The following is a 53,679-nucleotide window of genomic DNA, read 5'->3' as shown; positions in this document are numbered from 1 at the left end:
TGGATATGAATACGCTGGGCAAACCATGAGCTATGTGTTTACTATGTCCTCGCACACCTGTTACCTAGGTACCCGGTCCATACAGCCACGCAAAAGAAAGTTACTGCGCTGCCGGGCGCACTCCCCGGCCAGGGATGCTAAAGGCACAAACCACGAACAAAGGTTCAAGCCCAATCGCCATCCAGCGCAGGATCTACCTGCACAACCAGCTATCAATTTGAGAGTGGTCGCCTACCCATCACCCGCGCACCCGTCCCTCAGGAATCACCAGCGGCGTCCCCGACACCGGATCCTCAATGATCCGGCACGGCAGATCAAACACCTGCTCCACCAGCGCCGCCGTAATGATGTCCTTCGGCGCGCCCTGGGCCACCAGTTTCCCTTGGCGCAGCACCACCAAATGATCTGCGTAGCGACAGGCATGGTTCAGGTCGTGCAGTACAGCGACCAGGGTGCGGCCTTGCTGCCGGTTCAGGTCGCGGAAGAGTTCCAGCAGGTCGATCTGGTGCGCCAGGTCCAGGTAGGTGGAGGGCTCGTCCAGCAGCAGCAACTGCGTGTCTTGCGCCAGCACCATGGCGAACCAGACGCGCAGGCGCTGGCTGCAGGAGAGTTCATCGACCCGTTAGCCATGCGTAGACCTTCAGAGGTTTGGGGTTATTTCGGCTTCTTGCGCAGGTAATACCTGCGTAGGCAGCTATGGTTTGCATAGCATCTGGTGCAACGGCCTTGACCCGTCTGCCGATCTGCGCCACCCGCAGGCAAAATGCCCGCCATGACGAACAAGAAAACCCTGCTGCTGGTCGATGGCTCCAGCTACCTGTACCGCGCATTCCACGCCATGCCCGACCTGCGCGCCGTACCCGGCGACCCGAAAAGCCCGGCCACCGGCGCCATCCGCGGCATGGTCAACATGATGACCAGCCTGCGCAAGGAAGTGCGCGCCGACTACGCGGTGTGCATCTTCGACGCCAAGGGTCCGACCTTCCGCGACGAGTGGTACCCCGCCTACAAGGCCACGCGCAGCCCCATGCCGGACGACTTGCGCACGCAGATCGAGCCGGTGCACGAAGTGGTGCGCCTGCTGGGTTGGAAGGTGGTGGCCGTGCCGGGCGTGGAGGCCGATGACGTGATCGGCACGCTGGCCCGGGTGGCCGGCGACCAGGGCATCGAGGTCATTGTCTCCAGCGGCGACAAGGATTTGAGCCAGCTGGTGAACGAGCATGTGACCATCATCGACACCATGAACGGCAAGCGCCGCGATGTGGCCGGCGTGACCAGCGAATTCGGTGTGCCGCCCAGCCTGATGATCGACTACCAGACCCTGGTGGGCGACACCGTGGACAACGTGCCCGGCGTGGCCAAGGTCGGTCCCAAGACGGCCGCCAAGTGGCTGATGGAATACGGTTCGCTGGACGCGCTGATGGAACGCGCCACCGAGATCAAGGGCGTGGCCGGCGAGAACCTACGCGCCGCCGTGGACTGGCTGCCGCAGGGCCGCCGCCTGGTGACCATCAAGACCGACTGCGATTTGGTGGAGCACATCGACGGCCTGCCTGCTCTCGATTTGCTAGCGTACACCGCACAGGATACGGGCGCGCTCAAGGCTTTTTACGAGCAATACGGCTTCAAGGGTCTGGCCAGCAAGCTGGACGGTGCCGCCGCCGAGCCGGCACCCGCCAAGCCGGCCAAAGCACCCAAGGCCGCCGCACCCGCCGAGCCTGGCTTGTTCGATGAGCCGGCCGAGTCAGCCGAGCCCGCCGCAGCACCTGGCCGCACGCCAGGCTTCGAGAATGTGCTGGGCTGGGAGGCCTTTGACGCCTGGCTGGCCAAACTGGAAGCCGCCGAGCTGGTGGCGCTGGACACCGAAACCAACTCCATCGATGAGATGGTGGCCGAGATCGTCGGCATCAGCTTCAGCGTGACGCTGGGCGAGGCCGCCTATGTGCCGGTGGCGCACAACTACCCTGACGCGCCCACCCAGCTGCCGCGCGACGAGGTGCTGGCACGCCTCAAGCCCTGGCTGGAAAATCCGGCCAAGCTGAAGCTGGGCCAGAACATCAAGTACGACCGCCATGTGTTCGCCAACCACGGCATCGAAGTGCAGGGCTATGCCCACGACACCATGCTGCAAAGCTATGTGCTGGAAGTGCACAAGCCGCATGGCCTGAGCAGCCTGGCCGAGCGGCATCTGGGCCGCAGCGGCATCAGCTTCGAAGACCTGTGCGGCAAGGGCGTGCACCAGCTCACCATCAACCAGGTGGACGTGGAAAAGACTGCCGAATACGCCTGCGAAGACGCGGACATGACGCTGGACGTGCACCGCTTCCTGTGGCCGCAGCTGGAGGCCGACGCCAAGCTGCGCGGCATCTACGAACTGGAGATTGCCTCCAGCGAAGCCCTGTACCGCATAGAGCGCAACGGCGTGCTGATCGATGCACCCACCCTGGCCAAGCAGAGCGGTGAACTGGGGGCGCGCATCCTGCAGCTGGAGGCTGAAGCCCATGTGCTGGCCGACCAGCCGTTCAACCTCAGCAGCCCGAAGCAGATCGGCGAAATCTTCTTCACCAAGCTCGGCCTGCCAGTGGTCAAGAAGACCGCGACCGGCGCGCCCAGCACCGACGAAGAAGTGCTGGAAAAGCTGGCCGAAGACTACCCACTGCCAGCCAAGATCCTGGAGCACCGCGGTTTGAGCAAGCTCAAGGGCACCTATACCGACAAGCTGGCCTTGCTGACCCTGCCGCGCAGCGGCCGGGTGCACACCCACTACGCGCAGGCGGTGGCAGTGACCGGGCGCCTCAGCAGCAACGACCCCAACCTGCAGAACATCCCCATCCGCACGCCCGAAGGCCGGCGCGTGCGCGAGGCCTTTGTGGCGCCCGCCGGCAGCGTGATCGCCAGCGCCGACTACTCGCAGATTGAGCTGCGCATCATGGCCCACATCAGCGGCGATGCGTCGCTGTTGCGCGCCTTCCACGAAGGCATAGACGTGCACCGTGCCACCGCCGCCGAGGTGTTCGGCGTGACGGTGGAGCAGGTGAGCAGCGAGCAGCGCCGCTACGCCAAGGTGATCAACTTCGGCCTGATCTACGGCATGAGTGCCTATGGCCTGGCGCGCAACCTGGGCATAGACAACACAGCGGCCAAGAACTACATCGACCGCTACTTCCAGCGCTACCCCGGCGTCAAAACCTATATGGACGAGACCAAGGCCCTGGCCAAAGAACAAGGCTATGTGGAAACCGTGCTGGGCCGGCGCCTGTACCTGCCCGAGATCAACTCCCCCAACGGCCCGCGCCGCGCCGGCGCCGAGCGCGCCGCCATCAACGCGCCTATGCAGGGCACGGCCGCCGACCTGATCAAGCTCAGCATGGTGGCGGTGCAGAAGACGCTGGACGATGAAAAGCGCGGTACCAAGATGGTCATGCAGGTGCACGATGAACTGGTGTTCGAAGTGCCCGATGGCGAGGTCGATTGGCTGCGCACCGCAATCCCGCGCCTGATGGCCGGCGTGGCCGACCTGAAGGTGCCGCTGTTGGCCGAGGTGGGTGTGGGCCCGAACTGGGACAAGGCCCACTGATTGCCATGATATCGCTATTAAGTTGATAGCTGCCAGCGCAGGTTTTATGTGCGCTGGTGGCTAAAAACTTCTGCTACCAACGCTCCTGGCAGATGGGGCGCGTAGCTAGGCCGGCCTTATTTAAACTTGAAGAAGGCGACGTCGTCGGTCAGGCGCTGCGCCTGCTCGGCAAGGCTGCTGGCGGCCGACGCGGTTTGCTCCACCAGCGCGGCGTTTTGCTGGGTGGATTGGTCCAGGTCTTGTACTGCAGTGGCGACTTCGGCAACGCCCTGGGTCTGTTCACGGGTGGCGGTGGAGATTTCGCCCATGAGGGTATCGATCTTGCTGGCGTTGGCCACGATTTCGCCAATGGTGGTGCCGGCTTCGGCCACCACCCGTGTGCCGACTTCCACCTGCTCGATGCTGGCAGAGATCAGGGCCTTGATTTCTTTGGCTGCGGCGGCCGAGCGGCCGGCCAGCGAGCGCACTTCTGACGCCACCACGGCAAAGCCCCGGCCTTGCTCTCCGGCACGCGCGGCTTCTACTGCGGCATTCAGCGCCAGGATGTTGGTCTGGAAGGCAATGCCGTCGATCACGCCAATGATTTCACCGATCTGGTTGGACGAGGCACGGATGCCGTCCATGGTTTTCACCACCTGGCTGATCACCTGGCCGCCCCGGGTGGCTGCGGCTGCGTTTTCACGCACGATGCTGGTGGCGCCCTGTACCGAGTCGGCCGTGTGTTTCACGGTGGAGGTGATTTGTTCCATGCTGGCGGCCGTCTTCTCCAGGCTGGCGGCATTGGACTCTGTGCGTTGCGACAGGTCCAGAGAGGCCGAGGCGATCTCGTCGCTGGCGGTCTGCACGCTGCCGGCTCCTTCTCGCACACTGGAGGCGATTTTTCGCAAACTGAGCTGCATCGTGCCCATGGTGAGCATCAGCTGCGCCACTTCGTCCGAACCCCAGGGCTTGGGAGCGGTGGTGAGGTTGCCCTGGGTGATCTCGGTCAAATGTCCGGATACTTCCTGCAGGCCGCCCATCATGACCTTGTAGAAGGCCAGCATCAGATAGATGGCCAGAGCGATGAAGAAAATGCAAATGCCCAGTTGGCTGAAGAATGCACGTTGCAGCCGGCTCATACGTTCATCCAGCAGCCCGTTCAAGCGTTCGCGCAGCTGCAGGTCCATGGCGCGTTGCTTGTCCACTGCCGTTGTCGCCAGAGCCAGGAATGCAGCCGGGTCGCCTTTGATGGACTCGCCCAGAATGTCTGTTTCGACAGTCTTGAGCAAGGCTTTTCGGGAGTCGTCTAGGCTCTTCATGTCGAATTTCTTGGCGACTTCGGGAAAGTCTTCTACGCCCAGTCGGAAGGAGTTATCAAACTGCTCGTCAATGAATTCAATCAAGGCGATGCTTTCGTGCAGAACCTCGGATGATTTGGGCGCCAACGCTTCCTTGCTTGCCAAAGTTGCATAGGCCAGACCACGCAGTCGCGCCAATTGTTCTGAGTATTTGGGCCCCAGCAGCACACCCACATTCATCACGTGGTAGCTCTCCAATTCCGGGTCCAGCGAGAGCTGCGAGTCGTCCGCGACGTCACTGATCAGCCCGAGCGCTTCATGGATCACAGCAGAGTGGGCTGCAAACGTGGCGTCAGGGGTGGCCGCCACGGGCGTCTGGGCAATGGCGTTGTGCGCCTTGCTCAGTGCTTCGAATCTATTTTTGGTGCCGCTTGCCGCCGGGTTGAACAGCTTTTGTTGCGCAGCCACTTTCTCGAATGCGGCATTGGCCTTGGTTTGCATTTCGGCCATATCAGCGGACTTCGCGCTGGCCGCGCGGCGCAGGTTCTGTGCTGCAGCGATGTATTCGGTGACGGGTGTCACATAGGCAATGCCTTGCTGTTCGCTGAGGGTGACGTTGATCTGGTCACGGGTCTGTTGCCAGAACAACCAGACCAGCAATGCCAGCGGTATCACCAGCATGATGGATATCCAGGCGGCTTTTGCAGGAAAGCTGATCGACCGGAAAAGTTTGACACCAGGAGCCAGCCAACCGTGGTAGCGAAAGAAGGAGCCGAATCCGGCGTCGTGGGTAGGCTGTCTCGTGCTCATTTATACAATCCCGCTAGTTACAAATAACTACAACCAGTGTAGGGTCTGAATCAGCTGCATTGGTTTGGTCGAGACAACTATGTTCACAAATGTTTTCTCGAGATAAGAACCAGTTGCATGCTGGCCGTAGAGGCATTCTGGATGGGTGATGTGCAGCTTGCAATTCTTTTTACGGCCAGACCCTGCCTGCGTCCAGCCGGGTTGGCTGGCTTGCTAACATCAGGTGACACATATATGTGTACATCGCCCCGCCGAGGGTGGTTTTTTGTTTGATGGACCCCATGACTCTTCTCGCAATTCTGGTGGGCACCCTGTGTGCCGGTATAGGCAGTGTGTGGCTGGCGGCTGCGCTCAGTTTCGGCGTGCTGGCGCGCTATACGCAGCACATGCTCAGCCTGGCGGCGGGTGCCTTGCTGGCCACAGCATTCATGCACCTGTTGCCTGAAGCCTTCGAGAGCCAGGCCGGCGCGCAAGAGCTGTTTGGCACGCTGCTGGTGGGTCTGGTGTTCTTTTTTCTGCTCGACAAGGCAGAGCTATGGCACCACGGCCATGAGCATCACCAGGGCCCGCAGGCCGATGGTCATGGCCATGCACATGCCCATGCCCATGACCACGGGCACTCGCATGACCACCACCATGCTGCACCGTTGCGTACCGGCGGCTGGGCCGTGCTTACGGGCGATAGCGTGCATGCCTTCGGCGACGGCATTTTGATTGCCTCGGCCTTCATGGCCGATGCACGCCTGGGCTGGGTGGCGGCGCTGGCCGTGCTGGTGCACGAGGTGCCACACCATATGGGCGACCTGGTGGTGTTGCGTGGCACTTCCAGCAACCGGCGTGCGGCGCTGGTCAAGGTTTCGCTGGCGGGCGCGGTAACGGCACTGGGTGGTGTGGTGGGCTTTGCCCTGGTGGACCTGCTGCACGAATGGCTGCCGTATTTTCTGGTGGTGGCCTCCAGCAGCTTTATCTATGTAGCGTTGGCGGACCTGATTCCTCAGTTGCAAAAGCGCCTGAGTGCGGCGCAAACTGCGGCACAAATCGCCTGGCTCTTGTTGGGTATAGGTTTGGTGACGGTGGTCAGCGGCCTGGCGCATGGCCACGCACATTGACCCCCGGGTCGGTCAGAATATCTGACTAGGCGATTTCACCAGCACACAGCGTTAGCGCTGCAGGGTAAAAGAGGTTTCGGAGCACCGATGTGGGTGGCCCATAGCCGCCAAAAAAGCGGAGTACACCATGGAAACACTGCAATTTCGTTGGACACCGGCGCAGGGTTGGGATGATGCCGGCCACAGCATGGTTGACGCCCAGCTGGTCTTCGTTTTTGCCGACCACCCGTATTTTCAGACCCCTGCTTGTTTCGAAGCCCTGCGACAGCGCTTTCCGCAGGCCTGCCTGCTGGGTTGCTCCACGGCGGGCAATGTGCAGGGCACTCTTATTAGCGATGGTGATGTAACGGTGACGGCGCTGCGTTTTGCGCGTAGCCGTGTGCGCTTGGTGTCTGCCGAGTTTGGCAAAGACGTGGCGCAGACCACGGCCGGGCTGATCGCCCAGCTGCAGGCCGATGATTTGCGCCATGTCTTTGTGCTGCTGGACGGCGAGCAGGTGGACGGCAGCGAACTCGTGGTCGGCCTGCGCAGTCAGCAAGGCGCCATTACCGGTGGCATTGCCGGTGATGGTGAGCGTTTTGGCGCGAACTGGGTGATGGCCGATGCGTGCGCCCGCCAGTCCTGTATTGCTGCCGTGGGTTTTTATGGCGATGTGTCGGCCAGTAGCACTTGCTTTGGCGGCTGGCAGGAGTTTGGCCCGGAGCGCCGTGTGACCCGTTCGCGCGGCAACTTGGTTATGGAGATCGATGGTCAGCCTGCGTTGGCGCTGTACAAAAAATACCTGGGCGAACTGGCGCAGGATCTGCCTCGCAGTGGCCAGCGTTTTCCGCTGGGCTTCAAGCTGCGCGCCGGCGGCGATATGCTGCTCCGCTCGGTGACGGGGGTGGACGAGGCGACGCAAAGCCTGTCTTTTGCGGGCTATGTGCCAGAGGGCAGCATCTGCCGTCTGATGCGCAGCCATCGCGATGGCTTGGTAGATACTGCGTTCAAAGCGGCAGAGGCCACAGCGGCCAACCTGGGTCAGCAGCAGGGCCTGTGCCTGGTGGTGAGCTGTATAGGGCGCAGGCTGGTGCTGAGCCAGATGGTCGAGGCCGAACTGGAGGCGGTGCAAGACCGGCTGGGCCCGGGCATGCGGTTGGCCGGTTTTTATTCTTATGGTGAGCTGGCGCCGTTCGGTGCCAGGATGGAATGCCAATTGCATAACCAGACTTTGGTATTGACCACGTTGCACGAATGACATTGCCCATGCATCCCTTGCTGGCGCGTCAAATGCGCCGCTACCTGCCGTCTGAATGGGGCGGCGAGCCTGCGCTGCGGGCTTTCCTGCATGCTGTGGACAGCTATTACCAGGAGGCTGACCAGGAGTGCCGCATGCTGGAGGGCGCGATGACGGTCAGTTCGCAGGAGCTGTCGGAAAACATCGCCAAGGCACGTAGCGATCATGCTCTGCTGCGCAGCGTGATGGATTCGATCCCCGATCTGATTTTTTTCAAGGCACAGAATGGCGAGTACCTGGGCTGCAACAAGGCCTATGAGCGCTATATGCGGGTGCAGGAGTCGGAGGTGATGGGTAAGACCGATTTTGATGTACTGGGTGATCCCCTGGCGACCGAATTGCTGGCATTGGATCAAGAGGTTTTACGCAGCGGCCGTCGCCATCTGACCGAGCGCTGGTTTGACAGCTGGGGCAAGCGCCCGCGCGTCTGTCTGGAGGTGATGCGCACGCCGTACTACGACGCCGATGGGCAGCTGCTGGGCCTGATCGGCATCGGGCGCGACATCACCGAGCGCAAGCTGTCGGACGAAACCATACAGCGCCAGGCAAATTACGACGCGCTGACCGAGCTGCCCAACCGCCGTTACTTCCAGGAGCGCCTGGAGCATGAGATGAAGCAGGCCAAGCGATCCGGCCATCCGCTGGTGTTGATGCTGATCGACCTGGACAACTTCAAGCAGGTAAACGACCTGTTGGGCCACTTTGCCGGCGACCAGCTGCTGGTGCAAGTGGCCCGTCGCATCACGGCCTGTGTGCGCGAGACCGATATGGTGGCGCGCCTGGGCGGCGACGAATTCATTGTGTCCCTGCCGGGTAATCTGCATTTGCAGCAGATCGAGACCGTGGCCTGCAAGCTGCTGGAAAGCCTGGCCGCGTCCTTCACGCTGGGCGAAGAAATGGCGCTGATCTCGGGCAGCATAGGCATCACCATCTACCCGGAAAACGGTGCTGATGCGCAAACCCTGCTGAAGAATGCCGACCAGGCCATGTACTTCGCCAAGGCCAGCGGGCGTAATCGCTACAGCCTGTTCACCCCGGTCTTGCAGGAAACCGCCACCAAGCGCCGCCAGCTGATGCGCGATCTGCCCGCAGCGGTGGAGGCGCAGCAGTTCCAGGTGCATTACCAGCCGATTGTGGACCTGCAGACCGGCGCGGTGCACAAGGCCGAGGCCCTGGTGCGCTGGCAGCACCCGGTGCTGGGTTTCATCAGCCCGGCGGACTTCATCCCGCTGGCGGAAGACACCGGCGCCATTCTGGATATCGGTGACTTTGTGTTCCGTGCGTCGGCCGCACTGGTGCAGCAATTGCGCGCGCAGGGCCACGCCGGTTTCCAGATCAGCGTGAACAAGTCGCCGGTGCAGTTCCGTGGACCACGCAACCAGATGGCTGAATGGGTCGAGCATCTGGCCAACATGGGGCTGCCCGGTGATGCGGTGGCATTTGAGATTACCGAGAACCTGCTGATGCAGCTGGAAGAAGGCACCAGAAACCGCCTGCTGGCCATGCGCGACGCTGGCATGCAGATATCGCTGGACGACTTCGGTACCGGCTATTCATCACTGTCCTATCTGAAGAGCCTGGACATCGATTTTCTGAAAATAGACCAGTCTTTTGTGCGCGACCTGGAGGAGGACGCCAGCGACCGCGCGCTGTGCGAAGCCATCATTGTGATGGCGCACAAGCTGGACTTGCAGGTGGTGGCAGAAGGCATAGAAACGCCGTTCCAGCGCCAGTTCCTGCAGAGCGCGGGCTGCGACTACGGTCAGGGCTATTTGTTCTCGCGGCCGGTGCCCGGTCCTGCGCTGGAGGCTTTTCTCCAGCAGCTGTAGGGGGTCGAATTCAGGGCATGCCGTTGCGGCCGTGCAGGCGGTAGCCCGGGCGCAGGTTCAGCCGTTCGTAATAGGCCTGCACCGCTGGCAGCGCGGGCCGCTCAATTGGTGCCATGTACCAGCGTTGGGTGGCCAGGCCCAGCACGATGTCGGCCAGCGTGAAGTCCTCGCCGAGGATATAGGCGCCCGTGTTTTGCAGCTGGTCTTCCAGGATCTGCATATGGCGGCTCCAGCTATGTACGCTGGCGGCGCGCAGGGCCGGGTCCTGGTGGTCCGGGCTGTGCCGCACCAGGCCCATGAAGGCGTAGCGCCAGGCGTTGTTCAATTCGGTAGCCTGCCAGTCCATCCATTGCTCTACCTTCGCGCGTGCTGCAGGCCCGGCTGGCAGCAGGTCCGTGCGACCTTGTTTGGTCGCCAGGTAGCGGCAGATGGCGTTGGATTCCCACAGCACAAAATCACCGTCGCGGATCACGGGCACCAGGGCGTTCGGGTTCAGTGCCCGGAATGCTGCAGTGTCAGTGGACTGGAAGCCCGTACCCCAGGGCTCCAGTGCATAGGGCAAGTCCATTTCCACGCACAGCCACAACACTTTGCGTACGTTGATGGACGTGGGCTTACCCAGGACCTGCAGCATGGGCTATGCCTTTTTAGCGCGGGGCATAGCCCATGACACGCCACTTGCCGTCGGTGTCCCGCACGGTGGCGACGATTTCTTCCACCCCTTTTTTGTTGGCGAAGTCGGTGTTGAAGATCGCGGTGACGTACTCACCGTCAGGCCGTCCCGGCATGGTGGTTTTGTAGACCACACGCACCAGGGTGCGGTTCTCGAATGTGCCAAAGGGCGCGCGCACGCCTGGGATGCTGTCCATCCACTGGCCAATCTGCACCAGGTTGCGGAAGGACTGGCTCGCCGCCTCGTAGGCGCCGCCCCAGTTTTGCTGGTCCAGCATCAACAGCCAGCCGGCGGCGGCCAGTTGGCCGTCGGCCTCCTTGGCGGCTTGTTCCTTGTCGGTGGTAGCGGACGGCGCAGCGGCCTGGGCCGATGCCAGAGGGGTGTACAACAGTGCGGATGCCGCCAGGCACAGGGCGGCCGGGGCTAGTTTCAACAGATGCATAGGATTCCGATGGCAAAAGATGCAGAACCGGCAGTGTAGGCGGACTGTGCGACACGGGTGTAAAGCCGTGTATCCCTGTTGCTCTTGGGCTGTGCTGCGCCTCCCCGTCGGGATATGCCGACAGGATTTACATTTATTTGTGCGTTATTTGCGCGTATTAGTCAGGCAATCAGCCAGGTGCTGGGATTTTTTGCCCGGTGGAGGAGCCGGTCAAACTCTGTGCGGGCCGGCGCAGGCTGGCGTCGAAGGGGTGGATCTTGGGGCTGATGCTGGCGGCTTCGCGCTTCAGTAGCTCGACCACGGTTGGCATGCGGTCGGCGTTGAGGCGGTCGGCAATCGTGCCCACGCTGAGGGCGGCCACGGCCCGGCCTTCGCGGTCGCAGATCGGCACGGCCACGCCGGCCATGCCTTCGAGCAGGCCGGTGTTGCGGCCCGCATAGCCGAGCTGGCGCACACGCTCGATCTCGGTGCGCAGATAGACCTCGTCGTAGACGCCGTACTCGCGCACCCGCGACAGGTTGAAGCGGATCACCTCTTCGCGCTCGGCTTCGGGCAGAAACGCCAATATGGCCAGCGCGCCCTGGCCCACGCCCAGGGCGATGCGGCCGCCCACGTCGCCGGTGAACGAGCGTATCGGGAACGGGCCTTCGCTGCGGTCCAGGCACACCGCGTCAAATCCGCTTCGGGCCAGCAGAAAGATGCTGTCGCCCAGGCTGGCACACAGGCGCAGCAGCACCGGGCGGCACAGGCTGCGCAGGTCGCCGGGGTTGCCGGCAACCGCGGCCAGCGCAAAGAAGTCGATGCTGAGGCGGTACAGCTTGCTGCGTTCGTCCTGCTCGACCATGCCTTCGGCCACCAGCGACTGCAGCAAACGGTGCGTGGTGGCCTGCGTCAGGCCGACGGCGCGCGCCAATTGGGTGACGCGCCCACCTTCGGCCTGCACTGCTGTGAGTGCCCGGATGACGGCAAAGACCCGCGGCACCCCGCCGGTGGCGGTTGAAGGGGTTTCCATGGCACTCTCCTACGGAATAATTTTCTGTGAGTTTACGATAAGTATTTCATTGAACGGAATAAATTAAAGAAAAATTCTGATTAATGGAATACCCGCTGAAAGTTGGTTTGCTTATTGCAATAGAGTGAATTGATATTGCCAAACAATCCGAAGCGGATGGCTGCTCGCACCACCCGGGTGCGCCCGTCCGCAGACCTGGCATACAGCGGGGCTCCGCAAGGCCCCGGCTGCTTGTGAACCGAGAAGAAAGGCCCGCGTATGTCATTCCTCCAGCTCAGCAACGTGACCAAGTTTTACGGCAGCACCTGTGCGGTGTCGGCCATGAACCTCACTGTGGAAAAGGGCGAGTTCGTGTCGCTGCTCGGCCCCTCGGGTTGCGGCAAGACCACCACCTTGCAAATGGTCGCGGGCTTCGAGGCCGTGAGCAATGGCCGCATAGAGCTGGACGGGCGCGACATCACCCATGCCAAGGCCAATAGCCGCGGCCTGGGCATCGTGTTCCAGACCTACGCACTGTTCCCGCACATGACGGTGGCCGACAACGTGAGCTTCGGCCTGGAGATGCGCAAGATGCCCAAGGCTGAGCGCCTCGAACGCGTCAAGGAGGCGCTGGCCCTGGTGCACCTCGAAGCCCATGCCAGCCGTTACCCGCGCGAGTTGTCGGGCGGCCAGCGCCAGCGCGTGGCCCTGGCCCGTGCCCTGGTGATCGAGCCGCCGGTGCTGCTGCTGGACGAGCCTTTGTCGAATCTGGATGCCAAGCTGCGCGAGGAAATGCAGTTTGAGCTGCGCAAGATCCAGCGCAAGGTGGGCACCACCACGGTGATGGTCACGCACGACCAGAGCGAGGCCATGTCCATCAGCGACCGCGTGGTGGTGATGGAGGGCGGCCGCGCCACCCAGATCGACCACCCGCACCGGGTCTACGAGCACCCCAGCACGCGCTTCATCTCCACCTTTGTTGGCAAGGCCAATCTGCTGACCGGGCGCATGGTGGCGGGTGGTGCGCAGCCCCGCGTGGACCTGGGGGCTATCACGGTGGATGTGGACGATGTGGGCTTCCGCCCCGGCGTGGCCGTGCTGTTCAGTGTGCGGCCGGAAAAGCTGCAATTGGTGGACGCCGGCCGCGGCCGGCTGGACGGTACCGTGCGCGAGCGCTTCTTCCTGGGCAGCCAGTGGCTGTATGCGCTGACCACGGCCGTGGGCGAGCTGATGGTGCTCAGCCCCAACGACGGCCGTCCGGCGCTGGACGAAGGCCATGCCGCCGGCATCGACTGGCCCATGCACTGCACCCGCTTATTGCCTGCCGACGAGGCCGCGCTGTCGGCCATGGAGGCTGCATGAGCAAGGCCACGCCCTGGTGGCTGTCCGGCCCCGCATTGGTTCTGTTCGTGGCGCTGCTGCTGGTGCCGTTGGGGCTGACGGCCATGCTGTCTTTCAATGCCTATGACCCGGTCACCGGCGTCAAGGCTGGCGAGTTCACCTTGGAGCATTACGCCCATGTTTTCAGCGACGACTATTACTACGGCATCTTCTGGCGTACCTTCTGGATATCCGGCCTGGTCACGCTGATCTGCGTGGCCGTGGGGGCGCCCGAGGCCTACATCCTGAGCCGCATGGGCAACCCCTGGCGCTCGGTGCTGCTGCTGGTGGTGCTGGCGCCGCTGCTGGTGTCGGTGGTGGTGCGGGCCTTTGGCTGGAGCATGCTGCTGGGGCCCGAGGGTCTGGTCAATGGCACGCTGAAGCTGTTGGGCCTGGGGCCGGTCAAGATGCTGTACACCGAAATCGCGGTGGTGGTGGCCCTGGTGCATGTGATGCTGCCCTTCATGGTGATCCCGGTCTGGACCTCGCTGCAGAAGCTAGACCCGGGCGTGGAAAACGCCGCGCTGTCGCTGCAGGCCACGCCTTTCACCACCCTGCGCCGCATCGTGCTGCCGCAGGTCATGCCCGGCATTTTGTCGGGCAGCCTGATCGTCTTCGGCCTATCGGCCAGCTCGTTTGCCATCCCCGGCCTGCTGGGGGGGCGGCGGCTGAAGATGGTGGCCACCGTGGTCTACGACGAGTACCTGCACGAGCTGAACTGGCCGCTGGGCGCGGCCATCGCCCTCATCCTGCTGGTGGCGAACCTGGTGGTCATGCTCAGCTACAACCGCTTGGTTGAAGGCCGCTACAAAAAGTCACTAGGGTGAACACCATGCGTAAAAACGGCCCTCTGGCTCTGGCGTTCAACGCCCTGGTCATCCTCTTCATGCTGGCGCCCCTGCTGGTGGTCTGCGTGGTGGCGTTCACGCCCGAGAACACGCTCAGCCTGCCGACCACCGAGTTCTCGCTGCGCTGGTTCCGTGCGGTGTTTGCCCACCCGGACTTCATGCAGTCGTTCTGGAACAGCCTGTGGCTGGCCCTGGCATCGGCCACGCTGGCCACGCTGCTGGCGGTGCCCGCGGGCATGGCCATCACCCGCTACAACTTTCCGGGGCGTGGCTTTCTGAACGGCCTGTTCCTGTCGCCCTTGATCATTCCGCACCTGGTGCTGGGCGTGGCCCTGTTGCGCCTGTTTGCGCTGGTCGGCGGGGGCGGCAGCTTTGGCTGGCTGGTGTTCGCCCACGCGTTGATCGTCACGCCCTATACCTTGCGCCTGGTGGTGGCCGCGCTGGTGGGCTTTGACCGCAGCGCCGAGCAGGCCGCGCTGTCGCTGGGTGCGAGCCAGGCCCAGGTGTTTGGCCGCATCACCTTGCCGATGATTTTGCCGGGCGTGACGGGGGGCTGGCTGCTGGCTTTTATCAACAGCTTCGATGAAGTGACCATGTCGATCTTCGTGACCTCGCCCAGCACCGTGACTCTGCCGGTGCGCATGTACATGTATGCCACCGAGTCGATTGACCCGCTGATGGCGGCAGTCTCGGCCTTGATGGTGGCCGTCACGGCCTGCGCAATGATCGTGTTGGACCGGGTCTACGGCCTGGACCGGGTTCTGGTGGGGCGCTGAACATGGGTACCTGGCAACCCCTGTTGCACCGCGTCGCGGAATCTGACCGTGCCGCTGTGCCCTTTACCTTGGATGGACAAGCTGCCAGTGCGCTGGAGGGCGATACCGTGTTGACCGCGGTGCTGACCCACTGCGGCCAGCTGCGCCGCAACGAATTCAGCGGCGAGGCGCGTGCTGGTTTTTGCCTGATGGGCGCCTGCCAGGACTGCTGGATCGAGACCGCCAGTGGCGAGCGCTTCCGCGCCTGCTCGACCTTCATCGCAGCGGGCATGGATTTGCGTACCGGTGGAGTATTGGCATGACGAAAAGCCAGTTGCAGCCCGTGGTCGTCGGCGCCGGCCCGGCCGGTGTGCGGGCGGCCCAGACCCTGGTGGCGCATGGCGTGCGCCCGCTGGTGCTGGACGAAGCCCCACGCGCCGGCGGCCAGATCTACCGCCGGCCGCCCGCGCACTTCCAGCGCACGGCACAGACCCTGTACGGCTTTGAAGCTGCACGCGCCCAGGCCGTGCACAGCGCGTTCGATAGTTTGCAAAGCCAGATCGACTACCGGCCCGACAGCCTGGTCTGGAACGCCCAGGGCGGCCTGCTGGATGTGCTGCACGGCCCTACGCAGACCACGCAAAGCCTGCCTTACCAGCAGCTGGTCGTGGCCACCGGCGCCACCGACCGCGTGCTGCCGATTCCCGGCTGGACCCTGCCCGGCGTCTACGCCCTGGGCGGTGCCCAGGTAGCGCTCAAGTTCCAGGGCTGCGCGATTGGCCAGCGAGTGGTCTTCATGGGTACCGGCCCCTTGCTGTACCTGGTGGCCTACCAGTATGCGAAGGCGGGAGTCGAAGTGGCGGCGGTGCTGGACACGGCCCGCTTCAGCGACCAGCTGGCCGCGCTGCCCGCGATGCTGACCCAGCCGGCAGTGCTGGCCAAAGGCTTGTATTTCATAGCCTGGCTGCGCGCCCACGGCGTGGCCTTGCACAGCGGCGTGCGCCCCCTGCGCGTGCTCGGTCATGGCCGGGTGCGCGCCGTGGTCTGGCATGACGGCCGGCAAGAGCACTCGCTGGACTGCGATGCCATCGGCTTCGGCTATGCCCTGCGGTCCGAGACCCAACTGGCCGACCTGCTGGGCTGCCGTTTCGCCTTTGCGCCGCAGCAGCGTGCCCATTTGCCCGAGCGTGATGCCGCAGGCCGTTCCAGCGTCGCCGGTGTGTACCTGGCGGGCGACGGCGCGGGCATCATGGGTGCGGATGCGGCCGAATGGGCGGGCGAGCGCGCAGCGCTGGCCTTGCTCGCCGACCACGGCGTGGCCGTGGATACCGCCCGCGCCGGGTTGCTGGAGCACAAGCTCCAGCGTTTGCAGACATTCCGTACCGGCCTGGAACGGGCCTTCCCATTCCCCGCCGGCTGGGCAGCCCAGGCGCCCGACGAGCTGGTGGTGTGCCGCTGCGAGCACATCACTGCGGGCGAATTGCGCCGCACCGTGCAAGCCACCGGTGCCGATGAAATGAACCGCCTCAAAGCCTTGTCGCGCGTCGGCATGGGCCGCTGCCAGGGCCGCAGCTGCGGCGTGGCCGCGGCCGAAATCCTGGCCCATGCCACGGGTAAGCCGGTGGAGCAGGTGGGCCGCCTGCGCGGCCAGGCGCCGATCAAGCCGATTCCCATCCACCTGGTGCACACCTCGGTGGAGGTGCAGGCATGACGGCCCAGCGCATCCAGGCCGATGTGGCCATCATGGGCGGCGGCATCGTCGGCGCGTCTGCGGCGCTGGCCTTGCGGCGCATGGGCTTGCAGGTAGCGCTGCTGGAGCGTGACCTGTGCGGTTCCCGCTCCAGCGGAGTGAATTACGGCGGCGTGCGGCGCCAGGGCCGGCCGGTCAGCCAGTTGCCGTTGGCCCAGCGCGCGCATCGCATCTGGGCCAACTTGCCGAATCTGATCGGCACCGACGGCGAGTACCAGCGCAGCGGCCACTTCAAGATTGCGCGCAGCGAGGCCGATGTGGCCGCGCTGGAGAACTACCGCACGCTGAGCCGCGACTTCGACCTGGGCATCGAGCTGCTGACCGGCCCGCGCCTGCGCGCCCACTGCCCCTGGCTGGGCGGTAAGGCCGTGGGCGGATCGCTGTGTGCAGAAGACGGCCAGGCCAACCCGCGCCTGGTGTCGCCGGCCTTCGCCCAGGCCGCCCGGCGTGCCGGTGCACAGATTTTCGAGCGCAGTCCGGTGGACGAGGTACAGCACGACGGCCAGCATTTCACGCTGCGCTCAGGCCAGGCTTTGGAGGTCATAGCCCCGGTGCTACTGAACTGCGCAGGTGCCTGGGCCGGCAAGCTGGCGGCCCAGTTTGGCGAGGCCGTGCCCCTGCAGTCCGGCCATCCGGCGATGGCGGTGACCGAGCCGCTGCCCTTCTTCATGGACTGGAGCCTGGGCGTGGAGGGCGGTGGCATTTACTGCCGCCAGGTGGCGCGCGGCAACCTGGTGCTGGGCGGCGGTGCCGGTGTGGCGCTGGACGTCGACCGGGCGCGGTCTGAGCGCGCAGCCATCGCCGCCTTGTCGGTGCAGGCCGTCGAGCTGTTGCCCGCGCTGCGCCATGCCCACTTCATCCGCACCTGGAGCGGTACCGAAGGCTATTTGCCCGACCGCCAGCCGGTGCTCGGCCTGAGCCAGACCACACCCGGATTGATCCACGGCTTTGGCTTTGCTGGCGCCGGTTTCCAGATCGGTCCGGCGGTGGGCGAGGTGCTGGCCGAGCTGGCCCGCGACGGCCGCAGCAGCACGCCGATAGACCCCTTTTCCATCCAACGTTTTTCTTCCGCACCCACCACCCCCTGAAAGGATTTCACCATGTCCCATGTATTCCATTCACGCACTCTGCGCCGGGGGCTGGTAGCCGTCGCGGCCGCCACCGCCCTGCTCGGCAGCGGACTTGCCAGTGCCCAGACCAAGACGCTGTACATAGGCATGAACGGCGGCACCATGGAGAAGGCGTACACGCAGTACGTGTTCCCGGCGTTCGAGAAGCTGCACAACGTCAAGGTGGTGGTGGTGCCGGGCACTTCGTCCGACATCCTGGCCAAGGCCCAGGCCAACAAGGACAAGCCACAGATGCATGTGATGTTCCTGGACGACGGCATCATGGTGCGCGCCATCGGCATGGGCCTGTGCCAGAAGCAGCGGCCCAACCCCTCGCTGGCCGAGATCTACCCGGCCGCCCACTTTAAGGACGACATGGCCAGCGGCGTCAGCCTGGGCATGACCGGCCTGGCCTACAACGCCAAGATGTTCAAGGAAAAGGGCTGGGCCGCACCCACCTCGTGGATGGACCTGGCCGATCCCAAGTTCAAGGGCAAGGTGGTATTCCAGTCGGTATCGTCTTCGTCCTTCGGCCTGCACGGCTTCTTGATGTTCAACCGCATCCAGGGCGGCAACGACAAGAACGTCGAGCCCGGCTTCAAGGCCTGGCCAACCATGATCGGCCCGAACGTGCTGGAGTACATCCCCAGTTCGGCCAAGCTGTCGGAAATGGTGCAGACCGGCGAGGCGGCGATCTTCCCCTTAACCCCCACCACAGTGGCGGCCATGAAGTCCAAAGGCGTTCCCGTGGAGTACGCACAGCCCAAAGAGGGCTCGGTGGTGCTGCTGGTGGGGCAGTGCGTGATTGCCAATAACAGCGAACCCGAGCTGTCGCAGAAGTTGGCCGAGTTCTTGTTGAGTCCGTTGGCCCAAGCCAATGTGCTGCAATTTGGCGCGCAGATTCCGACCAATCCGAAAGCCCCTGCCGTGGGCGAGGGCGCGACGCAGGTGGCCGAGATCAACAAGTGGATGAAGAGCGCCGTGACCCTGGACTGGGATAGCGTCAACGCAAACCGCCCGGCCTGGAACGCGCGCTGGAACAAGACCATCGAGCGCTGAAAACGACGGTGCTACATATTTAGTAGCTGCTAGCGCACGTTCTACCTGCGCTAGAGGTTGATTTTCTTTGACTTGTGGAGAGCCTAGTTCCGCGCGGCTTGCCGGATACTCTGCAGCGTGCTGGTGGGCGTGATGGCTTCCGGGTCGAGCAGGCAGTGCAGGATGGCCGGCTTGCCACTGGCCCGTGCCCTGGCTAGTGCCGGCGCAAATTCGGCGGTGCTCCTGACGCATTCGCCATGGCCGCCGAAGACTTCGGCATAGCCCTTGAAATCCGGGTTCTTCAGCTGGGTGGCGCTGACGCGGCCGGGGTAGTGTTTCTCCTGGTGCATGCGAATGGTGCCGTACATGGCGTTGTCCAGCAGTACCACGATGATGGGCAGGCCGTATTGCACGGCGGTGGCGAACTCCTGGCCGTGCATCAGGAAGTCGCCGTCGCCCGCAAATACCACCACCTCGCGCTGCGGCCACAGGCGCTTGGCACCCACGCCGGCCGGCAGGCCATAGCCCATGGAGCCGCTGGTGGGCGCCAACTGGCTGGCGTAGGTGGTGAACGGCCAGAAGCGGTGCACCCAGGTGGCAAAGTTGCCGGCACCGTTGCAGAAGATGGTGTCGGCGGGCAACGTCTCGCGCAGATGGGCCATAACCGCACCCATTTGCAGTGGGCCAGGAATCTGGATGGGTGCTGGGTCGCTCCAGCGCAGATAGTCTGCGTGCGCCTCCTCCGTGTCTGCCGCCCATACCGGCGTAGACCCGGGTTGCAGTGTGCTTACGGCTGCGGCAAAGGCCTGCGGCGTGGCGTGGATGGACTGGGTGGCACGGTACAGCTTGCCGAACTCATCCGCATCGGCAAACACGTGCACCAGTGCCTGCGCGGGTGTGGGAATGGCCAGCAGTTCATAGCCTTGCGATGGCACCTCGGACAGGCGTCCGCCGACCAGCAGGACCAGATCCGCCTCGCGGATGCGCGCCAGCAGCCGCGGGTTGGCACCCAGGCCCAGGTCGCCCGCGTAGCAGCGGTGACCGTGGTCGAACAGCATCTGGCGGCGGAACGAGCAGAACACCGGTAGCGAGAACGCTTCGGCGAAGGCCTTGAACTGCTGTACCGCGGCGTCGCTCCAGCGGCTGCCGCCGAGGATAACCACCGGGTGCTGGGCCGCGGCCAGGCGTCGTTGTAGTTCTGTCAGTGGGCCGGGGCCGGGGTAGGTTTCGGTAACTGCGTAGGGCAGGGCATCGGCCACCGTGGTGGCCTCGGTCAGCATGTCTTCGGGCAGGGCGATCACCACCGGGCCGGGCCGCCCGGATGTGGCGATGTGGAAGGCGCGCGACACCAGCTCGGGCAGGCGCTTCGGGTCGTCGATTTGCACCACCCATTTGGCCATGCTGCCAAACACTGCGTTGTAGTCCAGCTCTTGAAACGCTTCGCGGCCCAACGCTTCACGCGCGACCTGGCCGACGAACAGCAGCAGCGGCGTGGAGTCCTGGTGCGCGATGTGCACGCCTGCCGCCGCGTTGGTGGCGCCCGGGCCGCGCGTAACAAAGCACACGCCGGGTTGACCTGTGAGTTTTCCTTGTGCCTCGGCCATCATGGCCGCGCCGCCTTCCTGGCGGCATACCGACACGGCGATGGACGCATCGTGCAAGGCATCCAGCACCGCCAGAAAGCTTTCGCCGGGTACGCAAAAGAGCTGCTGTACGCCATGGGCCAGCAGTTGGTCAACGAGGATCTGGCCGCCGGTACGGCTGTGCATGGGGGGCATGGCAGGGGTGGGAATTGAGGGCATCAGATAACGTTTTTTTCCAGCAGCGGGCGTTGGTCCACGATGCGCTGGATGGAAATGGGTGACAGGTCCAGGCTCTGGTAGCGGCCGGTGAGCATCAGCTCGGCCATGCCCCGGCCCACGGCCGGGCACTGCTGCAGGCCGTGGCCGGAAAAGCCGTTGGCAAACACCAGGTTGTCGCAGCGGGGATGCAGGCCGACGATGGCGTTGTGGTCGAAGGTGTTCATCTCGTAGTAGCCGGCCCAGGCGCTTTGCAGGCGCAGCGCTTCGAAGCCCGGTATGCGCTCAGCCAGCGTGGGCCAGATATGGTCTTCAAATGCGTGGTAGTCGGGCTCCAGCGGCGCGAAGTCGGCGTCCTGGTCGGCGGGCGGCGCAAAGCCGGCGATGAAGCCCTTGCCTTCGGGGCGCAGCCAGATGCCGCTGGTATCTATGAGCAGCGGGCAGTTGGGTAGTTGCGCGGGGCTGGAGAGGTTGAACACCGTGCGGCGCTTGCCCACCACGGGTAGCGCAATGCCCGCCCAGCCGGCAATGGCCGCTGCCCAGGGGCCGCCCGCATTCACGGCAAAGCGGCAGGGCAGCGTACCGCCGCTTTTCAGCCGCACGGCAGACACATGCTGCACGCCGTCGCTGCGGGCCATATCCAGCCCAACGGCCTCGTCGGCGATGTAGCGTACGCCCTGGCTTTGCGCCTTTTTGCGCAGCGCGGCGAGCAGCAGGTAGCCGTCGAACCAGCCCTCGCCCGACAGGCCCAGCGAGCCCAGTGCCACGTCGTGCAGCGCCAGCCACGGAAAGCGCTCTTGCAATTGAGCCAGGCTGAGCAGCGCGATGTCGGCACCATGCTGCGTTTGCAGCGCATGGTTTTCGCGCAGCGTGGCCTCGCCCGCGGCGGTGGCCAGGTACAGGTAGCCGCCTTCGTGCAGGCCGATGTCCGGCGTGTCGCCATGGCAGGCCAGCAGTGTGCCCACCTGGCGCAAAAAGTCGATGCCGTAGGCCGAGATGCGGATGTTGATGTCGGTGGAGAACTGCTGGCGTATGGAGCTGGCCGACAGCGCCGACGACGCTTGCGCATACGTCGGGTCGCGCTCCAACACCACCACCGGACAGCCCGGTTGCTGCAGTGTGAGGAAGTAGGCAATGGCGCTGCCGATTACGCCGCCGCCGATGACCACGATGGGCATGGGAGCCACGCGTTAAATGTCGAACTTCACGCCCTGTGCCAGTGGCAATGCGGTCGAGTAGTTGATGGTGTTGGTGGCGCGGCGCATATAGGCCTTCCAGCTGTCCGAACCCGATTCGCGGCCGCCGCCGGTTTCCTTCTCGCCGCCAAACGCGCCGCCAATCTCGGCGCCGCTCGGGCCGATGTTGACGTTGGCAATGCCGCAGTCCGAGCCATTGCTGGCCATGAAGCGCTCGGCCTCGCGCATGTTCAGCGTGAAGATGGACGAGGACAGGCCCGCGCCCACCGCGTTGTGCCAATCGATAGCCTGGTCCAGCGACTGGTAGCGTACTACGTACAGGATGGGCGCAAAGGTTTCGCGCAGCACCGGGCCGGCGTGGTCCTGCAACTCGACCAGGGCCGGGCGCACGTAGTAGGCCGCGCCGCCGGCAACGTCTTCCACCCGCGCACCTCCGTGCACCGTGGCGCCCAGGGCGCGGCTTTCCTCCAGGGCTTTCTGCATGCCATCAAAAGCGGCGCGGTCGATCAGCGGGCCGACCAGGGTGCCTGCCGTGCGCGGGTCGCCCACCTGTACCTTGGCGTAGACCTTGGCCAGCTGCGGCACCAGGGTGTCGTAGACGCTGTCGTGCACGAACAAGCGGCGCAGAGTGGTGCAACGCTGGCCGGCCGTGCCCATGGCGGCAAAGGCGATGCCGCGCAGCGCCAGGTCCAGGTCGGCCGAGGGGGTGACGATGGCGGCGTTGTTGCCACCCAGCTCCAGGATCGCGCGCGCAAAGCGGCCGGCCAGGCGCGGCGCCACGGCCTTGCCCATGGCGGTGGAGCCGGTGGCCGACAGCACTTTGACATGCTCGTCGTCGACCAGCACTTCGCCGATGTCGCGCTGGCCGACCAGCAGCTCCAGCAGGCCTACGGGCGCATCGCCGAAGCGGGCCAGTGCGCGCTGGGCAATCGCCATGGTGGCCAGGGCGGTGAGCGGGGTTTTCTCGGACGGCTTCCACACTACCGAATCACCGCAGACCAGGGCCAGCGCGGCGTTCCAGCACCATACGGCGACCGGGAAGTTGAAGGCCGAGATCACGCCCACCACGCCCATGGGATGCCAGGTTTCCATCATGCGGTGTTCGGCGCGCTCGGTGGCAATCGTCAGGCCGTACAGCTGGCGCGACAGGCCGACGGCGAAGTCGCAGATGTCGATCATCTCCTGCACTTCGCCCGCGCCTTCGCTCGGTACCTTGCCGACTTCCAGCGTCACCAGCAGGCCCAGGTCGGCCTTGGCGGCGCGCAGCTCTTCGCCCAGCAGGCGCACCAGCTCGCCGCGGCGCGGCGCGGGCACGTTGCGCCAAGCCTGGTAGGCGGCGTGGGCGCGGGCGATGGCGGCTGTGGCGTCGGCGGCCGAGGTTTGTGGCAAGTTGGCAATCGTCTCGCCCGAGATCGGCGAGCGCACGGCCAGGGTGCCGCCGGTATAGGCGGCGCGCGGCACACCCAGGCGTTGCAGCAGCTGGTCGACTTCAGAAGGGAGGGCGGTAATGGCTTCGGACATGGTGCGATGGACGGGTATGGAAAAGTGGCCCCAATATCCTCCAATACTGCCCGCTTGCATAGCGACAAATTCGAAGGACTTGATGCGAAAATGGAATCAAGTGCTTGCAAAGATGCTAGCTGCTTGCGCAGGAGAAATCTGCGCTGAAGACTGAAATTGCTTGAAAGCAGCAACCCTGCTTCATTCCTCAGGGGCATAACCATGTTTCGTAAAACCTTTCTGCCGCCGGTGGCGGATTTGCTGGCCTTCGAAGCCGCCGCCCGCCACACCAGCATCTCGCGTGCGGCCGAAGAGCTGCACCTGACGCAAAGCGCGGTGTCGCGCCAGATCCGCCAGCTGGAGCTGCAGCTGGGCATGGCCTTGTTCCACCGGGTGCGCCAGCGCGTGGTGCTCACCGACGCGGGCCGGATCTACGCGGCCGACGTGCGCGCCGTGCTGCAGCAATTGGCTGGCGCCACGCAGAAGGCCATGGCCTATTCCGACGGCGGTGGCCTACTGAATCTGGCTGTGCTGCCCACCTTCGGCACCCGCTGGCTGATCCCCCGGCTGGGTGACTTTGCGGCGCACCACCCGGATGTCACCGTCAACATCGCCGCCCGCAGCGAGCCCTTCGACTTTGCCCAGGAGCCGCTGGACGCTGCCATTCACTTCGGCGCGCCGCTGTGGGCCGGCGCGGTGTGTGAATACCTGATGCACGAGCAGGTCGTGCCCGTCTGCAGCCCCGCCTACCAGCGCCAGCACGGCGTGAACCAGGTGCAGGATTTGTCCACAGTAGTTTTGTTGCAGCAAACCACCCGCCCCACCCAGTGGGCTGACTGGTTTGAACAGGTCGGCGCCGACGGCGTGCACGCCCTGCGCGGCCCGCGCTACGAGCAGTTCGCCATGATTGCGCAGGCGGCGGTCTCGGGCCTGGGGGCTGCGCTGCTGCCGCGCTTTCTGGTCGAGGCCGAGATCGCGTCCGGCGCGCTGGTGCAGTTGTTTCCGCAGGCGCTGGACAGTAGCGACGCCTACTACTTGGTCTACCCCGAGTCGCGGGCCGAGGCGCCGCTGGTACGGGCGTTTCGGGACTGGATTCGGGCGGCGGCGGGGGCTTGATGCCGCGATGGTGCCAGCAGTGTGGCTCTAATTTTTTCTTGCATTGTGGCGCTGGCGAAGGAGCCAGCTTGTGCGTACCCTTGGCGCTTCAATGAATGGAGTTGCCGAATGAACATCCGAATGGCCCAGCCTGCCGACCATGCGCAGTGGTTGCCCCTGTGGAAGGGTTACCAAGCCTTTTACAAGGTCGATATCGCCGAGGCGGTGACCGAGCGCACCTGGGCGCGCTTTCTGGACGCCAGCGAGCCTATGCACTGCGCCGTGGCCGAGATCAATGGCGAACTGGTGGGCATGGTGCACTATATCTTCCACCGTAGCTGCTGGACGGAGGGCGACTATGTCTACCTGCAGGACCTGTTCACCCAGCCCGGCTTGCGCGGCAAGGGTGTGGGCCGGGCGCTGATCGAGCACGTCTACGCCAGCGCCGAGCATGACCATGCATCCCGTGTCTGGTGGCTGACCCACGAGAGCAATCTGCAGGCCATGCAGCTGTACGACCGCATTGCAGACAAGAGCGGCTTTGTGCAGTACCGCAAGCTGCTGGGCTGAGTTGCCTCGCGGTGTCTGGTACGGCTACACCAGCCCGATGTCCTGGGTCTTCACGCCCGCAAACACCTGGTCCAATTGCTTGCTGTTCAAGCCAAACTGCCGTGCAAACAAGCCTGCCAGCACCGCACGGTATTCGTTGAGCACCGGGTAGTCGCGGTTCTGGAACAGGCTGGCCTGCTCGACGCGTACCTGTTCGCCAGCGATCTGGCCGCCGGCGTTGGGGCCACTTCGTAGGCCGCCGCCCAAAACCCAGTAGACCGAGCCATGGCCGTGGTCGGTGCCACGGTTGCCGTTTTGCCGGAAGGTGCGGCCGAACTCGCTGGCCACCACCACCGTGGTGTTGCGCCAGGCCGGGCCCATCTCTTGGGCAAAGGCGGCCAGGCCGCGGCCCAACTCGTCCAGGCGCGAGGCCAGGTAGCCGGTGGCGCCGCCCTGGTTCACGTGGGTGTCCCAGCCGCCTACGTCCACAAAGCCGATGTTGTAGCGCTCTTTCATTAGCCGGGCGATGCGCTGGGCCTCCAGCTCGAAACCTTTGGCGCTGATGGCGCCGCGGCTGGCGGCCAGCATCTCGCCGCTGAGTTCACGCGTGACTTCGTCGCGTACTGCAAAGCCGTCGCTCACCGGGCTGGCGAGTCTGGTGCCCTGGTACATGGCGGCAATGATGGCCGTCTGGCGCGGGTCCACGGCGGGTTTGGCAACCGACTTGAGCCCCGTGTTGGGTACCTGCATCGAGCCCTGCATGGACAGCGGCAAGCTGTCGGTAAAGGCCATGGGCGCGGCACCGTTGACCACATTCGACAGCCGGTTCAGAAAGCCGGAGCGGAAGTTTTTCGGACCGTTCAGGGGCTGGCCGAGCTCAATGCTGTCCTGGGTCTCAAAGTGGCTGCGCGACACATCGTCGGTGCCGGCGAACGGAATGAAGCTGGCCTCGCCCTTCTGGAATAGCGGGTACACCGTGTCGCGCAGCGCCGGGTGCAGGCCCCAGTCCGCGTTCAACGCGATGGAGGTATTCAGGTCGGTGCCGGGGCGGGGGATGGCGATTTCGGGCCGGGAGGCGTAGTAGAAGTCGCTGCTGGTGGGCACCAACAGGTTGGCCGCGTCGTAGGCGCCGCGCAGGAATACGAACAGCAGGCGTGGCGTGGCCGTGTTGGGCGCGGCGGGCGCGGCAAACAGCTGGCCGGCATTCAGCGCGAAGGGCAGGGCAGTAGCAGTCTGGAGCAATTGGCGGCGTTGCATTTTTCTCTCCTAACGGTGCATCAGCTCGGGGGAGGACAGCAGAAAGCTGTTCCATTCCTGGGGCGAGGTGGCTTCTGCCAATGCTTTTTGCGTGTTCGGCCCCAGGGTCTGGCCCAGCGCGCGGTAGTACAGGGCGTTGGCCATTTGTGGGAAGGCAGGTTTGTCCACCGGCTGCGGGCCGTCGGTCTTGAACAGGCCGGCGTTGCCCGAGCCTATGGCCTTGGCGATTTCAAAGCGTGTGGCCATCTGGCCGGGGCTGGCCCAGGCGGCGGTGTCCAGGGCGTAACCGTCGGGCGTCTGATGGCCGTACAGCGGCTCGCCCATGCGGTTTAGCCAGTTCAGCATGGGGCCTACGTTCAAGATGGGTTTGTTGTCATAGGCCAGGCGTACGGCAGACACCACGTAATGCATCGGGTCCTTGAATTTCTCGCCCGCGCCCTGGGCGAATTCGGGTGAGGTCAGCAGGGTCTGCAGGGTCACGGCAATGTCGCCGTCGCTACGCAAGAAGCTTTGCGCCATGCGTTCCACCAGGGCCGGTGGCGGCTCGTCGCTCAGCCAGTACTGGGCCAGCTTGCGGCTGATGAAGTGTGCGGTGGCCGGGTGTTTGGCCAGGCGGTCCAGGGCCTCGTCCAGCTCGGCCAGGCCGCGGCTGCGGATGGGTTGGCCCAGCAGGGTTTTGGGGCCGTAGTCGTGCCGGTTGGGGTTGAATTCGAACAGGCCCTTGCGCACATAGTCGCCCTGCAGCTCCTTGCGCAGCTTGGGAGCGTCGGGGTTGAAGCTATAGCCCACGCCGGTGAGGATGCGCGCCATTTCTTGCACGTCTTGCTGGCTGTAGCCCGAGCCTACGCCCAGGGTGTGCAGCTCCATCAGCTCGCGGGCGTAGTTTTCGTTGATGCGGCCGGCGGCGTTCTGTTCGTTGTCCAGGTAGCGCAGCATGGCCGGGTGGTGGGCCACGGCGCCCAGCAGGTCACTGAACTTGCCTAAAGCGTAAGGGCGCAGGGCGGTGTCTTCGTAGTCGCCCACCATGGCGCGCAGATTGGCCTTGTACAGGTGCACATTGAAGTGGTTCAGCCAGAACCAGGTCATTTGTTCCTGTACCTGGTTGCTTGAGTACAGGGCGCGCAGCAGGTGCCGGGTGGCGGCCTCGCGGCCCAGGCGGTTCATCTCCTGCTGGTAGGCCTGTTGGGCGGCCTTTTTGTCGTCGTCATTGGCGAAGGTGGCGTTGACCTCCTTCTGCTGCTTTTCCATGTCGGTGGCCAGCTGTACCAGCGGCTGCTGGCTGATGGTCATGGCCGCTATTTGCTGCTGGACGACCGGGGGCAGGCTGGCGGGGCCGGGATGCAGTTGCTGGTTGATATAGGCCTGTAGTCCCTTGGATTCGGCCTGCTCCAGCGTGGCCGTCGTGGCGCCCCAGGTCAGGCGGTTGGTCAGCTTGTAGGCGTCTACCGGGGCGGGGCGAGATGTGCTGGCTGTATTGGCGGAGGGTTTGGCTGGATCATGGGTGGCGCAAGCACCCAGCAGCAGGCTGGCCAGCAGCGCGGGGGTAATACATCGGAACGGTGGGATACCCATCATGCGTCTCCTGTGTTGTGTAGCACACAGCATGTGCAACGAGCCCCGGGCAGCTGGCGATGACCGGCTTTACATTAGTTTGCCCCTGTCACCCAGTTTTAACCTTGGGCCACGGGCCGGGACGGGTCGCTGCACCAGTCGCTCCAGCTGCCGGCGTACAGGCCGGTCGTGCCCAGGCCGGCGATTTCCATGGCGATCAGATTCGGGTTGGCGCTGACGCCGCTGCCACAGTGGTGGACCACGCTGGCGGGGTCGCGGTTCCCCAGCAGGGCTTCAAATTCGGCACGCAGCTGGCTGGCGGGCTTGAACTTGCCGTCCGGCCCCAGGTTCAGGCTGAATGGGCGGTTCAGCGCGCCGGGGATGTGGCCAGCCACCGGGTCCAGTGGCTCGACCTCGCCCTTGAAGCGCGGCGTGGCGCGGGCATCGATGATGGTCTGGCCCGGGCGGCCCAGGTTGCTCACTACAGTTTCTGTAGCTACCAGCGTAGATAGACTCTGCGTTGGAGCGAAGTTTGTCGTGAATTTATGAGGCTCTTCCGCGTCGGTGACGGCACCGCCAGCGGCCTGCCAGGCTTGCAGCCCGCCGTCCAGCACGGCCACGGCTGCATGTCCCATCCACTTCAGCATCCACCACAGGCGACCGCAGTAGTTCATGCCGTTGCGGTCGTACACCACAGCCTGCATGTCGTTGCTGAAACCCACGCTGGACAGCCAGGTGGCAAAGGCTTCCTGGGTGGGCAGCGGGTGCCGGCCACCGGATACCGCCGGGCCAGTCTTGGCGCTGAGGGCGTGGTCCAGATGCGCATACACCGCGCCGGGGATGTGGGCCGCGCGGTACTGCTGTTGGCCTGCGTTGGGCTGGGCTAAATCAAATGTGCAGTCGAACACCATATAGGGTTGGCCGCTGGCTTGCAGGGCCTGGAGCTGTTCAACGGATATGAGGGTGCTGTACATCGGTGCTTACCTTTCAGTGTTCTTCGGCGGGGGCATTCGGCGCGGCCTGGCCACGCAGCACGGTGGCGGCGATGCCGCTGGCCATGATCAGGCCCATGCCCAGCCAGCCCAGGGATGAGATTTTGTCGCCAAATAAGAGCAGGCTGTAGACCGCGCCGAACACAATGCCTGAATACTGCAGGCTGGCCACCGTCAGCATGGCGCCCTGGGTCTTGGCGGAGGCATAGGCGCGCGTCATGAACAGCTGGCCCAGCGCGGCGAACACGCCTATGGGCAGCAGCCACAAGGCCGTAGGCCAGTGCCACGTGGATGCGCCGGTCAGCAGCATGCCCAGGCTACCGGCCACGGCCGAACCCACTGCGAAATAAAACACAGTACGCGCCTCGGGCTCGCCCATGCGCGACAGCGCCATCACCTGCATATAGGCGAATGCGGCCGCCATGCCCGACAGCAGACCAATCAGCCCGGCGAACATTTCGTTCTGGTCCAGGCTGGGGCGCAGCACCATCACCACGCCGATGAAGCCGGCCATCACGGTCAGTACCAGCGGGCCTTGCTGCAGGGCCGATTGGCTTTGGCCCGGGCGCCAGGTCAGCAGCGCGCCGCCGATCAGGAAGGCGGCGATCCAGATGCTGCTCATGTAGTTGAGCGTCATGGCCGTGGCCAGGGGCAGGTGGGCGATGGCGTAGAACCAGGCCCCCAGTGAGGCCACGCCAATCGTGCTGCGCCAGGCGTGCATGCCAGGGTAGCGGGTTTTCAGGCTGACGCCCTGGGCGCGCGCCAGGGTGGCCAGGAAGGCCATGCCGATCAGGCCACGGTAGAACACCAGTTCAGCCGGATTGAAGTGCGCCGAGGCGAACTTGACGCAAACCCCCATGCTGGCAAATACAAAAGCCGCCAGCACCATCCATAAAGCCTGCATCGCTCCGCTTTCTATATCTATGAAAAATAGGCCGCTAGCGCAAATAGATCCTGCGCTAGCAGCTACTTATTTAATAGCATTTCGGTACCACTCATGGAAGTGCTGCATGCCGTCTTCCATCGGACTTTGGTAGGGGCCGACCTCGTTGTCGCCGCGCTGCAGCAAGGCCTTGCGCCCGGCATCCATGCGCAGGGCGATTTCGTCGTCTTCCACGCAGGTTTCCATATAGGCGGCCTGCTGGGCCTCGACGAAGTCGCGCTCGAAGGCGGCGATTTCCTCGGGGTAGTAGAACTCCACCATGTTCAGCGTCTTGTTCGGGCTGATAGGGTGCAGCGTGGACACGGTGAGCACGTGCGGATACCACTCGACCATCACGTTCGGGTAGTAGGTCAGCCAGATCGCGCCATGCTTGGGGGCCGCGCCCTGGTTGTAGGCTTTCAGGGCGTCCTGCCAGCGCTGGTAGGCCGGGCTGCCGGCCGCGCCCAGGCGCTGGGCCAGGCCGACGGTCTGTACCGAATACTGGTCCTTGAACTCCCACTGCAGGTCGTCGCAGGTGACGAAGCCGCCCAGTCCGGGGTGGAAGGGGCCGACGTGGTAGTCCTCCAGATAGACCTCGATGAAGGTCTTCCAGTTGTAGTCGCACTCATGCAGCTCTACGTGGTCGAGTACATGGCCGGTGAAGTCCAGGTCGGCCAGCGGCCCCATGCCCGCCAGGTCGGCTTGGACATTTCTGCTGCCTTCGAACAGCAGGCCGTTCCACTCCTGCAGCGGATACCGGTTCAGGTTCAGGCAGGGGTCTTGCGCGAAATGCGGCGCGCCCAGCAGCGTGCCGGTGGGGCTGCCAGATGTGCCCCCACCACCACCGCTGTAAGTCCAGCGGTGCAGCGGGCAGACGATATTGCCGCCGGCGCTGCCCTGCTGGGTGGTGTTCAGTGAACCCCGGCCTTTGAGCATCACCGCCTGGCGGTGCCTGCATACATTGGAGACCAGTTCCACGCCGTTCGGCGTGCGCACCAGCGCGCGGCCTTCGCCCTCCTGGGGCAGGGCGTAGTAGTCGCCCACCTCGGGTACGGCCAGGTTGTGGCCGACGTAGCGTGGCCCTCGCTGGAAGATGGTTTCGATCTCGCGCTGAAACAGCGCTTCGTCAAAATAGCTTGAAACTGGTAGTTGGCTTGAGGCCTGCTGCAGTTGAAGACTTAAATCAGACATGGTTGTCCTGACCTAGAGACTCCCCCTATGAAGGGGCAGGTTAGGCGCTAATCCAGGGATTTTGCGCGGGAAGAAGCTCCGGCGGTGCAGCAAATGCACGGTCACCGGTGGCGAAAAGAGGGCCGATTGTACCCGCCAGGGTGTTTTCGGCTGGCAGCTCTGCCGCAGCCGTCTGTGCCAGCCCGTAAAATCACTCCTCTTTGCCGATTCCATTCTTTGCCCCACCCATGCCCAAGGCCGCCGCCAAAACCGTACCCGACGCCCCGCAAGAGGCCTTGCCTGCCAGCTACGAGGCCGCCCAGCAGGAGCTGGAGCAATTGGTCAGCCGCCTTGAATCGGGCCAATTGCCCCTGGAACAGCTGCTGTCCGGCTACCAGCGCGGTGCCCAGCTGCTGCAGTTCTGCCGTGACCGGCTGGACGCGGTAGAACAGCAGATCAAGGTGCTGGACCAGGGTGTGCTGAAGCCATGGACGCAAGAATGAATACCACCGCATTTGATTTATCCCGCTGGAGCAGCCAGCAACTGACCCGTGTAGAACAGGCCCTGAGCGACTGGGTGGCCGCTGGCGGCGTGGTGGACGATGAACACCCGGCCCCCGCTGCGTTGCGCGAGGGCATGCGCTACGCCGTGCTGGACGGAGGCAAGCGCCTGCGGCCCCTGCTGGTGTTGGCCGCCCGCGAAGCCGTGGCCACCGGCGAAGCCGCCACGGCCACGGCCGGCCTGGACGACGCGGCCATGCGTGCCGCCTGCGCGGCCGAGCTGATCCACGCCTATTCGCTGGTGCACGACGACATGCCCTGCATGGACAACGACATCCTGCGCCGCGGCAAGCCCACGGTGCATGTGCAGTTTGGCGAGGCCCAGGCCCTGCTGGCTGGCGACGCGCTGCAGGCCCTGGCGTTTGAATTGCTCACGCCCGAAGGCAGCGAAGCCCCGGCCAGCGTGCAGGCCATGCTGTGCCGCCTGCTGGCCCAGGCCGCGGGTTACCAGGGCATGGCCGGCGGCCAGGCTATTGATCTGGCCAGCATCGGCCTGGCGCTGAGCGAAGACCAACTGCGCTGCATGCACCGCCTGAAGACCGGCGCCTTGTTGCAGGGCAGCGTGATGATGGGCGCGGCCTGCAAGCAGGGTGCGCTGCCCGCCACCGCCCATGCGGCGCTGCGCGACTACGGTGCCGCGCTGGGCCTGGCTTTCCAGGTGGTGGACGATATCCTGGACGTCACCTCCGACGCCGCCACCCTGGGCAAAACCGTGGGCAAGGACGCTGCCCAGGACAAACCCACCTATGTGTCCCTGCTGGGCCTGGAGCGCTCCACCGTCTACGCCCAGGAACTGCTGGCCCAGGCCCTGGCCGCGCTGGACGCCAGCGACCTGCCCAACACCCAGGCGCTGCGTGCCCTGGCCGATATGGTGGTGAACCGGTCCAGCTGATATGGCACACCCCCAGTCTTCGCGCACTGCCCCGGAATCGTCTTGCAAAGGCGAGGACGCATGTCGCTACGCCAACCCCCTTGCAGGGGGCAACACCGCCAGCCCGGCAGAGCCGGTTCTGGGGTGTTCTGGCGAGGTCCGTTGTTTACGCCTCCACAAGAATTGAAACTATGCCTACCGCGAAACCATCGACCTTTCCGCTGCTGGAAACCATCAACGACCCGGCGGACCTGCGCCTGTTGCCCCGCACCGAGCTGAAACCGCTGGCCGATGAGCTGCGCGCCTTCGTGATCGACAGCGTGTCCAAAACCGGCGGCCACCTCAGCTCGAACCTGGGCACGGTGGAGTTGACGGTGGCGTTGCACTATGTCTTCAACACACCGGAAGACCGGCTGGTGTGGGACGTGGGCCACCAGACCTATCCGCACAAAATTTTGACCGGACGGCGTGAGCGCATGGCCTCGCTGCGCCAGCTGGGCGGCTTGTCGGGCTTCCCGACCCGCTCCGAGAGCCCATTCGACGCATTTGGCACGGCGCATTCCAGCACCTCCATATCCGCCGCACTGGGCATGGCCCTGGCGGCCAAGCAAAAGGGTGAGAACCGCCGCAGCGTGGCCATCATCGGCGACGGCGCCATGAGCGCGGGCATGGCTTTCGAGGCGCTGAATAATGCCGGTGTCAGCGACTGCAATCTGCTGGTCATCCTGAACGACAACGACATGAGCATCAGTCCGCCCGTGGGCGCGCTGAACCGCTACCTGGCCCAACTGATGAGCGGGCAGTTCTACGCCGCTGCCAAGAGCGTTGGCAAGCAGGTGCTCAAGGGCGCGCCGCCGCTGTTCGAGCTGGCTAAGCGCTTCGAGCAGCATGCCAAGGGCATGGTGGTACCGGCCACCCTGTTCGAGCAATTTGGCTTCAACTACATCGGCCCCATCGACGGCCACGACCTGGACTCGCTGATCCCTACGCTGGAAAACATCAAGCACCTGACCGGCCCGCAGTTCCTGCACGTGGTCACCAAGAAAGGCCAGGGCTACAAGCTGGCCGAGGCCGACCCCGTGGCCTACCACGGCCCCGGCAAGTTCGACCCGGCCGTGGGCCTGCAAAAAGCCAGTGGGGTCAGCAAGCCTACTTTCACCCAGGTGTTTGGCCGCTGGCTGTGCGACACCGCCGCGCAGGACAGCCGCCTGGTCGGCATCACACCCGCGATGCGCGAAGGCTCGGGCCTGGTGGAGTTCGAGAAGCTGTTTCCAGACCGTTATTACGACGTGGGCATTGCCGAGCAGCACGCGGTGACCTTTGCCGCCGGCCTGGCCTGTGAAGGCTTGAAGCCGGTGGTGGCGATCTATTCCACCTTCCTGCAGCGCGCCTACGACCAGCTGATCCACGACGTGGCGCTGCAGAACCTGCCGGTGGTGTTCGCACTCGACCGCGCTGGCTTGGTGGGGGCCGACGGCGCTACCCATGCGGGTGCGTACGACATTCCTTTCTTGCGCTGCATCCCGAACATGGGTGTGGCCTGCCCGGCCGATGAGAACGAATGCCGCCGCCTGCTGAGTAGCGCGTTTGCGCAAGACAACCCGGTGGCTGTGCGTTACCCGCGTGGCGCGGGTGCTGGCGCAGCCATGGAAGCCGGTCTGCAGCCGCTGCCCTATGGCAAGGGTGAGATTCGCCGCCAGAGCAAACAGGCTTCGGGCATTGCCATCCTGGCCTTCGGCACCTTGCTGTACCCGGCGCTGGCCGTGGCCGAGAAGCTGGACGCCACCGTGGTGAATATGCGCTGGGCCAAGCCGCTGGACGTGGAACTGCTGCTGCAGATCGCCGCCAGCCACGCGGCCTTGGTAACGGTGGAAGACGGTGCCGTCATGGGCGGTGCCGGCAGCGCGGTGCTGGAAGCGTTGCAGGCCGCGGGCGTGACCGTGCCAGTGCTCCAGCTGGGCCTGTCCGATGAATTCATCGAACACGGCGACCCGGTCAAGCTTATGTCCCTACAGGGCCTGGATGCCGCTGGCATCGAGGCATCTATAGAAAAACGCTTTCCAGCGCAGGTAAGTACTGCGAAGTCTGCTCTTAAATTGGTAGCATAATCGCTATTGAGCGGTGCCGCCAGGCGGTGGGCCGCTGGGCTTGGTGAAACCCTTGGCCGTCATGCAGGCATCCATGGCCGTACGGTCTGGGTGGCCTCCCGCGTCTTTGGCGACGCTGGCAGAGCAGGCTTGTATGGCCGCATCCAGGGCGGCATTTTTGCCACCGTTGCTGCTGGGCGGGGCGTTTTGGGCGCCGCTGCTGGCGGCATAGGCCAGGCCCAGGGCGGCGATGCAGGCCAGGTGGATGCTGGATGTCTTCACGGTTCAATTCCCTTGATCAATATGCTGCCGCCAAGGTGGGCAGAGCGGCCACTGTAGGCGGGCTTTGTCAGCTGCGTGTGTGTCGAATGTCGGGTTTGGGTAAACCGCTACCGCCGTGGCCGGCGGCATAGCAGAATTTGAACGTTTTAGGCCTCTGGCGCAGGTACTATCAGCGCTAGCAGCTATCACTTTTATAGTGTTGTACCAGCGAGGTTCAGCGCTGCATGCCCCAGCGGCGTACCGTGAAGCGCTCCAGCGTCTGGAACACCAGGCTTTCCACCAGCAGGCCGATGGCGATGACCATCACCAGGCCGGCGAACACGCGGTCGGTGAACAGCTCGTTGCGGTTCTGAAAGATGTACCAGCCCAGGCCACCTTTGCCCGAGGATGCGCCGAACACCAGCTCGGCCGCGATCAAGGTGCGCCAGGCAAACGCCCAGCTGATCTTCAGCCCGGCCAGGATGGACGGCAGCGCGGCAGGCACCAGGATCTGCAGCACATAGCGCAAGCCCTTCAGGCCGTAGTTGCGCCCGGCCATGCGCAGGGTTTCGGGTACTGCCTGGAAGCCAGCGTAGGTGTTCAAGGCCAGCGGCCACAGCACCGAATGGATCAGCACGAACACCAGGCTGCCCTGGCCCAGGCCGAACCACAGCAGGGCCAGCGGTAGCAGCGCGATGGCCGGCAGCGGGTTCAGCATCGCCGTCAGCGTCGCCAGCAAGTCACGGCCGAGTTGGGTCGATACCGCCAGCGTCGTCAGCACAAAGGCGGCGATCACACCGCCGATATAGCCTTGCAACAGCAGGCCCAGCGAGATGCGGGTCTTGGTGACCAGTTCACCGCTGGCCAGGCCGTCGACCAGCGCGTGGGCGGTCTGCAGCGCGGTGGGCAACAGCAGGTCGTTGTTCTGGATGCGGGCCACGATTTCCCAGGGGATCAGCAGTGCCAGCAGGATCAGGCCGCGGCGCAGCCAGGCCTGCTCCCAGACGCGGGCCGTCCAGGGCAGCAGGCGCTCCACATGCGTGTCGGGCAGGGCCTCCAACACGCGTTCGTATTCGGCCCGGATGGGGGGATTCAAAGCGCTCATGCGATCTTTCGGGGCAGTTCGTTGGCAGGCGTGGGGCTGCCGTCTACTTCTTCGTTGAACAGCAGGCGGTGGATACGCTGCGCAGCGGCCTGGAACTCGGCACCGCCCTGGCTGTGCATGCCGAAGTCGTGGCTGTTGATCTCGGCGCGGACCCGGCCCGGATGCGGCGAAAGCAGGCCGATGCGGTTCCCGACGACCAAGGCTTCCTCTATCGAGTGGGTGACAAAGACCAGGGTGAATCGCACCTCTTCCCACAGCGCTAGCAGTTCTTCTTGCATCTTGCGGCGCGTCAGCGCGTCGAGTGCGGCGAAGGGCTCGTCCATCAGCAAGACCTTGGGCTGCATGGCCAGCGCGCGGGCAATCGCCACGCGCTGCTTCATGCCGCCCGACAAGGTGTTCGGGTAGGCCTTGGCGAAGGCCGAAAGCCCCACCTTGTCCAGGTAGTGCAACGCGCGTTCATGGGCTTCCTGCTTGCCCAGCGTGCGCGATGCCAGCAGCGGAAACGCCACGTTGTCGAGCACGGTTTTCCACGGCGGCAATTGGTCGAATTCCTGGAACACGACGATGCGGTCTGGCCCGGGCTGGGTTACCTTGCGGCCGGCGATGCGGATCTCGCCTTCCACGGGTGCGATGAAGCCGGCCATGGCTTTGAGCAGGGTTGACTTGCCGCAGCCGGAGGCACCCAGCAGTACAAAGCGGTCGGCCTCGAACACGTTCAGGCTGACCTGGTGGGTGGCGCGCACCACCCGCGCCGGCGTGCGGTATTCGAGGCTGACGCCGTCGACTTCCAGCAGCGGGGTGTCAGGGGCAGATTTCAAGGCGGTCACGGTGGCCATTTCAGCTTCCTGGCTGGGCGTAGGCTTCTTCGAAGAAATAGTCCTTCCACGAAGCGGCACGGTTCTTCAGCACGCCCAGCTTGTTCAGCTCGTCGGCATACACATAGGTGCGGAAGGGCGAGATGGTGAAGTCGTTCTCCGGGTCTTCCACGATCTTGCGCACAAAGTCCAGCGGCAGCTTGGATTTCTGCACGCGGATGAAGGTCTCGGCCGCCTTGGGCTTATTGGCCTTGATCCACTGCGAGGCCTCGACCAGCGCGGCGTAGAAAGCCTTGTAGGTCTTGGGGTTCTCGTCGTGGAATTTCTGCGTGGTGTACAGCACGTTGAAGGTGGCCGGGCCGCCCAGGATGTCGTAGGAGCTGATGACCTTGTGCACGGCCTTGTTCTCCAGCGCCTGGTAGTAGAACGGCGCGCTGGAGAAATGCGTGTTGATCTCCGAGCCGCCGGCCATCAGCGCGGCGGTGGCATCGGGGTGGGCCAGGCTCACCGAGATATTGTCGAAGCGTTTGAAGTCGTCCTTGCCGTAGAGCTTGGCGGTCTCGATCTGCAAGGTGCGCGACTGGAAGCCGGTGCCTGCTGCCGGCACGGCGATGCGGTCCTTGTCGCTCAGGTCCTTCAGCGTTTTCACTTTCGGGTTGTTGCTGATCAGGTAGTTGGGTAGCGAGCCGAGTGCGGCCACGGCCTTCACGTTCTGCCGGCCCTTGGTGCGGTCCCACAGCGTCAGCATCGGCGGCACGCCGGCTGAAACCACGTCCAGCGCGTTGGCGAGCAGGGCTTCGTTCATGGCGGTGGCGCCGGATATTTGCGTCCAGTCCACGTCAATATTCAGGCCCTGGGCCTTGCCGTGTTTTTCGATCAACTTCTGGTCTTGCACCACGTCGAGCACCAGGTAGCCGATACCGAATTGCTGGGCGATGCTGATGCGGCCTTCGGCCTGGGCGAGCAGGGTGGCGCTGGCGAGAGCCAGGCCGGCGACGAGGCGGGTGAGAGTGAATGGCATGGTGTTCTTAGAAAGGCTCATTGCCTTCGATGGTGGTGCGGAATAGCTTGCGGCGCAGGTGGTCGGGCGTGCCGGCGGCGAGGTGGGTGACGGAGCGGTTGTCCCAGAACACCATGTCGTGCGGCTGCCAGGCGTGGCGGTAGACCAGCTCGGCGCGGGATGTGTGGGCGAACAGTTCGTCCAGCAGGGCGCGGCTTTCGTCTTCGGGAATGCCGACGATGCGGGTGGTGAAATGCTCGCTGACGAACAGTGCCTTGCGTCCGTTCTCCGGGTGGGTGCGCACAACGGGGTGCACGGCAGGCTGCACCTCGTCGAGCTGGGCTTGCGTGAGCTTGGGGCGCCAGGGGTTGCAGGCGCGCAGCTCTTCGTATTTGGCCAGGTAGGAATGCTCGGCGCGCAGGCCGGCCACGGCGGTCTGCAGTGCGGCGGGCAAGGTGTCCCAGGCGGCGTGCTGGTTGGCGAACAAGGTGTCGCCGCCTTCGCTGGGCAGCTCCTGCGCGTGCAGCAGCGAGCCCAGGCTGGGCTTCTCTTTGTACGACAGGTCGGAATGCCAGTAGGCGCCGGCGTCGCCCAGGCCGATGGGCTGGCCGTTTTCCTTGATGTTGGAGACGATCAGGATTTCCGGGTGGTTTTGCAGCTGAAAGCCCTTCAGTACATGGATCTGCAACGGGCCGAAGCGGGCGCTGAAGTCCACCTGTTGCTGCGGCGTGATGCGCTGGTCGCGGAACACCAGCACGTGGTGCTCCAGGTGGGCGCGGTGGATGCGCTTGAAGTTCTCAGCCGTCAGGGACTGGTTCAGATCCAGGCCGAGCACCTCGGCGCCCAGTGGGGAGTCAAAGGGGCGTATTTCTAGTTGTTGCGCTGTAGTGGTGAGGGGTGGGGTGCGTTCCAGGGTCGCGGTCATCGTATGCCTTGTCAGATGGGCACCAGGGGTGCCGAATGTGTGGGCGAATGTAGGACGGCTGCGCCGGAAAGAGAACGATTGATTCGGCGTTTGCTAACTACCAAAACATATGAGGCTCGGCTGAAGGGGGCGGTGCCGGCATCGCACTTCATAAGAGAAAAAGCCTGCTGGCGCAGGTTTTATCTGTGTAAAGTGCTATTGAATGTGTAGCGTGCTTGGTTGATCTGCGCAGGGGAAAACCCGTGCCAAATCGGCTGTCGCGCTTCCCTACAATCTGCGCAGACTACCGTCTACTCCCTGCGTCTGCGGGGCTGCACTTATTCATCGGAGGGAGATTTTTCATGGATCGTCGTTCTCTTATCAAACATTCCGGTATTGCGGGTGTACTGGCTGCTGGCATGGCGCCTGCGGCACACGCTCAGGCTGCCGTGCGTTGGCGCCTGGCCTCCAGCTTTCCCAAGCCGCTGGATACGATTTACGGCGGGGCCGAGGTGTTCGCCAACGCGGTCAAGGCCATGTCGGGTGGCAAGTTTGAAATCTCGGTGCATGCCGGTGGCGAGCTGATGCCTCCGTTCGGCGTGGTGGACGGCGTGCAGCAGGGCTCGGTGGAGATGTGCCACACCGTGCCGTACTACTTTTACGGCAAGAACCCGGCCTTTGCCATCGGTGCCGCCATTCCTTTCGGCATGAATGCGCGCCAGATGAACGCCTGGATGATGCACGGCAACGGCCGCAAGTTGATGAACGAGTTCTACGCCAACTACGGCATGGTCAGCTATGCCGGCGGCAATACCGGCACGCAGATGGGGGGCTGGTTCCGCAAGGAAGTGAAGACTGTGGCCGACCTGAAGGGCCTGAAGATGCGCCTGGGCGGCGGCCTGGTCGGCGAGGTGATGGCCAAGATGGGCGTGGTGCCCCAAAGCCTGCCCGGTGGCGAGATCTACCAGGCGCTGGAAAAAGGCACGATCGACGCGGCGGAGTGGGTGGGCCCCTACGACGACCAGAAGCTAGGCTTCGCCAAAGTGGCGCCCAACTACTACTACCCCGGTTGGTGGGAGGGCGGCCCCGAGGTGGACTTCTTCATCAACAAGAAGGCCCTGGACGCGCTGTCGCCCGAGAACAAGGCCATCGTGGAAGCTGCCACCACCGTTGCCGCAGTCGACATGCTGGCCAAGTACGATGCCCGCAACCCGGATGCGTTGAAGCAGCTGCTGGGCTCCAAGATCAAGTTGCTGCCGTTCTCCAAGGACATTCTGGACGCGTCCTTCAAGGCGGCCCAGGCCGTGTACGAAGAAAACGATGCCAAGAGCCCCGAGTGGAAGAAGATTTTTGCCGACTTCCGCGCCTTCCAGCGCAACCAGGTCGCCTGGTTCCGCGTAGCCGAAGGCCGCTTTGACAGCTATATGCAAAGCATCAAACTTTAGAACACCCCCAGGCTACGCTTTGCTTCGCCAACCCCCTTGCAGGGGGCGATACCAGTGGCCCGGCAAAGCCGGTTCCACGGTATCTCTGGATTAAAAAACCGCGCCTAGGCGCGGTTTTTGTTTACAACTTGCGAAATTCCTGCAGCTCGCGCACCAGGCGCTCAAATTCGCTGATGAGGGCCGGCGTGGCGCCGTAGAACACATCGAACTTACCCATCAGCGTGCGCACATACAGGCGCGGGGCGATCAGCCAGTCCAGGCCGGGTACGCGTATCAGCTTGCCATAAGCCAGGTCGTCAAAGGCCAGCTGCTTGTTCCAGATCCAGCTCTGGTGCAGGCCCTCGCTGCTGATGCAGGTGCGGCTGCGTAGGATGCTCCACCAGGTCCAGGCCATCAGCACCAGGCCGGCAATGAGCCACACCACGCCGGTGCTGCGCCCGTTGCCCAGCGCGCCGCTGGTGAACAGCTGGGCTAGCCAGACCGCGCAGCCGCCGACGATGGCGGTGGTCAGCAGCTTGAACAGCGGCGAGAATGCGGTGTCTTCCACCGAGCTGCCGCCGCCCGGCACGAAACGGAAAGGAGCGGGGCCCAAGGCTCAGGGCTTCGCGGGTTCGGACGCGGGCGCCTCTGCCGCAGGCGCGTCGCCAAACGGGTTCTCGCCCGTGCTGTCGGACTTTTGCAGATCGTCCACGGGTACCTCGATCTGGATCTTGTCGGTGTCCACCTTTTCTTCCTTGGGCAGGAAGACGGTGACGGTCTGCGGAACAAAGATCACGATGGCCACCAGGATCAGCTGCATCAGCACCCAGGGGATGGCGCCCATGTAGATGTCGTTCGACTGGATGGGCTTCTCGATGCGCTTTTCCTTGAACAGCGTATCGGCAATGCCGCGCAGATAGAACAGCGCGAAGCCAAACGGCGGGTGCATGAAGCTGGTCTGCATGTTCACGCACAGCAGCACGCCAAACCACACCAGGTCGATGCCCAGCTTGGCCGCCACCGGGCCCAGCATGGGCAGGATGATGAAGGCGATCTCGAAGAAGTCCAGGAAGAAGGCCAGGAAGAAGATGAACACGTTGACAGCGATCAGGAAGCCGATCTGTCCGCCCGGCAGGCCGGTCAGCATGTGTTCCACCCACTTGGCGCCGTCCACACCCTGGAACACCATGGAGAACACACGTGCCCCGATCAAGATGAACACCACCATGGCTGTCAGCCGCATGGTGCTGACCATGGACTCCCAGATCAGCGGCAGCGTCAGCCGCCGGTGCAGAGCGGCCAACAGCAGCGCGCCGACCACGCCCATGGCGCCGGCCTCGGTGGGCGTGGCAATGGCGGTATCAATACCCGGCAGGCCACCCATGGAACCCAGCACGGCAAAGATCAGCACAGCCGAGGGGATGATGCCGCGCAGGCACTTGGCCCACAGCTTGGCGCCGCTCAGCGTACGGGCGGTTTTCGGGATGCCTGGAATGTGGTCGGGCTTGAAGACGCCCAGCAAAAAGGTATAGCCGGCGAAGATCAGTACCTGCAGGATGGATGGGCCCCAGGCACCACGGTACATATCGCCCACCGAACGGCCCAGTTGGTCGGCCATCACGATCAGCACCAGCGAAGGCGGCACCAGCTGGGTGATGGTGCCGGAGGCCGCCAGCACGCCGGTGGCATAGCGCATGTTGTAGCCGTAGCGGATCATCACGGGCAGCGAGATCAGCGCCATGGCAATCACCTGGCCGGCCACGGTACCGGTGATGGCGCCCAGGATGAAGCCGACGATGATCACCGAATAGCCCAGGCCGCCCTTGACCGTACCAAACAGCTGGCCCATGGAGTCCAGCATGTCTTCGGCCAGCCCGCATTTCTCCAGCACGGCACCCATGAAAGTGAAGAACGGAATCGCCAGCAACAGGTCGTTCGACAAGATGCCGAAGATGTTGATCGGCAGGTTCTCCATGAACACAGCCGGGAACCAGCCCATCTGGATCGCAAACAGGCCCGAGGCCATGCCCAGCGCCGATAGCGAAAAGGCCACTGGGAAGCCGATCAGCATGATCAGCACCAGCCCACCGAACATCATCGGCGCGAAATTTTCCATCTGCATATCGTTCTGTCCTGTTGCTTTAATCGGTGGTGGCGGGGTTGGTGCGCGGAACACCATGGAGCCGGCTGCGCCGGGCCACTGGTGTTGCCCCCTTGAGGGGGGATGCGGCTACACGCAGTGAGCAAGAAACGGGGGGGAGCCTATTCACTGCACCGGCTTCTCGTAATGTGTGTCCATCTCGAATTTGCCTTGCAGGTAGGCGATGCGTTTCACCACTTCCGACAGACCCTGCAGAAACATCAGCGCGAAACCCAGTGGCAACAGCATCATGGCGGGCCAGCGGATCAGGCCGCCGGCGTTGTTCGACATTTCGCCCGAACGCAGCATGCCTATGAATAGCGGCCAGCTCAGCCAGGCGATGGTGGCCATCACCGGCAGCAGAAAGAACACCAGGCCAAACAGGTCTACATACACCGGGCCATGGCCCTTGAGCCGGCCGTAGAAGATGTCCACGCGTACATGCTCATTCATCTTGAGCACCACCGGCGCACCCAGCATCACGGTGACGGCAAACATATACCACTGGATCTCCAGCCAACCGTTGGAGCTGATGTCCAGCCCATAGCGCACGAAGGCGTTGCCGGCAGAGATAAAGGCGGCGGCCAGCACCGCCCAGGCAGCCAGGCGGCCCATTTGCTGGCTGATCCAGTCCATGCCGAGGGCAAGCTTGAGTAATCCGGACATGGTGTCACTCCGATAGGGAAAAGAGGTGGGGCGCTGGCCCCATGGCCACGGCGATGGACGCCGCTTTTTGCAGCGCACGATGATAACTTTGTAACGTGCACCCGATGCCGCGGCAGGGCCCGGGTTTACGCCTAGACGCCGTTCAGGCTTACGGAAACGGCATTTGTTGTTTCTAAATGTAGGGCTTGGTCGTGCTATTAAAAAAATAGCTTCATATGATTAGTTTGTAAGCGCTGTAAGCATTTTTAGATATTGCAGTCTGGGGTGTTTGGCGATGCAGCAGGGGTAATTTGTGCAGATTGCTTACCAAGTTGCGAGCCCGGTTTGCTTGCACACCGGCATTCTGGCCCCCATAACTCGAGATGCCCAGTTGCAGTACTGCTGCCTGGCCTTCAAGTGACTCACCCCAAAAGGAGCCAACACATGCATTTCCAACATTCAAAAGCACTTACTTTCGGCATGGAGCTGGAACTGCAGATCGTGGACGACGCCACCGGGCGTCTGTCCCCCAGCAGTGCCGCGCTCTGGCGCGAACTGGAAGTGCTGCCGGAGCATGAACGCTTCTCTCTGGAGGCGACCCAATCCACTATTGAAGTGACCACTTCGGTGCATGAAGATGCCGACACCATGGAGGACGAGGCGCGCGAACTGGTGCGTACCGTAAAGCAGATTGCCCGCCGCCAGAGTGCCGACCTGCGCGGTGGCGGCACGCACATCCTGCAATTCTGGAACGAGCACGAGTTCACCGAAACCGAACGTGCTGCCGAGCTGCATGCCAAGTATGGCTTCCTCCCCAAACGCTTTTCTACCTATGGCATGCACGTGCACATCGGTGTACCCGGCAAGGAGGAGGCCATCCAGCTCGCGAACGTGATGCAAAGCCTGTGCCCGCTGTTCATTGCCCTGTCTGCCGCCTCGCCATTCCAGCAGGGCGTGGACACCGGCTTTTGCGCGGCACGCCCGCTCGAGCCGTTGGTCTACCCCTACGGAGGTCCGATGCCGCGTTTGGAGAACTGGGCCGCGTTTGAAAAAGTGGCCCAGGAAATCTTCGACTCCGGCCTGGCCAAAAGCCTGAAGGATATTTACTGGGACGTACGGCCCAAGCCCGAGTTCGGTACGGTGGAAGTCCGCGTGTTTGACACACCGCTGAGCGTGCGCAAGGCCGTGTCGCTGGCGGCCTTCACCCGCGCCTGTGCGGCCCTGGCCTTGCAGGGCGAGCTGGGCTATGCCGCCACTCCGATTCCCTACAACACAGAGCGTGTCAGCCGTTTCATGGCTTGTCGTGACGGTATGGATGCCCACCTGTTCAACCCCGCAGTTGGCGAGTGGATGCCGGCGCGCAAGTGGTTTAACCGCTTGGTGGAACGCATGCTGCAACAACCCTTGTGCGACGCGGATGCGCGCAGAATCCGCAGCTTGCACAAGCTGATTGCCGAGGAGCAGGACTCCGACATCATGCGCGACACCTGGGGTGACATCGTCAACCGTTCGCCCGCCATGGCGCACTGGGTGCCCGGTCCGCGCGAGTACGCTTTCAACTCACGCGAGCATTGCGCGCGGCTGCTGGCGTAAAGCTGGGGTCCGTCCGCCAGCGGGGCGTTACAAAGCCGGGTATTTGGGTGAATAATGGCCCATGTCCTCCACCCTGCCACGGGCCTTGCCGGGCTCTATCGATGCGCCGTCCATGCGCAGCGCGGGCCACGACCTGCTGTCGCTGGCGCTGATGGATGCGCGCAACCACACCCTGCATTTGCTGGACCAGTTTGAGTCGGCCCAGATGGGCTTGCCACCCGGCCTGCAGCCGCGCTGGCTGGCCGGGCATATTGGCTGGATGGCCGAGGCCTGGCTGGGCCGCAATACCCAGCGCAGCCGGGGTACCGAATGCGCCTTCCAGCCCACCCGGCTGGCCTCTATCGAACCCCATGCCGACATCTGGTGGAACCAGGAGCAAATGGAGGGCCGTGGCGCCGCATTCGCGCCAGATTTGGCCACCACCAAGAACTTCTTGCTGCAAACGCTGGAGAGCACGCTGGAGCTGCTGGAGAAAACGCCCGATAACGACGCGGCGCTGTACTTTTACCGCTTGGCTCTGTTCCATGAAGACCTGCGTGGCGAGCAACTGATTACGTTGGCCCAGGTGCACGGCGTGCCGCTGCAACTGGCTCCGCCCGCGGGCATGACCGCGCGGCCACCGCTGCAGCTGCCGGCCTGTCAGTGGCAGCTGGGTTCGCAGCCGGGGGGCTTTGTGTTTGACAACGAAAAATGGGCGCATGAGGTCGCGCTGCCTGCGTTTGAGATCGACGCCCAGCCGGTCAGCTGGGCCCAGTATGTGGAGTTTGTGGACGACGGCGGTTACGACAATTCCGCCTGGTGGCAGCCCGAGGCCTGGACATGGCTGCAGACCATGGACAAGAAAGAAGGCCGGCGCGCACCGCGCTATGTGGACCAGATTGGCGTGGCCAGCGGTGCCGTGCTGCAGAACCGGTTTGGCGTGCGTCTGCGCGCTGCGGGCCAACAGCCGGCCATGCATATGACCTGGTGGGAGGCCGATGCCTGGTGCCGCTGGGCCGGGCGTCGACTGCCCAGCGAGGCAGAGTGGGAATATGCGGCCATCCATGCGGCCCGCAGGGGCTTCCACTGGGGTGATGTGCACGAATGGACGGCCAGCACCTTCCGGCCTTGGCCCGGCTTCAGTGCTGACCCGTGGATGGCCTATTCTGTGCCCTGGTTTGGTCACGCCAAGGTGATGCGGGGCGCGTCGTTCGCCACGCGTGCACGCATGAAGAACCCCAAGCACCGGGGTTTTGCCCTCCCGGGTGATGATGTGCGTTTTGTTGGTTTCCGCTCATGTGCGGCTTGAGTGCTATATAAATAGTAGCTATCGACGCAGAATTTATCTGCGCTGGCGGCCATTTGTGTATATGTCATTAAGTGATGGGGTGATGCGCAACGCTATGCTGCGGCGGCGTCGCTATGGATTAGGATGGACCCATCTTTTTACCGTTTGCCTGCCATGACCGAGCCCCGCCTCCACTACGTTTCTTGCCCCGGCCCCGCAGCCGTCCGCAGCGCACCCGACGCCAGCGGCCACCGCATGGCGTACTGGGAATGGGGCGACCCGACCAACCCCCATCTCGTGCTGTGCGTGCATGGGCTGACGCGCCAGGGCCGAGACTTCGACGTGCTGGCCCAGGCCTTGAGCCGTGGCGCCCGTGTGGTCTGCCCGGATGTAGTGGGTCGCGGCCAGAGCGACTGGCTGCAAGACCCGCAGGCCTACCAGATGCCCACTTACGCCGCCGACATGCTGGCTCTGCTGGCCCAGCTGCACCAGCAGTCCCCGGTGCAGACCCTGGACTGGCTGGGCACCAGCATGGGCGGGCTGATCGGCATGGGGGTGCTGGGCACGCCCGGCCTGCCCTTGCCGGTACCGGTGCGCCGCCTGGTGCTGAACGACGTAGGCCCGGCGCTGGAATGGACGGCCCTGCAGCGCATCGGCACCTACCTGGGCAATACCGGCAGGTTCGAATCGCTGCAGCAGGCGGCCGATGCGATGTGGGCCATCTCGGCCAGCTTTGGGCCGCACACACCGGCCCAGTGGCTGGAGCTGTCGCGCCATATGGTTAAACCCCTGGTGCCGGGCGAGCCGGCGCTGACCCTGCACTATGACCCGGCGTTGGCCGAGTCGTTTCGCAGCTTCAGCGCCGCATCGGCGGCCGAGGGTGAGGCCGCGCTGTGGAAGCTGTACGGCAACATCACGGCACAGGCCTTGCTGCTGCGGGGAGCGCAGTCCGATTTATTGTCGGCCGCCACGGCCAAGGCCATGACCCAGCGCGGCCCGAAAGCGCGCCTGGTGGAGTTTGCGGGTGTTGGGCATGCACCGACCTTGATCGCCGATGCGCAGCTTGCCGAAGTCGTTGGTTTTTTACTTACCTGAGGACCAGCTAGGGATGAAAAGTGCACCGACTGTGCAAGCCACCGCGAGCCCGCCCGAAGAGCGCCTGGCAGATGTGGTGGCGGTTACTTCCGAGACCTTGCCCGAGCAGGTGAATGCGCTGGCGCGGGCTCGGGCTTTTGCCGAGCCGCTGATCTCCGGCGAGCTGCTGGACACCGGGGAGAACACGCTGGAGCACGCCGATGCCGTGGCCGCCATCCTGCGTTCGGTGGGCGGCTCCGAGGCTATGCAGGCGGCCAGCTACCTGGTCTATGCTTGCGTCCATCTGAATAAGCCGCAGGAGGTGATTGCCAAGGCCTTCGGTGCAAACTTCGCCGCGCTGGCGGTGGAGACCACCCAGCTGATGCGGGTGCAGCGCCTGTCGCGCGGCTCCGACAGCGCCGCCAACCCGGCGGATGACCCGGCGGCGCAGACCGAAAATGTGCGCAAGATGCTGCTGGCCTTCTCGCGCGATCTGCGCGTGGTCATGTTGCGCCTGGCTTCGCGCCTGCAGACTTTGCGCTTCTGTGCAGCCAGCAAGACACCGGTATCGCCGCGCTTGGCGCGCGAGTCGCTGCAGGTCTTCGCTCCGCTGGCCAACCGCCTGGGTATCTGGCAGATCAAGTGGGAGATGGAGGACCTGTCCTTCCGTTTCATCGAGCCCGATACCTACAAACAGGTGGCGCGCTTGCTGGACGAAAAGCGCGTGGAGCGCGAGGCCAACATGGAGCAGTTGCGCTCCACCCTCGAGGCCGAGCTGATCGCCCAGGGTCTGCAGGCCACGGTGCAGGGGCGACCCAAGCACATCTACAGCATCGTCAAGAAGATGCGCGGCAAGTCGCTCGGCTTTGACCAGTTGTTCGACATCCGTGCCCTGCGCGTGGTGGTACCCAGCGTGGACGATTGCTACGCCGTGCTGGGCTGGGTGCACAGCCGCTTTGTGCCCATGGCCGATGAGTTTGACGACTACATCGCCAAACCCAAGGGCAATGGCTACCAGTCGCTGCACACCGTGGTGCAGCAGATGGTGGACGGTGTGGCCTGTTTGCCGATTGAGATCCAGATCCGTACCCAGGCCATGCACGAGCATGCCGAGTACGGAGTGGCCGCGCACTGGGCATACAAAGAGGCCGGTACCAAGGGCTATGCGGGCGTGTCCGCCAGCGGCGAATATGACGCCAAGATCGCCGTGCTGCGCCAACTGTTGGCCTGGGAGCGTGATCTGTCGGGCGCGGCGCCGAATGCCGGTGACGTGCATGTGCATGTGCTGAGCGACCGTATCTATGTGCTGACGCCCGATGCGGCGGTGGTCGAGCTGCCTGCGGGCGCCACGGCGGTGGACTTTGCCTACAGCTTGCACACCAGCCTGGGGCATCGCTGCCGTGGTGCCAAGGTGGACGGCGTGCAAGTCCCCTTGAACACGCCCTTGCAAAACGGCCAGACCGTGGAGATCACGGCCGCCAAGGAAGGCGGCCCGTCGCGCGATTGGCTGAATGCCGAGCTGGGCTACTTGGTCAGCCACCGTGCCCGGGCCAAGGCCCGGGCCTGGTTCAATGCCATGGCCATCCACACCACCGTGGCGCGGGGCCGCGAGGCGGTCGAAAAGCTGCTGCAGCGCGAGGGCAAGACGGCCATCAAACTGGATGACCTGGCTGCTCGCCTGGGCTTCAAGTCGGCCGACGATTTGTTCGAGGTGGTGGGCAAGGATGAGTTTTCGCTGCGCAGCATCGAGACCCTGCTGCGTCCGCCCGAGCCGGTGCTGCCGCAGGACGATTTCCTGCTGCTCAAAAAGTCCCGCAACACCGAGAGGTCACCCAAGGGTGGTGTGTTGGTGGTCGGCGTGGATTCGCTGATGACCCAGTTGGCCAAATGCTGCAAGCCCGCGCCGCCGGACCCGATTCTGGGTTTTGTCACGCGCGGCAAGGGCGTCAGTATCCACCGCGCCGATTGCAGCAATTTCCGCGAAATGTCTGCCCGCAATGGCGAACGCGTGATCCCGGTGGAGTGGGGCAGCGACAAGAAGGAGCATGCCGCGGTCTACCCGGTGGACGTGGCGGTGCAGGCTGCCGACCGCCAGGGCCTGTTGCGCGATATTTCGGAAGTCTTCACCAAGGAGAAGATGAATGTGATTGGCGTGCAGACCCAGTCTGTCAAGGGCACGGCATGGATGACGTTCACCGTGGAGGTAGCCGACGCGGCGCGGCTCAACAAGGTGCTGGGCGTGGTGTCAGAGGTTGTGGGCGTGCGCTCTGCACGACGCAAATAATGGCGACCGCAAGGAATCGTAAAAAACCCGTGCTATACTCGTGGTCTCGAATGCATCCTTAGGCGCGTAGCTCAGCTGGTTAGAGCACCACCTTGACATGGTGGGGGTCGTTGGTTCGAGTCCAATCGCGCCTACCAATAATTTGGTAGTAAAAAAGGCCTGGCTTAACCGCTAGGCCTTTTTTATTTGTGCCGCCGTAAATTGCGCGGTGCAGTCTGTTCAGGGTAATCCTTGACACTGATTGCGAGGTGGTTTTTTACAATATGTTGCGGTGCAGTACAGTGCACATAGCAACACCACCGACCACCAAGGACTGCAGTGCCGAGCAACCCTCCCGATAGCGACAAAACGGCGCATCGCGTCATCAAGAAATACCCCAACCGGCGTCTCTATGACACCGATACTTCTACCTATATCACGCTGGCAGAAGTCAAAAAGCTGGTGATGCAGCACGCGCCGGTGCAGGTGCGCGATGCCAAAACCGGTGAGGACCTGACGCGCGCTATTTTTCTGCAGATCATTCTGGAAGAAGAGGCGGGTGGTGCGCCCTTGTTAACCGAGCAGGTGCTGGCCAACATCATTCGTTTTTACGGCAACACCATGCAGGGTTTTTTGGGGCCCTATTTGGAAAAGAATGTGCAAACCTTTATGGATTTGCAGTCCAAGATGGGCGAGCAGGCCAAGGGTGTCACCCCGGAGGCCTGGGCGCAGATGTTGAAAATGCCGTCTCCCGTGATGCAGGGCATGATGGGTGCTTACGTAGAGCAGTCCAAAAATATCTTCGTGCAGATGCAGGAGCAGATGCAGCGGCAAACCGAGCAAATGCTGGGCAGCTTTGGCTTGAAACCCTGAATTTCCCCGGCGCGGCGACAATAGGGGGATGACTGAAGTAATTTCCCCTACCCATACACCCAAAGTTGGATTTGTCAGCCTGGGCTGCCCCAAGGCGCTGACGGACTCCGAGTTGATCCTCACCCAGCTGAGCGCCGAGGGTTACCAAACCTCCAAGACCTTCGAGGGTGCCGATCTGGTGATCGTCAACACCTGTGGCTTTATCGACGATGCCGTGAAGGAGAGTCTGGACACTATCGGCGAGGCCTTGGCTGCCAACGGCCGGGTGATCGTGACGGGTTGTTTGGGTGCTAAGGCAGGTGGTTCCGGTGGCAACTTGGTGCGTGAAATGCACCCCAGCGTGTTGGCCGTAACTGGGCCCCATGCCACGCAAGAAGTGATGGATGCCGTGCATGCCAATCTGCCCAAGCCGCACGACCCGTTTCTGGATCTGGTGCCCAATGCGTTCGGCAGCGCGGGCGTCAAGCTCACGCCCCGCCACTACGCATATTTGAAGATCAGCGAAGGCTGCAACCACCGTTGTACTTTTTGCATCATTCCGTCCATGCGTGGCGACCTGGTTTCGCGTTCGATTGGTGACGTGCTGAGCGATGCGAAAGCCTTGTTTGAAGGCGGCGTGAAGGAGTTGCTGGTGATCAGCCAGGACACTTCGGCCTATGGCGTGGATGTGAAATACCGTACCGGTTTCTGGGATGGCAAGCCGGTCAAGACCCGCATGTTGGAACTGGTGCAAACCTTGGCGGATATTGCTGAGCCCTATGGTGCCTGGGTGCGCTTGCACTATGTTTATCCGTACCCCAGCGTGGACGACATCCTGCCTTTGATGGCGACTGGTCGCGTGCTGCCCTATCTGGATGTGCCTTTGCAGCACAGCCATCCGGACGTGCTCAAGCGCATGAAACGCCCCGCCAGCGGTGAAAAGAATCTGGAGCGCATCCAGCGCTGGCGCGAGATTTGCCCTGAGCTGGTCATTCGTAGTACTTTCATTGCTGGATTCCCGGGCGAGACGGAGGAAGAGTTTTCCCATTTGTTGGACTTCATGCGTGAAGCCCAGATTGACCGCGCGGGTTGTTTTGCGTATAGCCCGGTGGACGGCGCTGCGGCTAATGACATCCCTGGCATGCTGCCATTGGAGTTACGCGAAGAGCGTCGTGCGCGCTTCATGGCCGTGGCTGAAGAAGTGTCGGCGAACAAGCTGCTCAAGCGTGTCGGTAGCACCATGCAGGTGCTGGTGGATTCGGCGCCGGGTCTGGGTAAAAAAGGTGGGGTCGGCCGCAGCTATGCGGATGCGCCCGAGATTGACGGCATTGTGCGTTTGCTGCCGCCCGAGAAAATCAGCAAGACCTTGAAGGCGGGTGAGTTCACCAAGGCGCGGATTGTGGGCACGCAAGGTCACGACCTGGTGGCTTTGCCCATCTAAGTCTGATTTCCCCGTGCTGCATATGTGGCGCGGGGAAAAATGGGCAAAAAAAAGCCGCTAACTTTCTAGCGGCTTTTTTTCGAGTAAGGTGTGGTGCCCAGAAACTGGACTCGAACCAGCACGCCTTGCGGCGCTGCGACCTGAACACAGTGCGTCTACCAATTTCGCCATCTGGGCCCACTAAACTCTAACCATCTGCAATTGGTAGTTTGCAGATTTTTAACCAGAAAAAAACCGCTAACTGATTAGCGGTTTTTGTTCGAGATAAGGTGTGGTGCCCAGAACTGGACTCGAACCAGCACGCCTTGCGGCGCTGCGACCTGAACACAGTGCGTCTACCAATTTCGCCATCTGGGCCCACGAGTTAAAGTATAACATGGGAAAAACAGCGTTTTGACTCGCGGGCTGAAGGCTTGATGAAATCCGCAGTTTTTTCCGTTGCCTGCCGCGCTCTGCTACCCTTTGGGCAAACCAGAAAGAGAGAATCCTTATCAAAACGACCAGTCATACCAGCGGCTTGCTGGACGAGATCGAAGGCACCATCCAGGGACACCGCGATGGACACGGGTTTGTACTGCGCGATGATGGTGAGTCGGATATCTATCTGCCCTCCAATGAAATGCGCGCCGTGCTGCACAAGGACAGGGTCAAGGCCCGTATCGTGCGCAGCGACCGCAAGGGCCGCCCCGAGGGTCGGGTTGTCGAGATCATTGAACGCCCGGTCCAACCCATCATTGGTCGCCTGCTGCAGGAAAGCGGCATTTGGCTGGTGGCTCCCGAAGACAAGCGTTATGGCCAGGATGTATTGATCCCCAAGACGGCCATTGGCAGCGCCAAGCCAGGCCAGGTGGTTGTGGTTGAACTCACTGAGCCGCCTGCTTTGTTCGGCCAGCCGGTGGGTCGCGTCAAGGAAGTGCTGGGCGAGGTGGACGACCCCGGCATGGAGATCGAAATCGCAGTGCGCAAATACGACGTGCCGCATGTGTTCTCCGATGCGTGTATTGCCCTGGCGCGCACCTTGCCAGACAAGGTGCGGCCGCAAGACAAGAAGAATCGCGTCGATCTGACCGATGTGCCCCTGGTCACTATCGATGGCGAAGACGCCCGCGACTTCGACGACGCCGTGTACTGTGAACCGGCCAAGGTCGGGCGCAGCAAGGGCTGGCGTTTGCTGGTGGCGATTGCCGATGTCAGCAACTATGTGGAAACCGGCTCGGCTATCGACGTGGATGCGTATGACCGTGCAACAAGCGTGTATTTCCCACGCCGCGTCATTCCCATGCTGCCCGAGAAGCTGTCCAACGGCCTGTGTTCCCTGAACCCCGAGGTAGAACGCCTGTGCATGGTTTGCGACATGCTGGTGACGACCAAGGGTGAGGTGCATGCTTACCAGTTTTACCCTGCGGTGATGTACAGCCATGCGCGCTTTACTTATACCGAGGTGGCGGCCATTCTGGGCAATACCCGTGGCCCTGAGGCGCTGCGCCGCAAGGATCGTGTTAACGATCTGCTGAATCTGCACGATGTCTACCGGGCGCTGCTGGTGGCCCGCCAGGCGCGTGGTGCGGTGGACTTTGAAACCACCGAAACCCAGATCGTTTGCGATGAAAACGGCCGGATTGAGAAAATCGTGCCGCGTACCCGCAACGAGGCGCACAAGCTGATCGAAGAGGCCATGCTGGCTGCCAACGTCTGCAGCGCCGACTTCATCGCGCAGGGCAAGCACCCCGGTCTGTTCCGCGTGCACGAAGGCCCTACACCCGAGAAGATCGAGATTCTGCGCAACTACCTGAAGGCCACTGGCGTCGGCATGTCGATCAGTGATGATCCCAAGCCGGGCGAGTTCCAAGCTATCGCGGCGGCCACCAAGGACCGGCCCGACGCGCAGCAAATCCATTCGATGCTGCTGCGCTCCATGCAGCAAGCCATATACACGCCCAGCAACAGCGGGCACTTCGGCCTGGCATTTGACGCGTACACCCACTTCACCAGCCCCATCCGGCGCTACCCGGACCTGTTGGTGCACCGCGTCATCAAGGCGATCCTGGCGCACCGCAAGTACCAGCTGCCGACGCTGCCCACGCCGGGCGAAGCCCATGCCAAGCTGGCCAAGCGCCTGAGCAAGAACAACCACGCGCGCCTGCAAGGCAAGGTGGCCGAGCCCGAACTGAAGCCCAAGAAAGTCAGCCCTGAAACCCTGGCCTGGCAGGCTGCTGGCCTGCATTGCAGCGCCAACGAGCGCCGCGCCGACGAGGCCAGCCGCGATGTGGAAGCCTGGCTCAAATGCAAATACATGCGTGAGCATCTGGGCGAGGAGTTTGGTGGTGTAGTCACCTCGGCCACCGGCTTCGGCATCTTCGTCACCTTGGACGCCATGTACGTAGAAGGCCTGGTGCACATCACCGAGCTGGGGGGCGAATACTTCAAGTTCGACGAGGCCCGCCAGGAGCTGCGTGGCGAGCGTACCGGCATCCGTTATTC

45 protein-coding genes and 3 tRNA genes (1 of these 48 running past the window's edge) are annotated in these 53,679 nt (G+C 63.5%); 25 read left to right on the top strand and 23 right to left on the bottom strand.

What is annotated here, in order from left to right; genetic code table 11:
• Positions 1–238: 238 nt before the first annotated feature.
• The gene (locus tag AC07R0_RS18705) at positions 239–574 is read right to left on the bottom strand and encodes a hypothetical protein (RefSeq protein ID WP_495105950.1); all 336 of its coding nucleotides are present in this window, start codon (positions 572–574) and stop codon (positions 239–241) included.
• A 198-nt stretch (positions 575–772) separates the two neighbouring features.
• Between AC07R0_RS18705 and polA the strand changes: the two genes are divergently transcribed.
• A complete protein-coding gene (gene polA, locus AC07R0_RS18700; protein WP_495105949.1) occupies positions 773–3,577 on the top strand; it encodes a DNA polymerase I in 2,805 nt (934 codons plus the stop codon).
• Between the two features lie 116 nt (positions 3,578–3,693).
• On the opposite strand, the gene AC07R0_RS18695 is transcribed toward polA, so the two are convergent.
• A complete protein-coding gene (locus tag AC07R0_RS18695) occupies positions 3,694–5,664 on the bottom strand; it encodes a methyl-accepting chemotaxis protein (RefSeq protein ID WP_495105948.1) in 1,971 nt (656 codons plus the stop codon).
• A gap of 281 nt (positions 5,665–5,945) precedes the next feature.
• On the opposite strand from AC07R0_RS18695, the gene AC07R0_RS18690 reads away from it, so the two are divergent.
• The 3 genes from AC07R0_RS18690 (at position 5,946) to AC07R0_RS18680 (ending at position 9,878) form a co-directional block, all read left to right on the top strand.
• On the top strand, positions 5,946–6,773 hold the full coding sequence (locus AC07R0_RS18690) for a ZIP family metal transporter (RefSeq protein WP_495105947.1): 828 nt from the start codon (positions 5,946–5,948) through the stop codon (positions 6,771–6,773).
• Between the two features lie 127 nt (positions 6,774–6,900).
• Positions 6,901–8,010 carry an FIST signal transduction protein gene (locus AC07R0_RS18685; RefSeq protein WP_495105946.1) on the top strand — a complete coding sequence of 370 codons (1,110 nt, stop codon included), beginning with the start codon at positions 6,901–6,903 and terminating at the stop codon, positions 8,008–8,010.
• Positions 8,007–9,878, top strand: a complete 1,872-nt coding sequence (locus AC07R0_RS18680; protein ID WP_495105945.1) for a putative bifunctional diguanylate cyclase/phosphodiesterase — start codon at positions 8,007–8,009, stop codon at positions 9,876–9,878. Before AC07R0_RS18685 ends, AC07R0_RS18680 begins: the two co-directional genes overlap by 4 nt.
• A 10-nt stretch (positions 9,879–9,888) precedes the next feature.
• On the opposite strand, the gene AC07R0_RS18675 is transcribed toward AC07R0_RS18680, so the two are convergent.
• From AC07R0_RS18675 to AC07R0_RS18665, 3 genes are all read right to left on the bottom strand, one after another.
• The gene (locus AC07R0_RS18675) at positions 9,889–10,512 is read right to left on the bottom strand and encodes a glutathione S-transferase family protein (protein WP_495105944.1); all 624 of its coding nucleotides are present in this window, start codon (positions 10,510–10,512) and stop codon (positions 9,889–9,891) included.
• A 13-nt stretch (positions 10,513–10,525) separates the two neighbouring features.
• The gene (locus AC07R0_RS18670; protein ID WP_495105943.1) at positions 10,526–10,993 is read right to left on the bottom strand and encodes a DUF4019 domain-containing protein; all 468 of its coding nucleotides are present in this window, start codon (positions 10,991–10,993) and stop codon (positions 10,526–10,528) included.
• 169 nt (positions 10,994–11,162) lie between these two features.
• Entirely contained in the window at positions 11,163–12,005 is an 843-nt protein-coding gene (locus AC07R0_RS18665; RefSeq protein WP_495105942.1) for an IclR family transcriptional regulator, read from the bottom strand.
• A gap of 258 nt (positions 12,006–12,263) precedes the next feature.
• Between AC07R0_RS18665 and AC07R0_RS18660 the strand changes: the two genes are divergently transcribed.
• Genes AC07R0_RS18660 through AC07R0_RS18630 form a run of 7 tightly spaced genes read left to right on the top strand, consistent with a single transcriptional unit; the run spans position 12,264 to position 18,885 of the window.
• Entirely contained in the window at positions 12,264–13,346 is a 1,083-nt protein-coding gene (locus AC07R0_RS18660; RefSeq protein ID WP_495105941.1) for an ABC transporter ATP-binding protein, read from the top strand.
• Complete coding sequence (locus AC07R0_RS18655) at positions 13,343–14,191, top strand: ABC transporter permease (protein ID WP_495105940.1); 849 nt, start codon at positions 13,343–13,345, stop codon at positions 14,189–14,191. The genes AC07R0_RS18660 and AC07R0_RS18655 overlap by 4 nt, the downstream gene beginning before the upstream one ends.
• 5 nt (positions 14,192–14,196) lie before the next feature.
• On the top strand, positions 14,197–14,988 hold the full coding sequence (locus AC07R0_RS18650) for an ABC transporter permease (protein ID WP_092757996.1): 792 nt from the start codon (positions 14,197–14,199) through the stop codon (positions 14,986–14,988).
• A 2-nt stretch (positions 14,989–14,990) separates the two neighbouring features.
• The gene (locus AC07R0_RS18645; protein WP_495105939.1) at positions 14,991–15,290 is read left to right on the top strand and encodes a (2Fe-2S)-binding protein; all 300 of its coding nucleotides are present in this window, start codon (positions 14,991–14,993) and stop codon (positions 15,288–15,290) included.
• Positions 15,287–16,678: an FAD/NAD(P)-dependent oxidoreductase gene (locus AC07R0_RS18640; protein WP_495105938.1), complete on the top strand. Its 1,392-nt coding sequence runs from the start codon at positions 15,287–15,289 to the stop codon at positions 16,676–16,678. Before AC07R0_RS18645 ends, AC07R0_RS18640 begins: the two co-directional genes overlap by 4 nt.
• Complete coding sequence (locus tag AC07R0_RS18635; protein WP_495105937.1) at positions 16,675–17,805, top strand: NAD(P)/FAD-dependent oxidoreductase; 1,131 nt, start codon at positions 16,675–16,677, stop codon at positions 17,803–17,805. Before AC07R0_RS18640 ends, AC07R0_RS18635 begins: the two co-directional genes overlap by 4 nt.
• A gap of 12 nt (positions 17,806–17,817) precedes the next feature.
• Positions 17,818–18,885 (top strand): ABC transporter substrate-binding protein, encoded by a 1,068-nt coding sequence (locus AC07R0_RS18630; RefSeq protein WP_495105936.1) that lies wholly within the window; start codon positions 17,818–17,820, stop codon positions 18,883–18,885.
• 83 nt (positions 18,886–18,968) lie between these two features.
• On the opposite strand, the gene AC07R0_RS18625 is transcribed toward AC07R0_RS18630, so the two are convergent.
• The 3 genes from AC07R0_RS18625 to amaB are packed head-to-tail and all read right to left on the bottom strand — an operon-like array spanning position 18,969 to position 23,380.
• Positions 18,969–20,642, bottom strand: a complete 1,674-nt coding sequence (locus AC07R0_RS18625) for a thiamine pyrophosphate-binding protein (RefSeq protein WP_495105935.1) — start codon at positions 20,640–20,642, stop codon at positions 18,969–18,971.
• A gap of 23 nt (positions 20,643–20,665) precedes the next feature.
• Positions 20,666–21,841, bottom strand: a complete 1,176-nt coding sequence (locus AC07R0_RS18620) for an NAD(P)/FAD-dependent oxidoreductase (RefSeq protein WP_495105934.1) — start codon at positions 21,839–21,841, stop codon at positions 20,666–20,668.
• A 12-nt stretch (positions 21,842–21,853) separates the two neighbouring features.
• The gene (gene amaB / locus AC07R0_RS18615; protein ID WP_495105933.1) at positions 21,854–23,380 is read right to left on the bottom strand and encodes an L-piperidine-6-carboxylate dehydrogenase; all 1,527 of its coding nucleotides are present in this window, start codon (positions 23,378–23,380) and stop codon (positions 21,854–21,856) included.
• A gap of 201 nt (positions 23,381–23,581) precedes the next feature.
• Here amaB and AC07R0_RS18610 point away from each other — a divergent pair, with 201 nt between their 5' ends.
• Both AC07R0_RS18610 and AC07R0_RS18605 read left to right on the top strand, forming a co-directional pair.
• Positions 23,582–24,475, top strand: coding sequence for a LysR family transcriptional regulator (locus tag AC07R0_RS18610; protein ID WP_495105932.1), 894 nt, complete (start codon positions 23,582–23,584; stop codon positions 24,473–24,475).
• A gap of 108 nt (positions 24,476–24,583) precedes the next feature.
• On the top strand, positions 24,584–25,024 hold the full coding sequence (locus AC07R0_RS18605; protein WP_495095968.1) for a GNAT family N-acetyltransferase: 441 nt from the start codon (positions 24,584–24,586) through the stop codon (positions 25,022–25,024).
• A gap of 24 nt (positions 25,025–25,048) precedes the next feature.
• Here the strand turns inward: AC07R0_RS18605 and AC07R0_RS18600 are convergent, their stop codons facing one another.
• From AC07R0_RS18600 to AC07R0_RS18580, 5 genes are all read right to left on the bottom strand, one after another.
• Complete coding sequence (locus tag AC07R0_RS18600; protein WP_495105931.1) at positions 25,049–26,260, bottom strand: DUF1501 domain-containing protein; 1,212 nt, start codon at positions 26,258–26,260, stop codon at positions 25,049–25,051.
• A 9-nt stretch (positions 26,261–26,269) separates the two neighbouring features.
• A complete protein-coding gene (locus AC07R0_RS18595; protein WP_495105930.1) occupies positions 26,270–27,832 on the bottom strand; it encodes a DUF1800 domain-containing protein in 1,563 nt (520 codons plus the stop codon).
• A gap of 98 nt (positions 27,833–27,930) precedes the next feature.
• A complete protein-coding gene (locus AC07R0_RS18590) occupies positions 27,931–28,785 on the bottom strand; it encodes a sulfurtransferase (RefSeq protein ID WP_495105929.1) in 855 nt (284 codons plus the stop codon).
• Between the two features lie 13 nt (positions 28,786–28,798).
• Entirely contained in the window at positions 28,799–29,707 is a 909-nt protein-coding gene (locus AC07R0_RS18585; protein ID WP_495077232.1) for a DMT family transporter, read from the bottom strand.
• A gap of 66 nt (positions 29,708–29,773) precedes the next feature.
• The gene (locus AC07R0_RS18580) at positions 29,774–30,916 is read right to left on the bottom strand and encodes an aromatic ring-hydroxylating oxygenase subunit alpha (protein WP_495105928.1); all 1,143 of its coding nucleotides are present in this window, start codon (positions 30,914–30,916) and stop codon (positions 29,774–29,776) included.
• A 227-nt stretch (positions 30,917–31,143) separates the two neighbouring features.
• Here AC07R0_RS18580 and AC07R0_RS18575 point away from each other — a divergent pair, with 227 nt between their 5' ends.
• From AC07R0_RS18575 to dxs, 3 genes are all read left to right on the top strand, one after another.
• Positions 31,144–31,398, top strand: a complete 255-nt coding sequence (locus tag AC07R0_RS18575; protein WP_495077234.1) for an exodeoxyribonuclease VII small subunit — start codon at positions 31,144–31,146, stop codon at positions 31,396–31,398.
• Positions 31,395–32,348, top strand: coding sequence for a polyprenyl synthetase family protein (locus tag AC07R0_RS18570; protein WP_495105927.1), 954 nt, complete (start codon positions 31,395–31,397; stop codon positions 32,346–32,348). Before AC07R0_RS18575 ends, AC07R0_RS18570 begins: the two co-directional genes overlap by 4 nt.
• A 170-nt stretch (positions 32,349–32,518) precedes the next feature.
• Positions 32,519–34,435, top strand: coding sequence for a 1-deoxy-D-xylulose-5-phosphate synthase (gene dxs / locus AC07R0_RS18565; RefSeq protein ID WP_495105926.1), 1,917 nt, complete (start codon positions 32,519–32,521; stop codon positions 34,433–34,435).
• 3 nt (positions 34,436–34,438) lie between these two features.
• Here the strand turns inward: dxs and AC07R0_RS18560 are convergent, their stop codons facing one another.
• The 5 genes from AC07R0_RS18560 to AC07R0_RS18540 form a co-directional block, all read right to left on the bottom strand.
• On the bottom strand, positions 34,439–34,696 hold the full coding sequence (locus tag AC07R0_RS18560) for a hypothetical protein (protein WP_495105925.1): 258 nt from the start codon (positions 34,694–34,696) through the stop codon (positions 34,439–34,441).
• Positions 34,697–34,910: 214 nt separating this feature from the next.
• Positions 34,911–35,780, bottom strand: a complete 870-nt coding sequence (locus tag AC07R0_RS18555) for an ABC transporter permease (RefSeq protein WP_495105924.1) — start codon at positions 35,778–35,780, stop codon at positions 34,911–34,913.
• Positions 35,777–36,616: an ABC transporter ATP-binding protein gene (locus AC07R0_RS18550; protein ID WP_495105923.1), complete on the bottom strand. Its 840-nt coding sequence runs from the start codon at positions 36,614–36,616 to the stop codon at positions 35,777–35,779. Before AC07R0_RS18550 ends, AC07R0_RS18555 begins: the two co-directional genes overlap by 4 nt.
• Before the next feature lies 1 nt (position 36,617).
• Positions 36,618–37,616, bottom strand: coding sequence for an ABC transporter substrate-binding protein (locus tag AC07R0_RS18545; protein WP_495105922.1), 999 nt, complete (start codon positions 37,614–37,616; stop codon positions 36,618–36,620).
• A 7-nt stretch (positions 37,617–37,623) separates the two neighbouring features.
• Complete coding sequence (locus AC07R0_RS18540) at positions 37,624–38,520, bottom strand: TauD/TfdA dioxygenase family protein (protein ID WP_495105921.1); 897 nt, start codon at positions 38,518–38,520, stop codon at positions 37,624–37,626.
• Positions 38,521–38,861: 341 nt separating this feature from the next.
• On the opposite strand from AC07R0_RS18540, the gene AC07R0_RS18535 reads away from it, so the two are divergent.
• Positions 38,862–39,944, top strand: a complete 1,083-nt coding sequence (locus AC07R0_RS18535; protein WP_495105920.1) for a TRAP transporter substrate-binding protein — start codon at positions 38,862–38,864, stop codon at positions 39,942–39,944.
• 121 nt (positions 39,945–40,065) lie between these two features.
• Here the strand turns inward: AC07R0_RS18535 and AC07R0_RS18530 are convergent, their stop codons facing one another.
• From AC07R0_RS18530 to AC07R0_RS18520, 3 genes are all read right to left on the bottom strand, one after another.
• Entirely contained in the window at positions 40,066–40,536 is a 471-nt protein-coding gene (locus tag AC07R0_RS18530) for a hypothetical protein (protein WP_495105919.1), read from the bottom strand.
• A 3-nt stretch (positions 40,537–40,539) separates the two neighbouring features.
• A complete protein-coding gene (locus AC07R0_RS18525) occupies positions 40,540–42,045 on the bottom strand; it encodes a TRAP transporter large permease (RefSeq protein WP_495105918.1) in 1,506 nt (501 codons plus the stop codon).
• A 144-nt stretch (positions 42,046–42,189) separates the two neighbouring features.
• Positions 42,190–42,729: a TRAP transporter small permease subunit gene (locus AC07R0_RS18520; protein ID WP_495095954.1), complete on the bottom strand. Its 540-nt coding sequence runs from the start codon at positions 42,727–42,729 to the stop codon at positions 42,190–42,192.
• 423 nt (positions 42,730–43,152) lie between these two features.
• Between AC07R0_RS18520 and AC07R0_RS18515 the strand changes: the two genes are divergently transcribed.
• The 7 genes from AC07R0_RS18515 to rimO all read left to right on the top strand — a co-directional run bounded on the left by AC07R0_RS18515 (position 43,153) and on the right by rimO (position 51,198).
• A complete protein-coding gene (locus tag AC07R0_RS18515) occupies positions 43,153–44,301 on the top strand; it encodes a carboxylate-amine ligase (protein ID WP_495105917.1) in 1,149 nt (382 codons plus the stop codon).
• Between the two features lie 61 nt (positions 44,302–44,362).
• Positions 44,363–45,589, top strand: coding sequence for an SUMF1/EgtB/PvdO family nonheme iron enzyme (locus AC07R0_RS18510; RefSeq protein WP_495105916.1), 1,227 nt, complete (start codon positions 44,363–44,365; stop codon positions 45,587–45,589).
• 153 nt (positions 45,590–45,742) lie between these two features.
• The gene (locus AC07R0_RS18505; protein WP_495105915.1) at positions 45,743–46,663 is read left to right on the top strand and encodes an alpha/beta fold hydrolase; all 921 of its coding nucleotides are present in this window, start codon (positions 45,743–45,745) and stop codon (positions 46,661–46,663) included.
• Positions 46,664–46,676: 13 nt separating this feature from the next.
• A complete protein-coding gene (locus tag AC07R0_RS18500) occupies positions 46,677–48,926 on the top strand; it encodes a RelA/SpoT family protein (protein ID WP_495105914.1) in 2,250 nt (749 codons plus the stop codon).
• 60 nt (positions 48,927–48,986) lie between these two features.
• A tRNA-Val gene (locus AC07R0_RS18495) sits at positions 48,987–49,063 on the top strand.
• Positions 49,064–49,244: 181 nt separating this feature from the next.
• Positions 49,245–49,778: a polyhydroxyalkanoate synthesis repressor PhaR gene (gene phaR, locus AC07R0_RS18490; protein WP_495077249.1), complete on the top strand. Its 534-nt coding sequence runs from the start codon at positions 49,245–49,247 to the stop codon at positions 49,776–49,778.
• Between the two features lie 28 nt (positions 49,779–49,806).
• Entirely contained in the window at positions 49,807–51,198 is a 1,392-nt protein-coding gene (rimO, locus tag AC07R0_RS18485) for a 30S ribosomal protein S12 methylthiotransferase RimO (protein WP_495105913.1), read from the top strand.
• 91 nt (positions 51,199–51,289) lie between these two features.
• On the opposite strand, the gene AC07R0_RS18480 is transcribed toward rimO, so the two are convergent.
• Both AC07R0_RS18480 and AC07R0_RS18475 read right to left on the bottom strand, forming a co-directional pair.
• Positions 51,290–51,375: transfer RNA gene (locus AC07R0_RS18480), tRNA-Leu, on the bottom strand.
• Positions 51,376–51,470: 95 nt separating this feature from the next.
• Positions 51,471–51,555 (bottom strand) — tRNA-Leu (locus AC07R0_RS18475).
• A 160-nt stretch (positions 51,556–51,715) separates the two neighbouring features.
• Between AC07R0_RS18475 and rnr the strand changes: the two genes are divergently transcribed.
• Positions 51,716–53,679, top strand: the 5' portion of a protein-coding gene (rnr, locus tag AC07R0_RS18470) for a ribonuclease R (protein ID WP_495105912.1). It continues 319 nt past the right edge of the window; only the first 1,964 of its 2,283 coding nucleotides appear in the window; it begins with the start codon at positions 51,716–51,718; its stop codon lies off the right edge, out of view.

The organism is Rhodoferax sp. GW821-FHT07F03 (genome assembly GCF_059418745.1).
This window is presented reverse-complemented; position numbering and strand designations above follow the sequence as displayed.

Bases quoted from the DNA above. Each gene is read 5' to 3' on its own strand.
- amaB (WP_495105933.1), bottom strand. From the start codon at position 23,380: ATGTCCGAAGCCATTACCGCCCTCCCTTCTGAAGTCGACCAGCTGCTG.
- AC07R0_RS18580 (WP_495105928.1), bottom strand. From the start codon at position 30,916: ATGTCTGATTTAAGTCTTCAACTGCAGCAGGCCTCAAGCCAACTACCA.
- AC07R0_RS18670 (WP_495105943.1), bottom strand. From the start codon at position 10,993: ATGCATCTGTTGAAACTAGCCCCGGCCGCCCTGTGCCTGGCGGCATCC.
- AC07R0_RS18500 (WP_495105914.1), top strand. From the start codon at position 46,677: ATGAAAAGTGCACCGACTGTGCAAGCCACCGCGAGCCCGCCCGAAGAG.
- AC07R0_RS18525 (WP_495105918.1), bottom strand. From the start codon at position 42,045: ATGCAGATGGAAAATTTCGCGCCGATGATGTTCGGTGGGCTGGTGCTG.
- AC07R0_RS18600 (WP_495105931.1), bottom strand. From the start codon at position 26,260: ATGCAACGCCGCCAATTGCTCCAGACTGCTACTGCCCTGCCCTTCGCG.
- AC07R0_RS18545 (WP_495105922.1), bottom strand. From the start codon at position 37,616: ATGCCATTCACTCTCACCCGCCTCGTCGCCGGCCTGGCTCTCGCCAGC.
- AC07R0_RS18665 (WP_495105942.1), bottom strand. From the start codon at position 12,005: ATGGAAACCCCTTCAACCGCCACCGGCGGGGTGCCGCGGGTCTTTGCC.
- AC07R0_RS18590 (WP_495105929.1), bottom strand. From the start codon at position 28,785: ATGTACAGCACCCTCATATCCGTTGAACAGCTCCAGGCCCTGCAAGCC.
- AC07R0_RS18605 (WP_495095968.1), top strand. From the start codon at position 24,584: ATGAACATCCGAATGGCCCAGCCTGCCGACCATGCGCAGTGGTTGCCC.
- AC07R0_RS18680 (WP_495105945.1), top strand. From the start codon at position 8,007: ATGACATTGCCCATGCATCCCTTGCTGGCGCGTCAAATGCGCCGCTAC.
- AC07R0_RS18555 (WP_495105924.1), bottom strand. From the start codon at position 35,780: ATGAGCGCTTTGAATCCCCCCATCCGGGCCGAATACGAACGCGTGTTG.
- AC07R0_RS18570 (WP_495105927.1), top strand. From the start codon at position 31,395: ATGAATACCACCGCATTTGATTTATCCCGCTGGAGCAGCCAGCAACTG.
- AC07R0_RS18630 (WP_495105936.1), top strand. From the start codon at position 17,818: ATGTCCCATGTATTCCATTCACGCACTCTGCGCCGGGGGCTGGTAGCC.
- AC07R0_RS18625 (WP_495105935.1), bottom strand. From the start codon at position 20,642: ATGCCCCCCATGCACAGCCGTACCGGCGGCCAGATCCTCGTTGACCAA.
- AC07R0_RS18645 (WP_495105939.1), top strand. From the start codon at position 14,991: ATGGGTACCTGGCAACCCCTGTTGCACCGCGTCGCGGAATCTGACCGT.
- AC07R0_RS18595 (WP_495105930.1), bottom strand. From the start codon at position 27,832: ATGGGTATCCCACCGTTCCGATGTATTACCCCCGCGCTGCTGGCCAGC.
- AC07R0_RS18610 (WP_495105932.1), top strand. From the start codon at position 23,582: ATGTTTCGTAAAACCTTTCTGCCGCCGGTGGCGGATTTGCTGGCCTTC.
- AC07R0_RS18620 (WP_495105934.1), bottom strand. From the start codon at position 21,841: ATGCCCATCGTGGTCATCGGCGGCGGCGTAATCGGCAGCGCCATTGCC.
- AC07R0_RS18705 (WP_495105950.1), bottom strand. From the start codon at position 574: ATGGTGCTGGCGCAAGACACGCAGTTGCTGCTGCTGGACGAGCCCTCC.
- dxs (WP_495105926.1), top strand. From the start codon at position 32,519: ATGCCTACCGCGAAACCATCGACCTTTCCGCTGCTGGAAACCATCAAC.
- AC07R0_RS18550 (WP_495105923.1), bottom strand. From the start codon at position 36,616: ATGGCCACCGTGACCGCCTTGAAATCTGCCCCTGACACCCCGCTGCTG.
- AC07R0_RS18660 (WP_495105941.1), top strand. From the start codon at position 12,264: ATGTCATTCCTCCAGCTCAGCAACGTGACCAAGTTTTACGGCAGCACC.
- AC07R0_RS18695 (WP_495105948.1), bottom strand. From the start codon at position 5,664: ATGAGCACGAGACAGCCTACCCACGACGCCGGATTCGGCTCCTTCTTT.
- AC07R0_RS18520 (WP_495095954.1), bottom strand. From the start codon at position 42,729: ATGTCCGGATTACTCAAGCTTGCCCTCGGCATGGACTGGATCAGCCAG.
- AC07R0_RS18635 (WP_495105937.1), top strand. From the start codon at position 16,675: ATGACGGCCCAGCGCATCCAGGCCGATGTGGCCATCATGGGCGGCGGC.
- AC07R0_RS18515 (WP_495105917.1), top strand. From the start codon at position 43,153: ATGCATTTCCAACATTCAAAAGCACTTACTTTCGGCATGGAGCTGGAA.
- AC07R0_RS18540 (WP_495105921.1), bottom strand. From the start codon at position 38,520: ATGACCGCGACCCTGGAACGCACCCCACCCCTCACCACTACAGCGCAA.
- AC07R0_RS18585 (WP_495077232.1), bottom strand. From the start codon at position 29,707: ATGCAGGCTTTATGGATGGTGCTGGCGGCTTTTGTATTTGCCAGCATG.
- AC07R0_RS18685 (WP_495105946.1), top strand. From the start codon at position 6,901: ATGGAAACACTGCAATTTCGTTGGACACCGGCGCAGGGTTGGGATGAT.
- AC07R0_RS18655 (WP_495105940.1), top strand. From the start codon at position 13,343: ATGAGCAAGGCCACGCCCTGGTGGCTGTCCGGCCCCGCATTGGTTCTG.
- polA (WP_495105949.1), top strand. From the start codon at position 773: ATGACGAACAAGAAAACCCTGCTGCTGGTCGATGGCTCCAGCTACCTG.
- AC07R0_RS18675 (WP_495105944.1), bottom strand. From the start codon at position 10,512: ATGCTGCAGGTCCTGGGTAAGCCCACGTCCATCAACGTACGCAAAGTG.
- AC07R0_RS18650 (WP_092757996.1), top strand. From the start codon at position 14,197: ATGCGTAAAAACGGCCCTCTGGCTCTGGCGTTCAACGCCCTGGTCATC.
- AC07R0_RS18575 (WP_495077234.1), top strand. From the start codon at position 31,144: ATGCCCAAGGCCGCCGCCAAAACCGTACCCGACGCCCCGCAAGAGGCC.
- AC07R0_RS18690 (WP_495105947.1), top strand. From the start codon at position 5,946: ATGACTCTTCTCGCAATTCTGGTGGGCACCCTGTGTGCCGGTATAGGC.
- AC07R0_RS18505 (WP_495105915.1), top strand. From the start codon at position 45,743: ATGACCGAGCCCCGCCTCCACTACGTTTCTTGCCCCGGCCCCGCAGCC.
- AC07R0_RS18640 (WP_495105938.1), top strand. From the start codon at position 15,287: ATGACGAAAAGCCAGTTGCAGCCCGTGGTCGTCGGCGCCGGCCCGGCC.
- AC07R0_RS18535 (WP_495105920.1), top strand. From the start codon at position 38,862: ATGGATCGTCGTTCTCTTATCAAACATTCCGGTATTGCGGGTGTACTG.
- AC07R0_RS18510 (WP_495105916.1), top strand. From the start codon at position 44,363: ATGTCCTCCACCCTGCCACGGGCCTTGCCGGGCTCTATCGATGCGCCG.
- rimO (WP_495105913.1), top strand. From the start codon at position 49,807: ATGACTGAAGTAATTTCCCCTACCCATACACCCAAAGTTGGATTTGTC.